54 protein-coding genes (2 of these 54 running past the window's edge) are annotated in these 56865 nt (G+C 69.0%); 21 read left to right on the top strand and 33 right to left on the bottom strand.

The window, feature by feature from the left end; genetic code table 11:
• The 3 genes from OG817_RS10755 to OG817_RS10745 all read left to right on the top strand — a co-directional run.
• A protein-coding gene (locus OG817_RS10755) for an ATP-binding protein (RefSeq protein WP_406053649.1) crosses the window boundary here: on the top strand, window positions 1-731 show its final stretch. It extends 2023 nt beyond the left edge of the window; only the last 731 of its 2754 coding nucleotides appear in the window; its start codon lies beyond the left edge, outside the window; the stop codon is at window positions 729-731.
• Between the two features lie 379 nt (window positions 732-1110).
• Window positions 1111-2496: an NAD(P)/FAD-dependent oxidoreductase gene (locus OG817_RS10750; RefSeq protein WP_406053647.1), complete on the top strand. Its 1386-nt coding sequence runs from the start codon at window positions 1111-1113 to the stop codon at window positions 2494-2496.
• A complete protein-coding gene (locus tag OG817_RS10745; protein WP_406053645.1) occupies window positions 2441-3187 on the top strand; it encodes a nucleotidyltransferase domain-containing protein in 747 nt (248 codons plus the stop codon). The genes OG817_RS10750 and OG817_RS10745 overlap by 56 nt, the downstream gene beginning before the upstream one ends.
• Here OG817_RS10745 and OG817_RS10740 read toward each other — a convergent pair.
• Genes OG817_RS10740 through OG817_RS10720 form a run of 5 tightly spaced genes read right to left on the bottom strand, consistent with a single transcriptional unit; the run spans window position 3174 to window position 8314 of the window.
• Window positions 3174-4193 (bottom strand): ABC transporter ATP-binding protein, encoded by a 1020-nt coding sequence (locus OG817_RS10740; protein ID WP_406053643.1) that lies wholly within the window; start codon window positions 4191-4193, stop codon window positions 3174-3176. The genes OG817_RS10745 and OG817_RS10740 overlap by 14 nt on opposite strands.
• Window positions 4190-5254 carry an ABC transporter ATP-binding protein gene (locus OG817_RS10735; RefSeq protein ID WP_406053641.1) on the bottom strand — a complete coding sequence of 355 codons (1065 nt, stop codon included), beginning with the start codon at window positions 5252-5254 and terminating at the stop codon, window positions 4190-4192. Before OG817_RS10735 ends, OG817_RS10740 begins: the two co-directional genes overlap by 4 nt.
• Complete coding sequence (locus OG817_RS10730) at window positions 5251-6159, bottom strand: ABC transporter permease (RefSeq protein WP_406053639.1); 909 nt, start codon at window positions 6157-6159, stop codon at window positions 5251-5253. Before OG817_RS10730 ends, OG817_RS10735 begins: the two co-directional genes overlap by 4 nt.
• Complete coding sequence (locus tag OG817_RS10725; RefSeq protein ID WP_406053637.1) at window positions 6152-7132, bottom strand: ABC transporter permease; 981 nt, start codon at window positions 7130-7132, stop codon at window positions 6152-6154. The genes OG817_RS10730 and OG817_RS10725 overlap by 8 nt, the downstream gene beginning before the upstream one ends.
• A 6-nt stretch (window positions 7133-7138) precedes the next feature.
• On the bottom strand, window positions 7139-8314 hold the full coding sequence (locus OG817_RS10720; RefSeq protein ID WP_406053634.1) for a serine hydrolase domain-containing protein: 1176 nt from the start codon (window positions 8312-8314) through the stop codon (window positions 7139-7141).
• Between the two features lie 149 nt (window positions 8315-8463).
• Between OG817_RS10720 and OG817_RS10715 the strand changes: the two genes are divergently transcribed.
• From OG817_RS10715 to menC, 6 genes are read left to right on the top strand one after another with little or no spacing between them, the layout of a single operon-like run.
• Window positions 8464-10071, top strand: coding sequence for an amidohydrolase family protein (locus OG817_RS10715; RefSeq protein ID WP_406053632.1), 1608 nt, complete (start codon window positions 8464-8466; stop codon window positions 10069-10071).
• 18 nt (window positions 10072-10089) lie between these two features.
• Window positions 10090-11859 carry a serine hydrolase gene (locus OG817_RS10710; protein WP_406053630.1) on the top strand — a complete coding sequence of 590 codons (1770 nt, stop codon included), beginning with the start codon at window positions 10090-10092 and terminating at the stop codon, window positions 11857-11859.
• Between the two features lie 24 nt (window positions 11860-11883).
• Complete coding sequence (locus OG817_RS10705) at window positions 11884-13608, top strand: ABC transporter family substrate-binding protein (RefSeq protein ID WP_406053628.1); 1725 nt, start codon at window positions 11884-11886, stop codon at window positions 13606-13608.
• A gap of 25 nt (window positions 13609-13633) precedes the next feature.
• Window positions 13634-14725 (top strand): M20 family metallopeptidase, encoded by a 1092-nt coding sequence (locus tag OG817_RS10700; RefSeq protein WP_406053626.1) that lies wholly within the window; start codon window positions 13634-13636, stop codon window positions 14723-14725.
• Window positions 14722-15591 carry a GNAT family N-acetyltransferase gene (locus OG817_RS10695; RefSeq protein WP_406053624.1) on the top strand — a complete coding sequence of 290 codons (870 nt, stop codon included), beginning with the start codon at window positions 14722-14724 and terminating at the stop codon, window positions 15589-15591. The genes OG817_RS10700 and OG817_RS10695 overlap by 4 nt, the downstream gene beginning before the upstream one ends.
• Entirely contained in the window at window positions 15588-16697 is a 1110-nt protein-coding gene (menC, locus tag OG817_RS10690; protein ID WP_406053622.1) for an o-succinylbenzoate synthase, read from the top strand. The genes OG817_RS10695 and menC overlap by 4 nt, the downstream gene beginning before the upstream one ends.
• On the opposite strand, the gene OG817_RS10685 is transcribed toward menC, so the two are convergent.
• Together OG817_RS10685 and OG817_RS10680 are read right to left on the bottom strand one after the other, a co-directional pair.
• Window positions 16698-18290, bottom strand: a complete 1593-nt coding sequence (locus OG817_RS10685) for a helix-turn-helix domain-containing protein (protein WP_406053620.1) — start codon at window positions 18288-18290, stop codon at window positions 16698-16700.
• A 467-nt stretch (window positions 18291-18757) separates the two neighbouring features.
• Window positions 18758-19786, bottom strand: coding sequence for a DUF4037 domain-containing protein (locus tag OG817_RS10680; RefSeq protein WP_406053618.1), 1029 nt, complete (start codon window positions 19784-19786; stop codon window positions 18758-18760).
• A gap of 124 nt (window positions 19787-19910) precedes the next feature.
• Here OG817_RS10680 and OG817_RS10675 point away from each other — a divergent pair, with 124 nt between their 5' ends.
• The 3 genes from OG817_RS10675 (at window position 19911) to OG817_RS10665 (ending at window position 21319) form a co-directional block, all read left to right on the top strand.
• Window positions 19911-20474, top strand: coding sequence for a dihydrofolate reductase family protein (locus OG817_RS10675; protein WP_406053616.1), 564 nt, complete (start codon window positions 19911-19913; stop codon window positions 20472-20474).
• A gap of 70 nt (window positions 20475-20544) precedes the next feature.
• Entirely contained in the window at window positions 20545-20976 is a 432-nt protein-coding gene (locus tag OG817_RS10670; protein WP_393382454.1) for an SRPBCC domain-containing protein, read from the top strand.
• Window positions 20966-21319 carry an ArsR/SmtB family transcription factor gene (locus tag OG817_RS10665; protein WP_396393387.1) on the top strand — a complete coding sequence of 118 codons (354 nt, stop codon included), beginning with the start codon at window positions 20966-20968 and terminating at the stop codon, window positions 21317-21319. Before OG817_RS10670 ends, OG817_RS10665 begins: the two co-directional genes overlap by 11 nt.
• Here the strand turns inward: OG817_RS10665 and OG817_RS10660 are convergent.
• From OG817_RS10660 to OG817_RS10645, 4 genes are read right to left on the bottom strand one after another with little or no spacing between them, the layout of a single operon-like run.
• Entirely contained in the window at window positions 21296-23404 is a 2109-nt protein-coding gene (locus OG817_RS10660; protein ID WP_406053613.1) for an alpha-galactosidase, read from the bottom strand. The genes OG817_RS10665 and OG817_RS10660 overlap by 24 nt on opposite strands.
• Window positions 23401-24225 (bottom strand): carbohydrate ABC transporter permease, encoded by an 825-nt coding sequence (locus tag OG817_RS10655; protein WP_406053611.1) that lies wholly within the window; start codon window positions 24223-24225, stop codon window positions 23401-23403. Before OG817_RS10655 ends, OG817_RS10660 begins: the two co-directional genes overlap by 4 nt.
• Entirely contained in the window at window positions 24222-25139 is a 918-nt protein-coding gene (locus OG817_RS10650; protein ID WP_406053609.1) for a carbohydrate ABC transporter permease, read from the bottom strand. Before OG817_RS10650 ends, OG817_RS10655 begins: the two co-directional genes overlap by 4 nt.
• Window positions 25140-25167: 28 nt before the next feature.
• Window positions 25168-26478 carry an ABC transporter substrate-binding protein gene (locus tag OG817_RS10645; RefSeq protein ID WP_406053607.1) on the bottom strand — a complete coding sequence of 437 codons (1311 nt, stop codon included), beginning with the start codon at window positions 26476-26478 and terminating at the stop codon, window positions 25168-25170.
• Window positions 26479-26583: 105 nt separating this feature from the next.
• On the opposite strand from OG817_RS10645, the gene OG817_RS10640 reads away from it, so the two are divergent.
• Together OG817_RS10640 and OG817_RS10635 are read left to right on the top strand one after the other, a co-directional pair.
• Window positions 26584-27792, top strand: coding sequence for an ROK family protein (locus OG817_RS10640; protein ID WP_406053605.1), 1209 nt, complete (start codon window positions 26584-26586; stop codon window positions 27790-27792).
• Window positions 27793-27899: 107 nt separating this feature from the next.
• A complete protein-coding gene (locus tag OG817_RS10635) occupies window positions 27900-30785 on the top strand; it encodes an alpha-L-fucosidase (protein ID WP_406053603.1) in 2886 nt (961 codons plus the stop codon).
• A 92-nt stretch (window positions 30786-30877) separates the two neighbouring features.
• Here OG817_RS10635 and OG817_RS10630 read toward each other — a convergent pair whose 3' ends face one another.
• Window positions 30878-31438, bottom strand: coding sequence for a TetR/AcrR family transcriptional regulator (locus OG817_RS10630; protein ID WP_396393380.1), 561 nt, complete (start codon window positions 31436-31438; stop codon window positions 30878-30880).
• 88 nt (window positions 31439-31526) lie between these two features.
• Here OG817_RS10630 and OG817_RS10625 point away from each other — a divergent pair, with 88 nt between their 5' ends.
• The gene (locus OG817_RS10625; RefSeq protein ID WP_406053600.1) at window positions 31527-32432 is read left to right on the top strand and encodes an SDR family oxidoreductase; all 906 of its coding nucleotides are present in this window, start codon (window positions 31527-31529) and stop codon (window positions 32430-32432) included.
• Here the strand turns inward: OG817_RS10625 and OG817_RS10620 are convergent.
• The gene (locus OG817_RS10620; RefSeq protein WP_406053598.1) at window positions 32429-33421 is read right to left on the bottom strand and encodes a Gfo/Idh/MocA family protein; all 993 of its coding nucleotides are present in this window, start codon (window positions 33419-33421) and stop codon (window positions 32429-32431) included. The genes OG817_RS10625 and OG817_RS10620 overlap by 4 nt on opposite strands.
• 11 nt (window positions 33422-33432) lie before the next feature.
• Window positions 33433-34413, bottom strand: coding sequence for a Gfo/Idh/MocA family protein (locus OG817_RS10615; protein WP_406053596.1), 981 nt, complete (start codon window positions 34411-34413; stop codon window positions 33433-33435).
• A gap of 208 nt (window positions 34414-34621) precedes the next feature.
• On the opposite strand from OG817_RS10615, the gene OG817_RS10610 reads away from it, so the two are divergent.
• Window positions 34622-35335 (top strand): alpha/beta fold hydrolase, encoded by a 714-nt coding sequence (locus OG817_RS10610; RefSeq protein WP_406053594.1) that lies wholly within the window; start codon window positions 34622-34624, stop codon window positions 35333-35335.
• 78 nt (window positions 35336-35413) lie between these two features.
• Here the strand turns inward: OG817_RS10610 and OG817_RS10605 are convergent, their stop codons facing one another.
• The 5 genes from OG817_RS10605 to OG817_RS10585 are packed head-to-tail and all read right to left on the bottom strand — an operon-like array spanning window position 35414 to window position 38001.
• On the bottom strand, window positions 35414-36178 hold the full coding sequence (locus tag OG817_RS10605; RefSeq protein ID WP_360449131.1) for an alanyl-tRNA editing protein: 765 nt from the start codon (window positions 36176-36178) through the stop codon (window positions 35414-35416).
• 3 nt (window positions 36179-36181) lie between these two features.
• Window positions 36182-36574 carry a hypothetical protein gene (locus OG817_RS10600; protein ID WP_406053592.1) on the bottom strand — a complete coding sequence of 131 codons (393 nt, stop codon included), beginning with the start codon at window positions 36572-36574 and terminating at the stop codon, window positions 36182-36184.
• Between the two features lie 50 nt (window positions 36575-36624).
• Window positions 36625-37296 (bottom strand): APH(3') family aminoglycoside O-phosphotransferase, encoded by a 672-nt coding sequence (locus tag OG817_RS10595; RefSeq protein WP_406053590.1) that lies wholly within the window; start codon window positions 37294-37296, stop codon window positions 36625-36627.
• Window positions 37297-37315: 19 nt separating this feature from the next.
• Window positions 37316-37522, bottom strand: coding sequence for a helix-turn-helix domain-containing protein (locus OG817_RS10590; RefSeq protein WP_393382429.1), 207 nt, complete (start codon window positions 37520-37522; stop codon window positions 37316-37318).
• Window positions 37522-38001: a DUF2975 domain-containing protein gene (locus tag OG817_RS10585; RefSeq protein WP_393382427.1), complete on the bottom strand. Its 480-nt coding sequence runs from the start codon at window positions 37999-38001 to the stop codon at window positions 37522-37524. The genes OG817_RS10590 and OG817_RS10585 overlap by 1 nt, the downstream gene beginning before the upstream one ends.
• Before the next feature lie 269 nt (window positions 38002-38270).
• On the opposite strand from OG817_RS10585, the gene OG817_RS10580 reads away from it, so the two are divergent.
• Complete coding sequence (locus OG817_RS10580) at window positions 38271-39722, top strand: alkaline phosphatase PhoX (protein WP_406053587.1); 1452 nt, start codon at window positions 38271-38273, stop codon at window positions 39720-39722.
• 34 nt (window positions 39723-39756) lie between these two features.
• On the opposite strand, the gene OG817_RS10575 is transcribed toward OG817_RS10580, so the two are convergent.
• The 3 genes from OG817_RS10575 to OG817_RS10565 all read right to left on the bottom strand — a co-directional run bounded on the left by OG817_RS10575 (window position 39757) and on the right by OG817_RS10565 (window position 43528).
• Window positions 39757-40215, bottom strand: a complete 459-nt coding sequence (locus tag OG817_RS10575; protein WP_406053585.1) for a hypothetical protein — start codon at window positions 40213-40215, stop codon at window positions 39757-39759.
• A 49-nt stretch (window positions 40216-40264) separates the two neighbouring features.
• Complete coding sequence (locus OG817_RS10570; protein WP_406053583.1) at window positions 40265-40840, bottom strand: RNA polymerase sigma factor; 576 nt, start codon at window positions 40838-40840, stop codon at window positions 40265-40267.
• 69 nt (window positions 40841-40909) lie between these two features.
• Window positions 40910-43528, bottom strand: coding sequence for a CHAT domain-containing protein (locus OG817_RS10565; protein WP_406053580.1), 2619 nt, complete (start codon window positions 43526-43528; stop codon window positions 40910-40912).
• Window positions 43529-43602: 74 nt separating this feature from the next.
• On the opposite strand from OG817_RS10565, the gene OG817_RS10560 reads away from it, so the two are divergent.
• On the top strand, window positions 43603-44889 hold the full coding sequence (locus OG817_RS10560; protein ID WP_406053578.1) for a S8 family peptidase: 1287 nt from the start codon (window positions 43603-43605) through the stop codon (window positions 44887-44889).
• Between the two features lie 183 nt (window positions 44890-45072).
• On the opposite strand, the gene OG817_RS10555 is transcribed toward OG817_RS10560, so the two are convergent.
• Window positions 45073-46182, bottom strand: coding sequence for a serine hydrolase domain-containing protein (locus OG817_RS10555; RefSeq protein WP_406053576.1), 1110 nt, complete (start codon window positions 46180-46182; stop codon window positions 45073-45075).
• Between the two features lie 83 nt (window positions 46183-46265).
• Here OG817_RS10555 and OG817_RS10550 point away from each other — a divergent pair, with 83 nt between their 5' ends.
• On the top strand, window positions 46266-46847 hold the full coding sequence (locus OG817_RS10550; protein WP_406053574.1) for a TetR/AcrR family transcriptional regulator: 582 nt from the start codon (window positions 46266-46268) through the stop codon (window positions 46845-46847).
• Here the strand turns inward: OG817_RS10550 and OG817_RS10545 are convergent.
• The 6 genes from OG817_RS10545 to OG817_RS10520 form a co-directional block, all read right to left on the bottom strand.
• Complete coding sequence (locus OG817_RS10545) at window positions 46816-47949, bottom strand: MFS transporter (protein WP_406053572.1); 1134 nt, start codon at window positions 47947-47949, stop codon at window positions 46816-46818. The two genes, OG817_RS10550 and OG817_RS10545, sit on opposite strands and share 32 nt — an antisense overlap.
• 236 nt (window positions 47950-48185) lie before the next feature.
• The gene (locus OG817_RS10540; protein WP_406053570.1) at window positions 48186-49157 is read right to left on the bottom strand and encodes a zinc-binding alcohol dehydrogenase family protein; all 972 of its coding nucleotides are present in this window, start codon (window positions 49155-49157) and stop codon (window positions 48186-48188) included.
• Between the two features lie 17 nt (window positions 49158-49174).
• Window positions 49175-49534 carry a hypothetical protein gene (locus OG817_RS10535; protein ID WP_360449173.1) on the bottom strand — a complete coding sequence of 120 codons (360 nt, stop codon included), beginning with the start codon at window positions 49532-49534 and terminating at the stop codon, window positions 49175-49177.
• Between the two features lie 76 nt (window positions 49535-49610).
• Entirely contained in the window at window positions 49611-50474 is an 864-nt protein-coding gene (locus tag OG817_RS10530) for a hypothetical protein (protein ID WP_406053567.1), read from the bottom strand.
• A 27-nt stretch (window positions 50475-50501) separates the two neighbouring features.
• Entirely contained in the window at window positions 50502-51278 is a 777-nt protein-coding gene (locus OG817_RS10525; RefSeq protein ID WP_406053565.1) for a citryl-CoA lyase, read from the bottom strand.
• Window positions 51275-52411: a CaiB/BaiF CoA transferase family protein gene (locus OG817_RS10520; RefSeq protein WP_406053563.1), complete on the bottom strand. Its 1137-nt coding sequence runs from the start codon at window positions 52409-52411 to the stop codon at window positions 51275-51277. The genes OG817_RS10525 and OG817_RS10520 overlap by 4 nt, the downstream gene beginning before the upstream one ends.
• Before the next feature lie 191 nt (window positions 52412-52602).
• Between OG817_RS10520 and OG817_RS10515 the strand changes: the two genes are divergently transcribed.
• Window positions 52603-54084, top strand: coding sequence for an amidohydrolase family protein (locus OG817_RS10515; RefSeq protein ID WP_406053561.1), 1482 nt, complete (start codon window positions 52603-52605; stop codon window positions 54082-54084).
• 63 nt (window positions 54085-54147) lie between these two features.
• Complete coding sequence (locus OG817_RS10510) at window positions 54148-54972, top strand: IclR family transcriptional regulator C-terminal domain-containing protein (protein WP_406053559.1); 825 nt, start codon at window positions 54148-54150, stop codon at window positions 54970-54972.
• On the opposite strand, the gene OG817_RS10505 is transcribed toward OG817_RS10510, so the two are convergent.
• The 4 genes from OG817_RS10505 to OG817_RS10490 all read right to left on the bottom strand — a co-directional run.
• A complete protein-coding gene (locus OG817_RS10505) occupies window positions 54969-55367 on the bottom strand; it encodes a Rieske (2Fe-2S) protein (protein WP_360449187.1) in 399 nt (132 codons plus the stop codon). The two genes, OG817_RS10510 and OG817_RS10505, sit on opposite strands and share 4 nt — an antisense overlap.
• Before the next feature lie 12 nt (window positions 55368-55379).
• Window positions 55380-55928: a DUF6529 family protein gene (locus tag OG817_RS10500; protein ID WP_360449189.1), complete on the bottom strand. Its 549-nt coding sequence runs from the start codon at window positions 55926-55928 to the stop codon at window positions 55380-55382.
• Window positions 55929-55936: 8 nt separating this feature from the next.
• Complete coding sequence (locus tag OG817_RS10495) at window positions 55937-56623, bottom strand: hypothetical protein (protein WP_406053556.1); 687 nt, start codon at window positions 56621-56623, stop codon at window positions 55937-55939.
• A 76-nt stretch (window positions 56624-56699) separates the two neighbouring features.
• Window positions 56700-56865: the 3' end of a TIGR03619 family F420-dependent LLM class oxidoreductase gene (locus tag OG817_RS10490; RefSeq protein ID WP_406053554.1), read on the bottom strand. The gene runs 737 nt beyond the window's last position; only the last 166 of its 903 coding nucleotides appear in the window; its start codon lies beyond the right edge, outside the window; the stop codon is at window positions 56700-56702.

Raw genomic sequence — 56865 nt, 5'->3', positions numbered from 1 at the left:
GCGGCGAAGGCGCCGGGATGTCCTTCACCCAGTGGGCCGGCTCGTTCCTGATGAACGGACTCGCTCGCTATCCGGAGGCGCTCGAGTTCGCCCGAGCCGCCATCGAGGACCCGAAGGACCTCGGCGTGGCCAACTGGGCCCTGCCGGAGCTGGTCGAGTCCGCGACGCGGTGCGACCGGGCCGACCTGGCCTCGGACGCTCTCGACCGGCTGTCGGGGATGGCGCGTGCCAGCGGCACCAACTGGGCCCTCGGTTTGCTCGCCCGCTCGCGCGCCCTGATGGCGACTGGGCAGGAGTCCGACTACGAGGAGGCCATCGCGCTCCTCGGCCGCACCCGCGCCCGGGTGGATCTCGCCCGGACCCATCTCCTGTACGGCGAACGGCTGCGCCGGGCGGGTCGTCGCCAGGACGCTCGCACCCAGCTCCGAACGGCGTACGAGATGTTCACCGCAGCCGGCGCCGACGTCTTCGTCGAGCGGACGCGCGGTGAGCTCGCGGCCACCGGCGAGGTCGTCAACGGCGTAACGCGCCGCGCCGGCGACGGCCTGACCGCACAGGAAGCGCATATCGCCGAACTGGCCGGCACCGGCCTCACCAACGCCGAGATCGGCGCCAAGCTGTTCCTCAGCCAGCACACCGTCGAGTGGCACCTCCGCAAGGTCTTCACCAAACTAGGCATCACCTCCCGCCGCCAACTCCGCCCCACCCCCAACCGCGGCCTCACCGGCTAGCTCCTTCGCCCCGAGGCCGACCTAGTGCACGGCTTAACCACGCATCGCCCCCAGAAACGGTCGCCGGGTGCACAAAGTGCTGGTCATGCACGTCCCAAGGTGCTTCCAGACATCTGGATCAAAGGCGCTTGCTGTCGGTGGGGGCAGGCGGGCTGCGGGAACGAGGTTGAGAGGACGGGTCTCCGGAAAGAAAGTTGCACCTGGCGACCAGAAGTTTCCGAAAAGCGCGGAACGACGGGGTTGTGAGGTGAGAGGGTAGTGGGCTGGGTGGCGCTGGGGAGCGCCGGCTGACGAGACTGCGGGCGGGGCGCGGTAGGCATGTCACAAATCGGGGGGCTGCGCTGTCTTTGCTAGTGAGGAATCGATGAAGGAGATGTCGGTGCGCAGGATCGTTGTGGTGGGCGGTGGGTACGCCGGGTTCTATGCGGCGTGGAAGCTGGAGAAGAAGCTGCGGCGGGGTGAGGCCGAGGTGGTGGTGATCGATCCGCGGCCGTACATGACGTACCAGCCGTTCCTGCCCGAGGTGCTGTCCGGGTCGGTCGAGGCTCGGCACGCGGCGATCTCGTTGCGGCGGAACCTGCATCACACCAAGCTCATCGCCGGATCGGTGACCAGGGTCGAGCATGCCCGGCGCACGGTGACGATCCAGCCTGTCAAGGGGCCTGAGTACGAGCTCGAGTACGACATCATCGCGGTGACCGCCGGTGCGGTCACCCGGACGTTCGACCTGCCCGGTGTCGCCGACCGCGCGATCGGCATGAAGCACGTGGAGGAGGCAGTCGCGATTCGCGACCGGCTGCTCACCGCCTTCGACGAGGCGTCCGTGCTCCCGCCCGGGCCGGAGCGGCAGCGGCTCCTGACAGTGACGTTCGTGGGCGGCGGCTTCGCCGGGGTCGAGGGCTTCGGTGAGCTTCTGTCGCTGGCCAACGCCCTGCTCAAGAAGTACCCGGAGCTGAGCCGCGACGATCTGGCCTTCCACCTGGTCGAGGCGACCCAGCGGATCCTGCCCGAGGTCACCGACGGGCCCAGGAAGTGGGTGCGTTCGCTCCTCGAACGGCGTGGCGCACGCCTCCACCTCGACACCACCCTCGTGTCGGCCGACGACGGCCACGTGATCCTGTCGGACGGGACGGAGTACGACACGGAGCTGCTCGTGTGGACGGCCGGCAACGCCGCGACCCGACTGGTGCGTGGCCACACCGACCTGCCGGTGACGGATCGTGGTCTGATCCAGACGCGCGCCGATCTGCGGGTCGGCACCGAGACCGAGGTGATCCCGGACGCCTGGGCAGCCGGCGACGATGCCGCCGTCCCGGACCTCGCCTCCCCGGTCCCCGGTGCGTTCACGGTGCCCAACGCGCAGAACGCCGTACGCCAGGGGAAGCGGCTGGCGAAGAACCTGCTGGCGTCGCTGCGTGGCCGCGAACCGAAGAAGTACGTCCACCACACGCTGGGGGCCGTTGCGACCCTGGGCTTGGGCACCGGGATCTTCCAGTTCCGCTGGATCGTCGTCAGGGGTTTCCTCGCCTGGCTCATGCACCGCGGCTACCACGTCCTGGCCGTCCCGACCTGGGACCGCAAGATGCGCGTGCTGTCCGTCTGGCTCGCCGCCGCGATCCATGGCCGCGACATCGTCTCGCTGGCGTCGGTCCAACGGCCCCGGGACGCCTTCGTGAACGAGGCTGCCCTGCCCAAGTTAAGTTTGGCGGATGTTCACAGTGGAGGAACGCCTGCGGCTGCGGAATCGGCTGATCGAAGCAGCTGAGCACGACGACCGGATCGACGGTGCGGCACTGACCGGCTCGGCGGCCGCCGGGGCCGAGGACGAGTGGTCGGACATCGACCTCGCTTTCGGGCTGGCGGACGGAGCCGATCAGGCCGCCGTACTCGACGACTGGACCGGCCGGATGTACGGCGACCACGGCTGCATGGACCACCTGGACATGCGAGTGCGCGGGACGATCTACCGGGTCTTCCTGCTGCGGAACACCCTTCAGGTGGATATCGCGTTCGCGCCCGCGGGCGAGTTCGGCGCGCTCGGTCCGGCGTTCGCGCTGCTGTTCGGCGAGGCGAGCGAGCAGCAACCGTTCGCCGAGGCCGTGGCGAAGGACCTGATCGGCATGGCCTGGCTGTACGCGCTGCACGCCCGCTCCAGCATTGCCCGCGGCAAGGATTGGCAGGCCGAGTACATGATCAGCGGCCTCCGCGACCACCTGCTCGCGTTGATGTGCCTCCGCCACGGCGTGCCGACATCGCAGGGCCGCGGCTTCCACCTGTTGCCAGAGGCAATCACCAAGCCGGTCGAGGACACACTCGTCCGCTCCCTCGACACCGGTGAGCTGACCCGTGCGTTCGGCGCATCGATCGACGTACTCCTGCCCGAGATCGAGGCCGCGGATCCCGGGCTGGCCACGAAGCTCGCCGGTCCGCTCCGGGCGCTGGCTACACCACGGTGAGCACCTCGGCGTAGTGGCACGCCGCCGGATGCCCTTGACCGCGGTCGGTCAGCGCCGGCGTCTCCTCCACGCACAGACGCTGCTCGGCCTCTGTCAGTACGGCGAACTTCGGGCAACGGGTGCGGAAGCGGCAACCGCTCGGCGGACTGACCGGGTTGGGGACGTCACCGCTGATGACGATCCGCTCCCGGGCCCGGATCCGTTCCCGGCGCGGATCCGGTAGCGGGATCGCGGAGATCAGCGCCTGCGTGTACGGGTGGGCCGGACGGTCGAACAGCTCGTCCCGGTTGCCGATCTCAACGATCTGGCCGAGGTACATCACCGCGACCCGGTCGGCGATGTGTCGCACCACCGACAGGTCGTGGGCGACGAACAAGTACGCCAGCCCGAGCTCCTGTTGCAGGTCCTCGAGCAGGTTGACGACGCCCGCCTGGATCGACACGTCGAGGGCCGACACCGGCTCGTCCAGAACGAGCAGATCGGGGCGCAGGGCAAGGGCTCGCGCGATGCCGACTCGTTGCCGTTGGCCACCAGAGAACTCGTGCGGGTACCGGTTGCCGTGCTCGGGGTTCAGTCCGACGGTTGCGAGTAGTTCGCGCACGCGGGCAGGCCCTTCGGCGTCGTACCGGCCGTGGATGCGCTGCGGTTCGGCGATCGCGTCGGTCACGGTCATCCGCGGATCGAGCGAGGCGTACGGGTCCTGGAAGACGATCTGCAGCCGTTGCCGGAGCTTGCGCATCCGGGCCGAGCCGACTGCGCCGAGGTCCTCGCCGTCGAACACCACCTTGCCCGCCGTCGCGGGTTGCAGGTTGAGAACGGCGCGACCGGTGGTCGACTTGCCGCAGCCCGACTCGCCGACCAGGCCCAAGGTCTCACCACGATGCAGGTCGAAGGAGATGTCGCAGACGGCATGTACGTCGCCGTTGCGTCGGCGGAGCACTCCCTTGCTCCGGACCGGATAGTGCTTGACCAGGTTCTGCACGGACAGCAGCGGCTGCTCGCTCATCGGGTTCCTCCCGTACTGTCCAGCGACGTCTGAGCGAACACGTCCTCCGGTCGCCTTCCTTCGAGATCGTTGGAGAAGTGGCACGCCGCGAAATGATCGGTCGCGCCGACCGCGAGGAGATCGGGCTCGTCGGTGTCACAGATCTCCGCCCGCATCGGGCATCGCGGCGCGAACGGGCAGCCGTGCGGCAGATCGAGCAGGGACGGCGGTGCACCCGTGATCGGGACCAGGCGCTCCGACCGCCCGTCCAGTCGTGGCAGGCTGCCGATCAGTCCGAGCGTGTACGGCATCCGTGGTGCGTAGTAGATGTCGTCGACACCACCGAGCTCGACCGGGCGTCCGGCGTACATCACCAGGACGCGGTCGGCCGATCCGGCGACGACGCCGAGGTCGTGGGTGATCAGGACCATCGCGGCGTCGGTGGCGGCCCGGGCGGTCTCCAGCGCCTGCAGGACTTGGGCTTGCACGGTGACGTCGAGGGCCGTGGTCGGCTCGTCGGCGATGATCACGTCCGGGTCGTTCGCCATCGCCGTCGCGATCACCACTCGTTGCCGCATCCCGCCGGAGAACTCGTGCGGGAAGTCGCGGGCCCGTTCCCGTGGGCGAGGGATCTGCATCGCCGCGAGCAGGTCGACGGCGCGTTCGCGTGCGTCCGCCGCGCTGACGTCGTTGTGCGCGCGGACGGCCTCGGCGATCTGGTCGCCGACCGGGTAGACCGGGTTCAGCGACGTCATCGGGTCCTGGAACACCATCGCGATCCGGCCGCCGCGGATCCGCTGCAACTCCTTGTCCGGGGCACCGATCAGCTCCTGCCCGCGGTACCGGACCGAGCCGCCGACCCGGGCCGAGGCCGGCAGCAGACCCATCACCGCCATCGAGGTGACCGACTTGCCCGAGCCGGACTCGCCGACGATGCCGAGCACCTCGCCGCGGCGCAATGCGTAGCTGACGCCGCGGACCGCGCGGACCAGGCCGTCCTCGGTCGGGAACGACACGGTGAGGTCCTCGACCTCGAGCACAGTCTCGCGGTCAGAGCTGGGCTTGACGGTGAACTCGCTCACTGACGCACCTTCCGCTGGGTCGGATCGAACGCGTCCCGCAGTCCGTCGCCGATGAAGTTGATGGTGAGCGCGATCAGCACGATGAACGCGCCTGGGAAGTAGAACAGCCACGGCCGCGTGCTCACCGCGGTGTCGGCCTCACTGACCAGCAGGCCGAGCGAGGTGTCCGGCGGCTGCACGCCGAGTCCGAGGAACGACAGTGCCGTTTCGACGAGGATCGCCGCCGCGACCAGGATCGTGACGTTGACGATGATCGGCCCGAGCGCGTTCGGAATCAGATGCCGGAAGATGATCCAGCGGTCGGTGGCGCCGAGTGCCCGGCTGGCCTCGACGTACTCCTTCTCCCGCAGCGACAGAACCACGCCGCGCACCACGCGGGAGACGTACGCCCACTGGAGAGCGGCGATCACCAGCGCGACGAACCACCAGGAGCCCGAGGTCGCCCGGGTCAGTACTGCGGCGACCGCCAGCAACGGAAGGGTCAGGACCAGGTCGGCGATGCGCATCATGATGCTGTCGGTCAAACCGCGGTAGTAACCGGAGAAGGCACCCCACAGCGTGCCGAACAGCCCCGCCAGCAAAGCGATCAACAACGCGATCTCGATCGATCGTTGGGTGCCCCGCAGTACCTGCGCGAAGGTGTCGTGACCCAGGTTGTCGGTGCCGAACGGATGCTGGGCCGACGGTGGCACGGACGCCGCCGGCGTGATGTCGGCGTACCCGTAGCGCCAGACCGCGCCACCCACAAAGGCCAGCAGCACGATCGCGACGAACAGGACCAGACTGATCACGGCCGCCTTGTGCCGGAGGAATCGGCGCAGGACCAACTCGCGCTGGCTGCGCTGCCTGACGGTGCTGACCGGCCGGGTGGTGGGTGCGGCGACGGTCGAGAGATGCTCACTCATAGCGGATCCGTGGGTCGAGGAGGGCGTACAGCAGGTCGGCGATCAGGTTGAAGACGATGACGGCGACCGCAACCACGAGCAGCCACGCCAGTACGGCGTACGCGTCGCGTTCGTTGACCGAGCTGACCAGGAAGTCGCCGAGTCCACGCCACTGGAACACGGTCTCGGTGATCACCGCCCCCGAGATCAGGGCGGCGAAGTCGAGCGCGGTGATCGTCACCATCGGGATCAGTGCGGTCCGCAGCGCGTGTTTGACTACGACCCGGCGTCGCGAGAGCCCCTTCGCCCGGGCGAACAGGACGTAGTCGCTGTTCAGTACGTCGAGCATCGAGGCCCGCTGGAAGCGGCTCCACGCACCGAACGAGATCAGCGCCAGCGAGATGGTCGGCAGCACCAGGTGGCCGGCCGCATCGGTGAGATGGGCCCACGTCCCGCCTTCCACGATGACCGATCTCTCCCCGATCGTGGAGACGACCTGCCGGCCGACCAGATTGTTCAGCGAGATCCCACCCTGCTTGAGCAGTACCGCGAACCAGAACGACGGCATCGACAGGAACAGGAAAGCGGCGAAGGTGAAGCCGTAGTCGATCCCGGAGTACTGCTTCACCGCACTGACCACGCCGACGAACACTGCCAACAGCAGCGCGAGAACGACGGCGACCGCGATCAGCCGCAGCGTGACGCCGAACCGGGTGACGATCTCGTGGCCGATGTCGACGTTGGTGCGCACCGACGGCCCGAAGTCGCCGTGCACCACCCCGGTGATCCAGGTCCAATAGCGCTGCAGGACCGGCTGATCCAAATGGAGGCGCTCCGCCTCGACCGCGACGACCTGCGGCGACGGTGGCGGGTTGCGTCCCTTCAGGTTCGCCAGCGGATCTCCTGACAGCGTGACGAGCAGGAACACGATGAACGTCGACGCGATGATCACCGGGATCGACACCAGCAACCGTCGGATGGTGTAGGTCAGCACGTCGGCCTACCGCGCCGCTGTGATCGCGTCGAACACGGCGGTCGCACTCGGGTCGAGTTGGGCCTGCGTCGTCTGGTCGTTCCCGAGCAGCACCACCGCGATCCCGTCGTCGGGGAACAACGCATGCATCGCGTGGAAGCCGCCGACCGTACCGTTGTGCCAGATGAGCGGTTTGCCCTCGTACGTCTGGGCGACCCATCCACACGCATAACTGCCGAGGTTCGGCGTGAACATCAGCTTCAGCGTCTCGGCCCGGAACAGCCCCGGCCGCAGCAGCGCCGCATCCCATCGCGCGAGGTCTCCCGCGGTCCCGGTGATTCCACCCGCGCCCAGCATCCACGGCAGGTTCCACTGGTACGCCCGGTGTACGCCGTCCGCCTCGGCGTAGTAGCCGAGGGCAACGTCCCGGCTGCCCGGCGCCGGGTAGCTCTGCCTGGTGTCGCGCATCCCCAGTGGCCGGAAGAACGACTGCGCGAGGTACTCCCCCAGCGTCATCCGGGTCACCTTCTGCACGACCAACCCCAGCAGGAGGTAGTTGGTGTTGCTGTAGGCGTACTGCGATCCCGGTGGGAAGTGCAGCGGCAGGGTCTGCAGTTTCGCCACCACCTCCGAGTGATCCCGCTCGCCGCTCGCGACAAAGGCGTCGTACGCCGGTTCGAACAGCGGGAACTGGTTGTAGTCGATGATGCCGCTGACCTGCTGCAGCAGTTGGAGCAGCGTGATGGCGGCCCCGCGTAGATAAGCAGGCAGGTACTTGCCGAGGGGATCGTGGACGGAGAGCTTGCCGCGTTCGTGCAGCCGCAGTACGGCGGCCGAGGTGAAGCCCTTGCTGATCGAGCCAAGGTTGTAGATCGTGTCGCCGGTCGCCGAGCGCCGGCCCCGGGACAGGTGCAGCCGGTCGTCCAGCTGCTCGACCTCGAAGAAGTCCTCGCCGGTGAACACGTCGGGCTTGCCACGGTCGCGCAGTCCGTAACCCTTCGTGAAGATCGTGCGGCCGTGCTTGCTCACCGCAACGGTGATGCCGACGCCGGGCGGCTGGATCGCCGCCACGATCTCGTCGATCCGCTGGATCGTCCCGCGGGCGGACCCCGTTGTCGCCTCGGCCGGCGCCGTCAGACTCGCCGCGGCGACGCCGGCCAGGGACGCCGTCAGGAGCGTCCGTCTCGAGGGTGTGCTCGCCATTCCCGACCTCCGTGTCGTCGTCCGGACCTCGCAGCCCAGTGCAGCCGGTGGGTCCAGGTCGGCTCTTCGTCGTATCGCACACAAGATCGGCGCCGACTTCGGCCGATTGGACGAGTACCGCGGCCGTCGCAGCGGCTCAGGATGCTCGCATGTCGACGACTCTGATCATTCGAGGCGGTACTGTCCACGACGGCACCGGCGGCCCCGGCCGGCCCGCCGATGTCGTGATCGAGAACGACCGCATCGTCGCGATCGGGCCCGGCCTGGCCCGCGACGACCAGGACGCCGAGGTCCTGGACGCGACCGGTCTGGCGGTCGCCCCGGGCTTCGTGAACGTCCTGAGTCACTCCTACTTCACCCTCGAACGCGACGGCCGCGGACTGTCCGACCTGTACCAGGGCGTCACCACGCAGATCTTCGGCGAGGGGATCTCGATCGGCCCGTTCACCCCGGAGATCCGGGCCGAGCTCGAAGCGACCCGCGACGCGGGCGACCCCGAGCTGGTCTGGGACCGGCTCTCGGAGTTCCTCGCCCACCTCGAGACCAAGGGCGTCGTCCAGAACGTCGCCAGCTTCGTCGGAGCGCACAACCTGCGGATGATCGGCGCCGGCGCGGACGACCGCCCGATGACCGCGGCCGAACTGGCGAACGTCACCGGCATCCTGGACGAGGAGCTCGCCGACGGCGCCCTTGGCATCGGCTCTGCCCTCATCTACCCACCCGGCTGCTTCGCCTCGACCGACGAACTGGTTGCCCTGTCCACGGTCATCGCCAAGCGGGGCGGCATGTACATCTCGCACATGCGCAGCGAGGGCGACCATTTCCTCGAGGCCGTCGACGAGCTGATCGAGATCGGCCGCCGCGCCGGAGTCCACGCGGAGATCTACCACCTCAAGGCGGCGGGACGGCACAACTGGCCGAAGATGGCGCAGGCGATCGAGCGCGTCGAGGCGGCCCGCGCGACCGGCCAGCCGGTCACCGCGGACATCTATCCGTACCTGGCCGGTCAGACCTCGCTGGGGGCATCGATCCCGCCGGACTTCCACGACGGTGGCCATGAGGCGCTCGCCGCACGGCTGGCCGACCCCGCCGAGCGGGCCCGGATCCGGGAAGCGGTCGTGACGCCCTCCCCACGTTGGGAAAACCTCTACCTCGCCGCCGGCGGAGCCGACGGCGTGATGCTGCTCCCCGATCCGAACGGCCCGGCCGCAAAGTACCGCGGACTCAGCCTGCAGCAGGCAGCCGAGGCCGACAGCCAGGATCCGGTCGAGATGCTCTGCCGCCTGGTCGAGCAGGAGCCGTCGCTGAGTGCAATGTACTTCATGATGGACGAGGACGTGCTGCGCAGCGCGCTCCGCAATCCCTGGGTCTCGGTCGGTTCGGACGCGCAGACGTTCGCGACCGAGGCGCCGTACTCGGACGGTGCGACGCATCCGCGCTCCTACGGCACGTTCGCCCGCATCCTCGGCCGGTACGTCCGCGAGGAGTCGCTGCTGAGCCTGCCCGAAGCGGTCCGCCGGATGACCAGTCTGCCGGCCGGCAACCTCGGTCTGCGCAATCGCGGCGTGCTTGCTCCGGGCAACTACGCGGACGTGATCGCGTTCGACGCCGGTGCCGTCGCCGACCGGGCGACGTACGAGGAACCGCACCAGTACGCCGTCGGCATGCGGCACGTCGTCGTCAACGGGACGGTCGCGCTCGCCGGCGGCGTACCCACCGGCAACCTGCCCGGCCGCGCGCTGCGCCGTGGCCAGTAGCCCCGCGAAGGAGAAGGCATGAAGGAACAGCTGGAGCAGGTGCTCGGGCCAGTGCATGCGCAGGCCTGGGTGCACGCGGTCGACCTCACCACCGGCAAGGAGGCCGGGTACGGCGAGGACACCGCGGTGGTACTGGCGAGCGTGTTCAAGATCCCCGTACTGGTGGAGTTGTTCCGCCGGTTCGGCGACGGCCGGCTCGATCCGGCGACGCGGATGGACGTACCGGTCGACGGTCGCTCCGCCGGGCCGACCGGGCTGTCGGTGATGGCCGGCCCGATCGAGCTGTCGCTGCGCGATCTGGCGTACTGGATGATGAGCGTCAGCGACAACGCGGCCACCGACATCCTCGTCAACCTGCTCGGCACCGAGTCGATCAACGCGACCGTGCGCGAGCTCGGACTGACCGCGACCCGGGTCGACGGCACCTGCGACGACATCTACCAGACCATCTACGCCGACATCCCGGACACCGACGAGCTCGAACTGGAGGCCTGGCGAGCCGCCCGGGCGATCGATCCCGCGCGCACCCTGCAGGCCTCGACGCCACGCGACATCACCAGACTGCTCGCCGCGATCTGGAACGACGAGGCAGCGCCTCCCGAGCAATGCGCGGAGATGCGTCGCATTCTCGCGGGGCAAGCCTGGCCGCACCGACTCCGCAGCGCGTTCACCGAGACGGGCACGATCGTCAGCGCCAAGACCGGCACGCTCCGGTTCTGGCGGAACGAGGCAGGCGTCGTCCGAACGCCCGACGGAAGCCGGTACGCCGTCGCGTCGTTCGTCCGGACCGACGATCCGGACTACCGGCTCCCCGCGGTCGACGCGGCAGTGGGATCCGTCGCGCGGATCCTCGTCGACAATCTCAGGTCGGTCCCGACCAAGCTCCGTACGCCGGTCACCGCGACCGCGTCGACCCCGGACGAGATCCGCGCGTACGCCGGAGAGCTCGGCGCCGAGATCTGGTTGCACGCGCGTGACCTCGCCACCGGCCGGACGGTCGGCGTCGACGCGGAGACGCCGGTGGTCACCGCCTCGGTTCTGAAGGTCCCGGTGGCGCTCGAACTCGCGCGCCAGGCTGTGGCCGGCGAGGTGGATCTGACCGAACGGATCACGGTGCCGACCGAGGGCCTCGTCCCTTCGCCGTACGGGCTGGCCATGCACCGCGATCCGGCGCTCGTCTCCTACGACGACCTCGCCCTGCTGATGATGGTGATCAGCGACAACGTGGCCACCGATCTCGTGATCGATCGGGTCGGCAAGGACCGTGTGGCCGCACTGCTGGCCGAGCTCGGGTTGCCGGGGACCGCCGTACCGCAGAACTGTGCGGAGATCCTGGCGTCGATCGAGGCCGACCTCGCGATCAGCTACACCGACGACGAACGCGAGCTGGCCGACGTACCGGTGGAGCAGTTGCGTGCGCTGCGGGCACTCGATCCGGCCGGGACCTGCCGGACGACACCGGACGAGATCACCAGCCTGCTGGCCGGCATCTGGCGCGACGAGGCCGCCGACCCGGAGGCCTGTGCGCTGGTGCGCGGCTGGATGGGCAAGCAGGTCTGGCCGCATCGGCTGAGCAGTGGATTCCCCGGTGACGAGGTCACGGTCAGCGGCAAGACGGGCACGCTGCCGCTCGTCCGCAACGAGGTCGGCGTGGTCGAGTTCCCCGACGGCGGCCGGTACGCCGTGGGCGTCTTCACCCGGGCCGCCGATCCGGCTCCCAATGCCCCGCAGTTCGACGGGCTGATCGGCTGGGCGGCCGCGCAGGCCGTGGCCCAGCTGCGTTCCTGACCCTTCTCATCCCCTGGAGCCGACATGGCTTTGCGAACCGCAGTCGTGGCCGCCGCTGGTGCCGCCGCACTGCTGCTGGCCGCGTGCAGCGGCGGTGGCGGTACGACGAACTCCGGCGACGGCCGCGTGTCCGATCCACTCAACACCGCGAACACCGCCACCGTACGATCCGGCGGCACCGTGACCTACACGATCACCTACCCGATCTCGAACTGGAACGTGCTGAACTCCGGCGGCGCGACGTACTCGGTGCTGGACATCTCCAGCGTGCTGCTGCCAGGCGTGTTCCTGATCCAGCCGGACGGATCGCTGGCCCCGAACGAGCCGGTCGCCACGAAGGTCGAGAAGGTCGCCGATTCACCGCAGACGATCCGCTACACGATCAACCCGAAGGCGGTCTGGTCCGACGGTACGCCGATCTCGGCCGACGACTTCGCCTACACCTGGCGGGTGCTCGACCCGCGCCAGTGCCCGAAGTGCCAGGCGTCCAACACGGCCGGGTACGACCGGATCAAGTCGGTCACCGGGTCGAACGGCGGCAAGACGGTGACGGTCGTGTTCGACCAGTCGTACGTCGACTGGAAGGCACTGTTCTCCCCGATCCTGCCGGCGCACGTGGCCGCGACGTACGGGTCGGTGACGACGCCGGCCGGGCTGGAGAAGAGCTTCAACGAGGGGTTCGCGAAGAACGTGCCGAAGTTCTCGGCCGGGCCGTTCAAGATCCAGGAGTACACCTCGGACGGTTCGGTGGTGATGGTCCGCAACGACAAGTGGTACGGCAAGGCGCCGAACCTCGACAAGCTGGTGTTCCGCCTGATCACCGACGTCTCACAGCAGCCGACCTCACTGGCGAACGGCGAGGTCGACGTGATCTACCCGAACCCGCAGGTCGACATCGTCCAGCAGGTCGACGATCTGCCCGGGGTGAAGTACCAGGTCACGCCCGGCGCGTCGGTCCATCAGGTCTGGCTCAACCTGAACGCACCGACGCTGAAGAACATCGCGCTGCGCAAGGCGATCATCCAGGCCGTCAACGTGCAGGGCGTGATCGACAAGACGATCGGGCAGTTCGACCCCACCGCCAAACCGTTGCGCAGTCACCTCTTCATCGAGGGCTATCCGGGCTACTCGGACGTGGACACGGCGAACGAGTACGGCATCGGCGACGTGGAGAAGGCCAAGAAGACCCTGACCGACGCCGGCTACACCGGAGTCGGGTCGAAGGTCGTCGCGCCGGATGGTACGCCGGTACCGACGCTGCGGTTCATCGTTCAGGCCGGTGACAAGCTCCGTGCCAGCGAGGCGCAACTCGTGCAGGCGGCGGTCGCGCCGCTGGGCATCCAGGTCAAGTCCACCCCGGTGCCGAACACGATCGACGGAGTCCAGGCCGGCAACTGGGACCTGACCGTGGGCACCGTGACGCAGTCACCGTTCTCGGCCACCAGCAACATCCCCTACTACCTGAGCTGTCCCGCAGGGGTCACCTTCTGCCGGTTCAACCTGGGCAACTACGGCAACCCGAAGGTGGACAAGCTGCTGAACGCGGCACTGTCCGCGACCAGCGCCGACGTCGCGACGAAGGATCTGCAGGAGGCCGACAAGATCGTGTCCTCGGACTACGCGATCCTGCCGCTCTACCAGAACCGGTCGTTCCTGGCCTACAGCGCGAAGCTCGGCAACATCCGGGAGAACAGCCTGGCGTTCCCCACCTACAACACCGAGCAGTGGGGACTGCTGGACGGCTCATGACGACCACCGCGGAAGGACGACCCCGATGCACGACGTGATGCTGGCAGATCTCGAGCGGCTGATCTGCTGCGAGTCGCCGTCGTCAGACCTCGACGCCCTGCACCGCTGCGCGGATGTCCTGACCGGCATCGGTACGACGTACCTCGGCCAGGCACCGGTCCGGACGGAGGCCGGCGGCCGACCGGTCCTGCGGTTCGGACCGGCCGACCCGGCCGTCCTGCTGCTCGGGCACCTGGACACGGTCCACCCGATCGGCACGCTCGAGCAGACGCCGTACCGAGTGATCGACGGGCGCGTCTACGGGCCTGGCGTGTTCGATATGAAGGTGGGACTGGTGCAGGCCGTGCATGCGATGGCTGCTTGCACTGCCCGCGACTACGTGGGCCTGCTGGTCACCGCGGACGAGGAGCTGGGCTCCCCGGCCAGCCGTGAGGTGATCGAGTCGGCGGCGGCGCGGAGTCGCGCCGTACTGGTGCTCGAGGCAAGCGTCGACGGCAAGCTCAAGACGGCTCGGAAGGGTGTGTCCACCTACGAGTTGCAGTTCATCGGGCGGGCGGCACATGCCGGCCTGGAGCCGGAGAAGGGTGCCAACACGAGCCTGGCGCTCGCGCAGGCAATCCTCGCGGTCAGCGATCTCGCGGACACCTCGGTCGGGACCACCGTCACTCCGACGGTGGCCCGGTCGGGCGTGACGATCAACACCGTTCCGGACACCGCGTCCCTCGCGATCGATGTGCGGGCCGCGAGCAAGGACGAGCAGGAACGGGTGGACAAGGCGATCCGGGCGCTGCCCAGCCCGGTCGACGGCGTGTCGATCGAGGTCTTGGGCGGGATCAATCGCCCACCGCTGGAAGAGAGTCTGTCGGCGGACCTGTTCGCCCTCGCACAGGACGTTGCCGGTGAGCTCGGTCTGCCACCGTTGGAAGGGGCTCACGTAGGCGGCGGGTCGGACGGAAACTTCACCGCCGGACTCGGGATCCCGACGCTTGACGGACTAGGTGCCGTGGGCAACGGTGCGCACACGGTCCACGAGTGGGCCGACATCGCCGCGCTCGGCGAACGCACGCGGCTGCTGACGGGATTGATCGACCGTATCGCCGCCGGGGCGCGCGGATGACGGCCGTGCTCGAGGCCGAGGTGCGCGAGGCCCGGAAGGTGGCCGATGCGGTCGCGCGGGCCCGGGGCCTGACCATTCGCGAGCTGCACGAGCCGATCGAGCATCGCGATGCGGAACGCCTCCTCGGGCGGGTCTGGCGCACCGGTCCGGCCAGCCCACCGGTGTCGGGCGACCTGATGCGTGCTCTGTCGCACGCCGGTGCGTACGTCGCGGGCGCCTTCCTGGACGGCGACCTGGTCGGTGTCACCGCGGCATTCCTGGCCAACCTACCCGGCTCGTCCGCCGAGCTGCACTCGCACATCACCGGCGTCGTGTCCGAGGTTCGGGGCCGGCAGGTCGGCTGGGCGTTGAAGCTGCACCAGCGGGCCTGGTCGCTGGAACGCGGGATCGAGTCGATCGCGTGGACCTTCGACCCGCTAGTCCGCCGCAACGCGTACTTCAACCTGACCAAGCTCGGCGCGCACGTGGTGTCGTACCTGGTCGACTTCTACGGCGAGATGGCCGACGGCGTCAACGCCGGTCAGGGCAGCGACCGGCTCCTGGTGCGCTGGCCGCTGCGGGCTCCCGACGTCATCGCGGCCGCGGCGGGCCATCACATCGAGACACCTGTGGCAGCGGGCGCGACGATCCTCGACACCGATGGCGACGGTCGACCGCGCCGGCTGGCGATGCCGGACGGGCCGACGATCCGGTGCGCCGTACCGGCCGATATCGAGGGAATGCGGCTGGACGACCCCGCGCTCGCGCAGGTCTGGCGAATGGAGGTCCGGGCGGCGTTCCAGGAGGTACTGGCGAGCGGGGCCCAGGTGGCCGGAGTGACGAAGGACGGCTGGTACGTGTTCACGAGGGAGAGGAAGAACCGTTGAAGATCACAGGTGTCGAGCTGCGGCGGATCGGGCTGCCACTGGTGGCTCCGTTCGAGACGTCCTTCGGTGCGCAGACCCATCGCGACATCCTGCTGCTCCGCGTGGTGACTGCGGACAGCGAGGGGTGGGGCGAGTGCGTGGCGATGTCGGAACCGGTCTACTCCCCGGAGTACGTCGACGGTGCGGCCGACGTACTGCGTCGATTCCTGCTCCCCGCGGTCGCCGCCGCTGGGCCGATTACTGCTCCGCTCATTGCCGAGGTGCTGGCGCCGTACCACGGTCATCCGATGGCCAAGGCGGCGCTGGAGGCGGCCGTGCTCGACGCGCAACTCAAGGCGGCAGGCATGTCGTTCGGTGACTACCTCGGTGCGGTCAAGCCGTCGGTGCCGGCCGGGGTCTCGGTCGGGATCATGGCGTCGGTCGACGTACTGCTCGAGGCAGTCGGCGGCTATCTGTCCGAGGGGTACGTACGGATCAAGCTCAAGATCAAGCCCGGTTGGGATCTGGAGCCGGTGCGTGCCGTGCGGGAGCAGTTCGGTGACGATCTGATCCTGCAGGTCGACGCCAACACGGCGTACGAGGTCGGGGATGCCCGGCACTTGGCGCAGCTCGACGCCTTCGACCTCGCGCTGATCGAGCAACCGCTGCCGGAGGACGACCTGCGCGGCCACGCCGAGCTGGCACGGATGATGTCGACGCCGATCTGCCTGGACGAGTCGATCACCTCGGCACGGTCCGCGGCGGATGCGATCGCCATCGGAGCCACCTCGGTGGTGAACGTCAAACCCGGTCGCGTCGGCGGCTACCTCGAGGCCCGGCGCGTTCACGACGTGTGCGCCGCGAACGGAGTCCCGGTGTGGTGCGGCGGAATGCTGGAGACGGGCATCGGACGCGCGGCCAACGTGGCACTGGCGGCCCTGCCAGGCTTCACGTTGCCCGGTGACACCAGCGCCTCCAACCGGTACTACGCCCGCGACGTGACTACGCCGTTCGTACTCGACGGCGGGCATGTCACCGTGCCGACCGGTCCCGGCCTTGGTGTCGACATCGACCGCGACTGGCTGGACGAGATCACGACCGGAGTGGAGTGGGTCGCGTTCTCCTGATCATGCGTCCCCGGCGAGCCGGCGAAGCCGTAGTTGCAACATCGTGGCCAGCCGGACGTCGGGGTCGTCCAGGTCGAGACCGCTGATCTCGCACAGCCGGCGCAGGCGGTAGCGGAACGAGTTCGGGTGCAGGTGAACCGCGGCGGCCGCGTCCGCGACGTTGCCGAAGGCATCGAGATAGGCGACCAGAGTGTCGACGAAGCCGATCTCGTGCCGGTCGTCGTACTCGATCAGTGTGGCCAGCGGTCCCAGATGCAGTTCGCCGTCCTCGGTGACGAGGTCGGCGAGCCGGAGCAGGAGTGACTCGGCCTGGACGTCGTCGAAGCGGGCGATCCGGCGGCTACGGCGGTCCGCCTGCAACACCCGGAGCGCCCGGTCCGCCTCCCGGCGGGACAGCGCGACCTCGGCGAGCGACTCGGTCGTCCGGCCGACGCCGATCACGGCGTCGGCGCGGGCACCGATCCGGGCCAGGAAGTCCTCGGCCAGCCGGATGATGTCGCGATCGCCGTTCAGCACCGTTCGCGTCGAACCGTGGCCGGCCGGGAGGACGACGTACGTGACCCCGCCCACCAGAGCGGCCGCCGACCTCGGGTGTACTGCGGCGAAGTGGAGAGCCAGCGCATCGCGCAGCCGTTGGGAAGCGGCCTCGTTGTCAGCCGCGTCGCCCGCGAGGACCTGAGCGGCCATCACACACAGCCGGCCGTCGGCCAGACCGAGTCTCTGTGCGGCCTCAGACGCACCCGCGCCACCTTCCAGCACAGTTGCGACCAGGTCGGCGCTGAGCCGTCGCTCGACATCCGCGCCGGCCCGGGCGCGAAGCATGTGCAAGGCAACAATCCGCGCGGAGTCGGCGAAGGCCGCGGCACGATCGGCGGTCAATGGTCCCCGGGCGACGGCCCACATCGACCCCAGTACTTCGTTGCCTGCCCGCACGGCGATGGCGACGCGGGGCAGCATCTCGTCGGTCAGCGCCTCGACGTACACCGGCTCGTCGCCGTGGAAGAGCTCACGGAACGCGCCGCGCTCGTGCAGCATCCGGGTGTACCGGTCCGGCACCTGGCGGCCCAGGATCGTCTCGACCCGGCCGGGGTCGGACTCCTCCTGATGCCCGGAGAACGCCAGCACCCGCGACGCCCGGTCCTCGATCGTGACCGGCGCGTCCAGCAAGGCACCGACCGCGTTCGCGAGAGCGAAGAGATCGCCGGCCGGTGCGCCCGCGAAGTCGTCCTTGCCGCCGACCATGTCGGCCGACGCCAGTGACATCGTCCGGAGCAGCGCCGCCACATGCGACCACGACGCCGCCCGGGTCAGCCCGAGCAGCGCGACCGAGCTCTCCCGGACCGCCCTGACGACCGCCTCGGAGGTGTCGACCGGATGCTTCACGACGAGCCCGATCGCACCGCACTCACCGAGCCGCCGCAACAACTCGATCGTCGTCTCCGCATCCCGGACGCCGACTCCGAGCACCAACTCACCTGGACTGACCACCAACTCGTCGTCCGGGTCGTAGATCAGTACGCCGGTCAGCTCAGCGTCGAGCTTCCCCGGCGACGCGACCACATCCAGCAACGTCCGCCCGAGATCCTCGAGCACGCGCGAAAGCTTCGACCTCGCCTGACCACTCATTGCCCACCGATCCTAGTGCCGCCCCACATCGTTGCGCTGCCAACCGACCAGCCTCGGCACCCGAACGCCCGCCACGCCCACCGCCGCCGGTGAGCGCCGCCGGTGAGCGCCGCCGATAGGCCCCGCGCCCGGTGGGTCAGCCCAGCAGAGTGTGGGTTGGCCCACGGGACGCGGCTGGCCAACCCAGCGCCCGGTGGGTCAGCCCACCCGACGGCGGGTTGACCACCGGACTCCGACCGCCCAACCCCACGCCCGGTGGGTCAGCCCATCGGAGTGTGGGTTGGCCCACGGCATCCGGCTGGCCAACCCCGCGTCCGGTGGGTCAGCCCATCAGACGGGGCTGGGCAGGTGGGGTGGCGGCGGGGGGCACACAGCGGTCGGGGCGGGGGGAGGATGTCGAGTGGGCGGGAATCCGGGCACCCCCTGCGGAGGGATCAGGCTCCCGCTGGAGGACGAAAGGCGCCGATCAGCTTCCGGTACGCCGACGGGTTGCTGAGGAGATCGGTGTTGTCGGCGAACTGGTCGATGGCGCCGAACATCCCGAGCGCCCGCACCCGTGGGTCGGTGACCGTGGCCTGGCAGGCGTCGACGAAGCGTTCGGCGCCGAGCACCATCGCCGGGCGGTCGAAGAACTGGCGTGGTGACGGATCGACCTCGGGCGTGATCCCCAACGCGTTGTGGCGCCGCGCGACCAGCTCGTACGCCGTGGTCAGCGCGCGCTCCCGATCGGCGTGGTCGCCGGCCGCGACCACCTCAGCCAGCACTCGGTCCAGTCTGTCCGCGTGCCCGAGCCGGCCGAACGCCGTACCGAGCCATTTCGTGTACGGCGCGTAGGCGCGCGACTGGAGCAGCGCAAGGCGCATCAGGTCCCGGACCAACCGGGTCGCGACGACGCGTGAGCCCAGCTCATCGCCGACCTCGTGCGCACGCTGGACGAACGGCTCCTCCTGCGCGATCCGCGACCACTGACACGTGAGCAACCAGCGCCACAGCTCGTCCGGATACCACTGCAGTGCGGCTCGGACCGGCTCGAGCCGACCGTCGTCGGCGTACACCGCACCTGCGACCACACCCTGCAGCTGCTGCTGTGGCGTGACCATCCAATCCTCGAGGCTGACGCCCATGCTGGCATCGAATCCGAGGTGATCGACCAGCCAGCCGGACAGCGTCGTGACCGTGATGTGGTGAGTCGGCTCCTGCGCATCCCACCCGAACCGCACCGCGTGACCGTCGTACTCCTCCGGCAGGTTGGCCTCGATCGCCTCCCGCACCGGCTCGACGTCGTCGACGAACACCTGCAACCGCGGACCCCAGCCATGGTCCATCGACCGCTCGGTGTCATACCCCAGTACGTCGGACCCCCACCCGAGCAACCCCGCGGCGTGCGGAACCTCCACCACCGGCCTGATCACCTCGGCATAGAACCCACGACTGACCTCGAGCGCCGACCGAAATCCCGTCACCGCCCCATCATCGGGCGAATCGAGGTTCATCCTGGGTCCGGGCCAAACTAGGCCATGTCGAAGTACCGGCGCGTGCTCCGACGTTGCGGGAAAGGTATGACCTCGGCTACGGAAGGTGTTTGAAATGGGAACCACGGTTACTGCTGATCTGTTCATCTCTGCGGACGGCTGGGCCCGCGGAGCGGAGTCGCCGGGGTACTTCGGGTACCTCGGGCCGGATCTGCAGCAGTGGATCGACGAGGAGGGGGCACGGCCGCAGCATGCGCTGATGGGGCGCCGGACCTACGAGGCGCTGGCCGGGTTGCCGGAGGAGGTGAAGGACGCCGGATACGAGCGGATGGCGAACCTGCCGAAGACGGTGTTCTCGCGGACGCTGAAGTCGGTCGAGTGGCCGAACAGCACGATCGAGTCCGACGATCTGGTCAAGTCGGTGCTCGCGCTCAAGGAAAGCAGCGACGTACCGCTGCGCACGATGGGCAGCATGTCGGTGGTGAAGCAGCTGGTCAACGCGGGTGTGCTGGACAACCTTCGGCTGATGGTATTCCCGCTGTTCTGCGGCCCGACCGGACGCGAGTGGGCGTACGACGGGCTGAACGAATCCGAGCTGACCCTCACCAGTCAGCGCGTCCTCGACAACCGCATTCTCCTGGTCGAGTACACGCCGACAGGCAATCCGATCCCCCGCTGAGGTTGGCCGCGGCTACTCCTTGCGGCACGCTATAGTCCAAGCAACCATACGGTTGCAATCGGAGGTTGTCGTGGGCTTTCCAGATCGGATCGAGCGGGTGTTGGAGCTTGCCCACCCGCCGGAGAAGGTGTGGACCGCGCTGACCACAGCCGAGGGCCTGGGCACGTGGTTCGGGAACGAGGCGACGATCGATCTCCGGCCGGGCGGTGTGGCGCGGCTGACCTGGACCAGCGGTGACACCGCCGAGCTGACCCTGGAGCGCGTCGAGGAGCCGACGGTCTTCGCGTTCACCTGGCACATCTACGGACTGCCCGCGGACGACCCGCGCCGGACGTACGTCGAGTTCTCCCTCGAGCCGACCGGCACCGGCACCCGGCTCACCGTGGTCGAGTCCGGCTTCGCCCAACTACCACAGGAGGCACACGACAAGGCGTTCGGCGGCAACAGCACCGGCTGGACCCACGAACTCGGCGAACTGGTCGACTACCTCGATGCCGCCTGAGTCCGGTACGCCGTCAGCACCCGACGTCGAGGCGGTCGCGGAGCAGGTGTTCGTCGCCCTCGCCGACCCGAGCCGGCGCAACATCCTGGCCGCCCTCGCCGTCGGCGGCCCGGCGACCGCCACCGACCTGGCGAACCGCCTGCCGATCACCCGGCAGGCGATCGCCAAACACCTGACCCTGCTGTCCGAAGCCGGCCTTGTCACCGCCGAACACGGCGAGCGTCGCCGTGTCCGCTACCGGCTCCAGTCCGCGCCGATGCAGGTGGCACAGCAGTTCCTCGCTGCACTGGCCCGGGACTGGGACACCAACCTCGATGCCCTACGCAACCACCTCGACAGCTGACCTCAAGCGGATGACCTGACTCGCGTAATCACCGGTCAAGGTCAGCGACAACCCGTGGCTCATCAGCAGGGCACCCGACACCGACGTCTCACCGACCTGGTACGTCGCTGAAGCGTCCAAGCCCTGCAGGCGAAGTGGTCGCGGCGCACTGTCGTATTGCTGCGCCTCCTGATAGACGAGCACGACGGACTCCGTGCGATCAGCCGTCACGTACTGGACCGCCGACGCCGATCGACCAGGCTCACCCAGGCGGTACTGCGATCCGTGCTGCACGACGTGCCGGATGTCCTTGTACTCCGCGATCAGCGTCTTCGCCAACGCGAGGTCGTCGGCCGACCATTCGGTCAGATCTCCACCGATTCCGAGTACGCCGGCCATCGCGACGTGGAAGCGGTAGGTCAGCGGGACCTGACGCTTGTTGATGAACGTCGGCAGGTCCGTCACCCAGCACGACATCGTGCGGGCCGGATAGACCTGGCTGAACCCGTGCTGGATGGAGCGGCGGTCCAGCGCGTCGGTGTTGTCCGAGGTCCAGAACTGGTCGGTGCGAGCCATCATCCCGAGGTCGACCCGGCCACCGCCGCCCGAGCACGCCTCGATCGCGACCCCGGGATGGTTCGCTCGGAGCGCGTCGATGATCGCGTACACCGCCGTCACATGGTCGAACCAGATCCGCCCCTGCCGGTCGGGTTCGGCCGGCCAGCCGGTGTCGGCGAACGGGCGGTTCATGTCCCACTTCACGAACTGGAGGTCGTTCGAGCTCAGCAGTTCGTCCAGCACACCGAGAACCCAGTCGGCGACGTCCGGCCGGGCCAGGTTGAGGACCAACTGGTTGCGCATCAGCGCAGGTTCGCGCCCGTCGAAGTAGTACACCCAGTCCGGATGAGCGCGGTAGAGGTCGGAGTCCGGATTCACCATCTCGGGTTCGACCCACAGGCCGAAGCCCATGCCGAGCGCGTGGACCTTGGAGATCAGCGGTTGCAGCCCGTTCGGAAAACGGTCCGGGTTCACCGACCAGTCCCCCAGCCCGGTCCGGTCGTCGACCCGTTGGCCGAACCACCCGTCGTCCAGCACGAACAGCTCGCAGCCGAGGTCGGCCGCCTGCGTGGCGAGCTCGACCTGGCTCGCCTCGTCCACGTCGAACTCGGTCGCCTCCCACGAGTTGAACAGCACCGGACGGACCTCAGTTGCCCGTGGCAACACGTGCCTCAGTGCGAACGAGTGCCACGCGCGGCTCGTCGTACCAAAACCGCCGGTGCTGAACAGACCCGAGGTCACCGGTGTCTGCAGCTGCTCTCCTGGCTCCAGCCGGCGCGGCCCGAAGTCCTCGTGGCCCCAGCCGAACAGCACCTGCACCGGCTCATCGAGTTCGCGCTGGGCCAGCAGTCGCCACGACCCGCTCCAGTGCAGAGCCGCGCTGTAAACCTCGCCGTGCTCCTCGGTCGCTGATCCGTCGTCGATCGCGAACCACGGGTTGACGTGGTGGCTCGTGATCCCCCGTCGACTCTCCAGCACGAACCGCCCCTCGGCCAGGTCGGTCCGGCCGAGGCGGGTCTCGGCCGCCCACCGCCCGGTCAGATGCGACATCCGGTACTGCGCCTGTTCCGGCATCACCCACGTGGCCGAGTCGAGGCGATGCACATCGACCGCATCACCCGACTCGTTCCGCAGCGTCACCCACCGGTCGATCACGTCGCAGTCGTCGTACACCCGGTAATGAAGGCCGATCCTGACCTCGCGGGCGTCGAACAGCAGCTCGAGCTCACGGCCGTCGTGGACGACATGCCCCGCGAACGACCACTCGGTACTACGGACGTCCCCGAAGCCGAGCGACAACGCGGCCCGTCCGAACTGCAGGCGTCCGTCGAGCGGGTACTCCTCATGGCTGTTGGCCGGCGACCGAAAGCTCGGCCACTCCCCGGCCAACCGGGCGGCCGTACTCGTCGCCAGGTACGCCGCGTCGGCCGGCGTGATCCGGTCACCCCAGTGCGTGTGAATCGGGATGTCGTCGTCGCCGAGGTAGGCCGAGTACGACGTACCGGGCGTGGTGAGCAGCAGGACCCGGTTCTCGAAGAAGACAGTCACTTGACCGCCCCCGCGGTGAGACCGGCGACGAACTGCTTCTGCAGGGCGACGAAGAACAGCAACACCGGCAACGACGCCAGGAACGAGAAGGCGTACAGGGTGCCGAAGTTCGTCGAGTACTCCCCCACCGATCGGTAGACACCGACCGTGACCGTGGTGCCGGACTCCGGGCCGAGGACGATCAGCGGGGTGAGGAAGTCGTTCCAGACCCAGACGCCGAGGAAGATCATCACGCTCGCCGCGGCCGGGCGCAGGGTCGGGAAGACCACCTGCCAGAACAGGCGGAACCGGCTCGCGCCGTCGATGCTCGCGGCCTCCTCCATCTCGACCGGCACCGTGCCGATGAAGCCGGAGAAGACGAACACACCGAACGGCAGGTAGTAGGCGACGTTCGCACAGACCACGCCGACGACGGAGTTCATCAGGCCGGCGGCGCCGAGCACTTGCGTCACCGGCTGCAGGATCACGGCGGGCGGGATCATGAGGCCGGCCAGCAGCATCAGCAGTGCCGGACGCGTCCAGCGGGCGGTGGACCGGACCAGGTAGTGCGCCAGCATTGCCGAGAGCAACGTCAGCGCCAGCACCGAGAGGACGGTGATCTGAACGCTGTTGAGTAACGCCGACCAGTACAGTCCGTCCTTGCGGCCGAGGACGGCGCCCAGGTTCGCTCCGGTCGGCGGCGTCGGCAGCCCGAGTGGCGAGGACTGGATCTCGCTCGGCGGCTTCAGCATGCCCATCACCACGACGTACACCGGGAAGAAGAACAGCGCGGCCAGGGCGACCGCGGCGATCGGGCGTGCGGTCCCGAAGCGGTTCCTCACAGCTGCACCTCCCGCCGTTGCAGCAGGCGCAGGACGACGCCGCTGAGGACGACGATGATCCAGAGCATGATGGTGGCCTCCGCCGCGGCGTAGCCGATCCGGTCGCCGCGGACTCCCTTCTCGATCACGTCGAAGGCGATCGAGGCGGTGGTGTTGCGCCCCGGCCCGCCGTTGGTGAGCACGAGGATGTGCTCGTACACCTTGAAGCCGCTGATCAGCAGCATCACCGTGTTGATCGTCACCGCCGACGCGATCATCGGCCAGGTGACCGAGCCGAACCGGCGCCACCAGCCCGCGCCGTCCACGATCGCCGCCTCGTACAACTCCTTCGGTACGCCGTTCAGCCCGGCCAGGTAGACGACGACGCAGAAGCCGAGCATCTGCCAGCAGAGGATCCCGCTGATCGAGTACAGCGCGATCGACGGGTCGGACAGCCAGCCCGGCGCGGACTCGACGCCCGCGTCGGCCAGCACCTTGTTCAGTACGCCGTCCGGCCGGAGCACGCTCTGCCAGATGACGCTGACCACGATGCCGCTGAGGATCACCGGCGTGAAGAAGACCGACCGCAGCAGCCGGTACAGCAACGACTCGCGATCCAGCAGCAACGCGATGCCGAGACCGAGCACATTCGGTACGACGACCACGATCGCGGTCACCACGAACGTGTTCTTCAGCACCAGCCAGAACTGGTCGTCCTCGAGCAGCCGGAGGAACTGGTCCAGCCCGACCCAACTGGTCCGCGGGTCGAACCGGTTCCGGTCGGTGAACCCCTGGGCGACGGTCCACCCGATCGGAACCAGCACGAGCAACCCGTAGAGGAACAACCCGGGGAGAGCGAACCCGGAGAACTCCCGCACCCGGCGCAGCACGGGCGGCAACTCCCGGCTCTTCGGTGGCCTGCTTGGCCGCAGCATCGACTACCTTTCCTCGTCGGTTGCCGCACTACTTGAGTGCGGCGTATTCCTTGTCCAGCTTCCCGACGGCGGCCCGGGCGTCGGACTTCCCGTTCAGCAGTTCGACCGCGATCTGCTGCACCGGCACGGTCAGGTCGGCGGGCAGGCCGTTGTCACCCTGCTCGATCGACAGCGCCGGGGTGACGGTGCCGTCCTTGACGGCTTGGTTGTACAAGGCAAGCGTCGCCTTGAACAGCGGACCCATGTCGGCCGGCGGCTGGTAGCCAGCGACGGTGTTGAAGGTTCCGTCCGCCCGGGTGAAGGCGTCCGAGGTCTCCTTGTCCTTGGTCCACTCGAGCGCGAACTTCTTCGCCAGGTCGACGTTGTCCGCCTTCGCGCTGACGCTCAGCCCACCGCCGGTGAGGTTCGGCACGACCGCCTTGCCGTCGTCGGACGGCCACGGGAACACGCCCACGTCGAACTTCGGCTTATCGTTGTCGGCCGAGGTGGCGAACCACGAGCCCATCGGGTACATCGCGGCCGAACCGGCCCGGAACGCCTTCTCGTGGTCGGCGTACGAACGGCTGGTGCCCTGCTTGTCCAGGTAGCCGAGCTTGGCCAGCTGGGCGACCTTGCCGGTGGCCTTCACGAACAGCGGGTCGGCGAAGGTCTTCGAGCCGTCCCGGATCTGCTTCGAGAAGTCCGGGTCGGACAGGTAGACGTCGGTGCCGGCCGTGCCGACCCAGGTGTACATGCTCGCGAACGTGTCCTGGCCGCCACCGCCGACGGCGATCGGCGTGATGCCCGCGGCCTTGAGCTTCGCGCACGCGGCCAGGAAGTCGGTCCAGGTCTTCGGCGCAGCGGTGATGCCGGCCTTCGTGAAGTCGGCCCTGTTGTAGTAGAGCAGGGACTGCGGCTGGGCATTGGTCGGCAGCTGGTAGATCTTGCCGTTGATCGCGCCGGACTCCGGGCTGGCGAAGTCCTTCAGCTCGTCCTTGCCGAACTCGGCCAGCTGACCGCCCTCGGCGAAGCCCTGCGGATTCACCGCGATCATGATGTCCGGCAGCTGCCCCGAACTGGCCAGTTGCTTGGCGTACGTCGTCCTGTCGACGTTCGGGGTGACCAGCTTCTTGATCTTCACCCCGGGCACCTTCTGCGACACCCGGGCGATCGCCGAGTCCCACAGCGAGGCCGGCAGGTTCGGGGTCTCGAAGGTCAGCATGGTCAGTTCGACCGTTCCGCTCGCGTCACTCGTCGACGCCTTGCCGCCGCTGGTACAGCCGGCGAGCGCTACCGTCAGAAGCGTCGCCGCCGCGAGCGCGCGTGTCCACCGTGCTGAGCCTGTCCCACGTGATGGCATCGGGTTCCTCTCGATCTGGCCCGCGCGGTCGCCCCGGCGACCCACCCGGCAGTAATATGCAACTCAGTTAGCAATATTGGCGCGAGCATAAGGACGATTCATCGGATGAGTCAAGACAGAGCCGCCGGCGGCCGGATGGGCGATTCGTCGCTGTTGCGCAGACTGAACCTCGCGGCAGCCCTCGGCGCCTTCCTCGAGTCGGAGTCGCTGACGCTGCGTGAACTGCGCGCCATCGTCGGCGTCTCCCGGCCGACCGCCGAGGACCTGCTCGCCGAACTGCTCACCGAGGGCCGGGTCGAGGAGACGACCCCGCCTCGGAAGCCGGCGTCCGCCCGGGGCGCCGGCCGTCCCGCCCGGTACTTCCGCTTCCGCGCCGAATCCGGGTACGTCGCCGGACTCGACATCGGAGCCCACAAGGCGATGGCCGTGGTCAGCGACCTCCGTGGCAACACGCTCGCGACCCATCGGGTCGAGCTCGACCCGGAGCTGCCCGGTCCGGACCGGGTGCAGGCTGCCGTCGATGTGGCCCGCGCGAGCTGGGCCCAGGCGCGGCTCGGCGCGGACGACATCACCGGCATCGCCTGCGGCGTGACCGGTCTGCTCAGCGCGGCCGAGGGCGTGCACGACGTCCGCGAGGGACCGGTCGGCTCAGGGCTGGCGCCGTACTCGCTGCCGGGATTCACTGAGCTCGACGTCACCGGTGAACTGTCGGAAGGGCTCGGACGGCCCGTGACCGTGGCCAACGACGTGAAGCTGGCCGCGCTCGCCGAGCACTGGAAGGGTGCCGCACGCGAGCACCGGGACATCGTCTACATGTTCGCCGGACACCGCGCGGGCGCCGGCGTGCTGATCGACGGGCAGGTGCACCAGGGCCGGCACGGCGCCGCGGGCGAGATCGGCGCCCTGCCGATGCTCGGCTGGGAGGCAGCGGTCGATCGGCTCCACGCGCGCGGTGCCGCGCTGGCCGCCGAGCAGAGTGCCGGGCCTGGGCGTGAGGGCGAGTTGGTGATCGCCTCGGCCGCCCGCCAGGACCCGGAGAGCCTGGCGGTGCTGATCGAGTTCGCCGAAGTGCTGGCGCGCGGCGCGGCCGTGCTCGCGCTGGCCGTCGACCCCGAGGTGGTCGTGCTCGGCGGCGGCATGTCGCGCGGTGGCGCGATCATCGCCGAGCCGTTCCGCCGGGAGCTGGCGAAGCTGACGCTGGTGCCGATCGAGGTGCTCAGCTCGACGATGGGCGCCGACTCGGTCGCGCTCGGAGCGGCCCGGATGGCGCTGGACACCGTGCTCGCCGATCTGCTCGCCGTCCCCGGCAGCTGAGCCTGGGGGCTTGACCGCGGGCGGGAACCGTTGGAAAGATCGGATCTCTCAATAGGCAATCTTGTTGTCATTATTTCTCCCGCCCACCTGGAAGTGAGAGAACCCCGATGGCCCTCCGACTTGCCCGGCGCCGGCGGCGGCTCAGCGCGCTCGCCCTCGCGCTGGCCCTGCTCGCCGCGCTGCTCAGCACCACACCCGCCCGGGCGGAGGTGGAGAACCCGCGCCAGCAGTGGATGCGCGACTCCACCGCCGGGCTCTTCCTGCACTGGGGCATGTTCACTGCGCCTCGCCACACCGATTGCGCCGCCTGGGAGCGTGACGTCACCGCCGGTGGCTGGAACGCCGACTACTGGGTCGACGAGGCGCAGAAACTGCACGCGTCGTACATCGTGCTCGCCACCTTCCACAGCCGCCTCGGCTACGCCCGGCCGTGGCCGTCCAAGATCCCCGGTAGTTGCTCCACGCAACGAGACTTCCTGGGCGAACTGGTCGCGGCCGGCAAGGCCAAGGGCGTGCACGTGCTGCTCTACATGACCGACGACCCGCAGTGGCACAACGAGGTGCCCGGGGTCGAGACCCTCGATTCGGCGGCCTACTCGGCGTACAAGGGTCAGCAGGTCGACCTGACCACGCGGGACGGGTTCGGCATGTACAGCTACGACCTGTTCCACGAGGTGATGGACAACTATCCGGACCTGTCCGGCTTCTGGATCGACAACGACAACGCCTACTGGGAACAGCACGGCCTGTACGAGCAGATCCGCCAGCAGCGTCCCTCGTGGTTGCTCAGCAACAACAACGAGGACACGCCGATCATGGACACGGTCAGCAACGAGCAGAAGACCGGCATGACACCGGCCTACGACTACCCGCAGGCCACCTTTACGCCGATGCCGCGGCTGACCGAGGCGGACTACAAGCTGCCCACCTCCGGCCAGTGGTGGTACGACGGCAGCGACAGCAAGGTCGACTACGGACTCAGCGTCGGACGGTACGTCGCCAACGCGGGATCCTCGATCAAGTCGCTGATGGCCGAGACCGCGATGGTGAACGGCAAGTTCCCGCCACAGCAGGTCGCTTTCAACAACTTCATGGCAGAGTGGCTGCCGCCCGTCTGGTCCTCGCTGACGAAGACCAACGGCGGCGGCTACATGTACGGCGGCATGCAGCCCGGGTTCTGGAACGACGGGACGCACGGCGTCATCACGCTCGCGGACAACGCCCGGACGCAGTACGTGCACGTGCTGACCAAGCCGAAGTCACAGGACCTGGTGAGACTGCGGGACAACGGCTACCAGATCACCGGGGTGACGGACGTCCGGACCGGGAAGAAGTTCCGGTTCAACCAGTCCGCCGGCTACCTCACCATCCTCGGGGTGACCGACTGGGACACCTACGACACGGTGTTCAAGGTGACCACGGGCGGGCAGGCCGGGCTGTATCCGCAGTCGATCCTGACCGCGACGGGCACCGCCGCCACCGCCGACCACCCGGCCTCGAACCTCGTCGACGGCAGCTACCCGGACTACTGGGACGCCAACGGGCAGTTCCCGGTCGCGACGACCCTCGACCTGGGCCGGCCGCGGCCGGCGACGTACCTGGCGGTCAACCAGACGGAGTGGTCGCCGACGCACGCACGGGAGTCGTTCGGACGACCGGAGGACTCAGCGCGGATCAAGGACTACAAGGTGTCGGTGAGCCTCGACGGCAAGCAGTGGAAGACGGTGCGGACCAGCGCGATGCCGAGCCGGCGTGGGGTGCAGTTCATTGACATCGGCAACCAGCTCACCCGCTACCTCAAGCTCGAGGTGCTCAACACCTGGTCGGGCCCGCAGTCGCCGCCGTTTTACCGGCAGCTGAAGATCGACGAGATCAATGTCGGCTACGCCTACCCGCAGGCTCTGGCCAACCCGCTGCCACTGGAGGCGGAGTTCCACAACAGCGGTGCATCCCGGATCGACATCTGCACGGCCTGCTCAGGCTCTGCGCAGGTGGTCGGACTGGACCGCGGCAGCGTCACCTACCGGGACGTCCAGGCTCCTGCGGACGGGACCTACCGCCTGCAGCTCGACGGTACGACGTCGGCCGTCGGCACGTTCGCGATCCGCGTCAACGGTGCGGCTCCGATCACGGCCGACCTGGATGCCGGCAACCCGGAGGTCCCCGGCAGTACGGCGGTCGCCGTACCACTGAAGGCTGGTCCCAACACGATCCAGGTGTCGGGCACTGCCGGACTCGACCGGATCAGCGTCGGTCCGATGCCACCGGCGTCGTACGTGCCGAAGACGACCATGACGGTGAAGCCTTCCGGCGTCGTGTGGGTCGGTCCGGGTCAGCAGTCGGTCGAGGTGTCGGCCGATCTGCGACTGGACGAGGACTCGGTCGACAACGTGCGAATGGCTCCGGCCGTGCCGTCCGGCTGGACAGTGTCGGGCGATCCGGTCACCTCGGCCGGATTGCGGCTGGGTCAGACGCTCAGCGGCTCATGGACGATCACCAGCCCAGCGTCGGGCCAGACCGGCCCCGTGCAGGTCCCGGTCGAGGTGTCGTTCGAGACGGTCGGCCTTCCGCACAAGGTGAGCAAGACCGTCCCGATCCAGGTGCGCCCGGCCGACCGGGTGTTCATGCGTGAGGCCGAGAGCTCGCTGAACCAGATCGGCAGTGCCGGTGTGACCAGTTGCTCCGGATGCTCAGGCAGCCAGAAGGTCCGCAACCTCGGCGGCTCGGACGACGCGCACGTGGTCGTTCCGGACGTCACTGTGGCACAGGCCGGCCAGTACCAGCTCTACCTGGACTACACGGTCAACGGGACCAAGTCGTACTTCGTCTCCGTCAACGGCGGTGCCCCGACCGAGGCGTCGGTCACGGGCATCGGCAACTCCACCGTCCAGACGGTCGCCGTACCGGTCGAACTCAAGGAGGGCGCGAACATCCTCCGTATCTTCAACGACGAGGATTCCGCCCCGGACCTCGACCGCATCTCCATCGGCTGAGGCTGAAGCCGACGCTCCGCTAGCCGGCCGGGACCACGCGTCCCGGCCGGCTTCGGCGGTTCAGGCGGTCAGGCGGTCAGGCGGTCAGGCGGTCAGGCGGTCAGGCTGGACAGGTCGGCGAGGGTGGCTCGCATGATTTCGGTGATGTCGGTGTCGTGAGAGTCCGCGACCCAGCGCTCAAACGCGACCCGGAAGACCGCCACTCCGGTCTCCGCCGCGAGGGAGGCGATCTCCGGCGCGACGCCTCGCTTGCGCAGCGCCTCGGTGAAGGCCGCGGCGAGCGACGCCATCTTGATGAACTCGCGCTCGCGCAGCTCCGGCGTCGCCGTGATGACGGCCTGACGGCGGCGCGAGTGCTCGCGACGGTCGACGAAGAACTCGCCCGAGGCGAGCACCCCGGCCGCGACGGCGTCCATCGGGCCGGCCGACTCGGGCGCCGCCAGCACCGCCTCGACCATCCGCCGCTCGAGCTCCTCCGAGCCGGCGAACAGTACCTCGCGCTTGTCGGCGAAGTGCCGGAAGAACGTCCGCGCGGTCACTCCGGCGCGGTCCGCGATCTCGGCGACGGTCGTGCGCTCGTAGCCGCGCTCGGCGTACAGCGCCATCGCCGCTTCTCGCAGCCGTCCCGCCGCATCCGGTTCCCACCGCGCCATGGCTCAGATCCTAGCCGATGTCATCGAGTGACATCACCTGTGTAGGCTGTGTGATGTCACTGACTGACATCACCGAAGGGAACCACCCATGCACGTGTTCATCACCGGAGCCACCGGTCACCTCGGCTCCGCAGTCGTCCCGGAACTCCTCCAGCACGGCCACTCGGTCGCCGGCCTGGCTCGCTCGGACACCTCCGCCGCCCGGCTCACCGAATGGGGTGCCGACGTGGTCCGCGGCGACCTCGACGACCTCGACGGTCTGCGCGCCGCGGCCCGAGCCGCCGACGGCGTCATCCACCTGGCGTTCCCGCACGACGCCATGCAAGCGGGCGACCTGGCCGGCGCGGCCGAGACCGATCTGGCCGCTGTCCGAACGATCGGCGATGCGCTCGCCGGCACGGACAAGCCGTTCGTCGGTACGTCGGGAACCGGCCTGCTGGGTCACGCCGGCCTCGGTCGCACCGGGACCGAGGACGACACCCTGCCGGGCGGCTACCGCGTCGACGCAGAGAACTTCGTCATCGACCTGGCCGGCAAAGGCATCCGGTCCTCGGTCGTCCGGCTGCCGATCGTGCACGGCCCGCTCGACCACACCGGCTTCGTGCCCGGGCTGATCACCTTCGCCCGCCGGAACGGATTCGCGGCGTACGTCGGCGACGGGACGAACCGCTGGCCGTCGGTGCACACGCTCGACGCGGCCCGGCTGTACCGGCTCGCACTCGAGTCGGCGCCCGCGGGCACCCGGCTGCACGCGGTCGCGGAGGAGGGCGTCGAGTTGCGCCGGATCGCCGAGGCGATCGGACGCGGTATCGACGTACCGGCGCGCTCGGTCACGCCGGAGCAGGCGGCCGAGTACATCGGCTATCTGGCGGCGTTCGCTGCCCTCGACCACCCGGCGTCAGCGACCCGGACGAGTGAGCTGCTCGACTGGCAGCCCACTCACCCGGGCCTGTTGGACGACCTGGCCGAAGGCTTTTACTTCAAGGAGGTCTAGACCTTCGGGATCGGGGCGATCGTCTTGGTGCGGGATCCTTCGTAGGCGGCCAGGAGGATTCCGAGGACGGCGATGCCCTCCTCCTCGGTGTGCAGCGGGCGGGTCTTGCCGAGCAACGAGTCGGCGAAGTGCCCGATCTCGGCGACGAACGTGTCGACCGCTTCCAGCTCGAACGTCTCGGTCTCGCCGGACCGGAGCAGGTAGGACAACGACGTACCGTCGCTGTGCAGGGAGCCGAGCTCCCCGACGGCGGAGAACCGTTCGGTGGAGGCGGCCGGCTGGTAGGCCCAGCTGGTCACCATCTGACCGACGACCCCGTTGTCGAACCTGATCAGGACCTGCGCGGAGTCCTCGCCCTCCATGAACTTCAGCCGGTGGGTGGACAGCATCGCCGTCGCCTCGACCGGCAGTCCGCCGGCCAGGTGCAGCATCAGATAGGTGGGGTGGTACCCGGTGTCGATGAGCTCGCCACCCCCACTGGTCTCGCTGCTGGCACGCCAGCCCATGCTGCTCGGGTCGAAGTTGTTGTAGAAGCTGTCGGTCGTCCGTACCTCGTAGACGGTGCCGATCGTGCCGGCCTCGAGCAGTTCCTTGGCCTTCGCGACCGTGGGCATGAACAGCTGGTTGTGCGCGCACATCAGCGTCACCCCGCTCTTCGTGACCGCCTTGCGGACGTCCGCGGCCTCGTCCGCCGACAGGCACAGCGGCTTCTCGCAGAGCACGTGCTTGCCCGCCTCGGCCGCCGCGACGATCGCGTCGCGGTGCAGATGGTGCGGCAGGCAGATGTCGACCGCGTCGAGGTCCTCGTTCGCGAGCATCTCGCGGTAGTCCGTGTACGGCGTCGCGCCCAGCTCCTCGCCCCGCGCGGCGGCCGTGGCCTCCACGGCGTCGGCGACAGCGGTGATGCCGATCTTGGCGGAGTGTTCCTGGTAGCCGCGGATGTGTGCCGACGCAATGCCGCCGGCCCCGATGAGCCCAACCTTGATCATCGGCAGTCCCTTCACTTGTAGGCGATCGATCGTCCGGTCTCCGCGGCTTCGTTCGCGGCCACCACCAGCCGGGTCAGCTCGACCGCCCGGCTGATGTTGTCGTCGGCGCGGGTCCCCTCGGTGATGTGGTCGACCCACTGCCCGAACGCGTCCTGGCTGTGCTCGGGCACCGGCAACTGCTCGTCGCCGACCTTCAGCACGTTCCCGTCGTCGGTGTAGGTCAGCGTGCCCTCGGTCCCGAAGAGCTCGATCGTGAACGGGTTCCGGCTGGCGAACCCGGCCTCGATCACGCCGATCCTCTGGTCGGCGTACCCGGCGGTGACGACGGCGTTGTCCTCGAGGCCGCGGCCGGCGACCGACCGGTACGTCGCGCTGATCGTCTCCGGCGTGGAGCCGAGGAACAGCTGGGTCAGGTACACGGGGTGGCAACCGAGGTCGGTCAGCGCGCCACCGATCGCGGTCTTCGGCTCGAAGAACCGCTGCGGCAGCCAGCCCTCCTGCCCGTCCCTCGGCAGGGCGCCGTCGTGGGAGAGGCGGACCCGGCCGTAGTCCAGCTGCCCGAGCCGGCCGCTGTCGATCACCTCGCGGATCGCCTGGGTGTAGCCGTGATACAGCCGCGGCAGCGAGACGATGAGCTTGACGCCGTTCGCGTCGGCGGCGGCGATGATCTCCTCCGCCTCGGCCACGGTCGGCGCCAGCAGCTTCTCGGTGAAGATGTGCTTGCCGGCGTTGGCCGCCTTCACCATCACGTCGCGATGGACGTTGGTGGGCGTCGTGATCGTGACGCCGTCGATGTCCTCCCGTGCCAGTAGAGCATCCAGGTCGTCGGTGTACGCGACGCCGAAGTCGTCCGCACCCGCCTGTCCGAGTCCTGGGTCGTCGTCCCAGACCGCGACCAGTTCAGTCCCCGGATGCTGCTGGGTCTGCCGGGCGTAGTCCTTCGCGTGAACGTGCCAGAATCCCAGGACCGCGATGTTGAGCGGTTTCGACACCTTGTCCTCCTCGCGCAAGTCATTGACGGTCTCCCGCAGTACTTTGCCAAGACAAACGGGTGCTCGCGCGGGTTGTCGGCGGTTCGTCTCACGGACCGGTCAGTAGTTCACGACCGGAGCCACCGCGATCTTCAGCGCTGTCACATTCCGGGCGGGTGTCCGGTCCTGATGGACAAGGAGCAACACCGAATCAAGGGGAGAACTCACCATGCCCGAGCAGAACCCGGTCGTCGTGCTGGTGCACGGCGCCTTCGCCGAGTCCGCCAGCTGGAACGGCGTCGTCGAACAGTTGCAGGCCCAGTCCATCGACGCCGTCGCCGTCGCCAACCCGCTGCGCAGTGTCGAGGGTGACGCGGCGTACGTCCGTGACGTGATCGCCGGCCTCGGCCGGCCAGTGGTGCTGGTCGCCCACTCGTACGGCGGCTTCGTGATGACCGAGGCGGCGGCGAACAACGACGCGGTGAAGAGCCTGGTCTACGTCTGCGCGTTCGCTCCGGACACCGGCGAGAACGCCTTCGACCTCTCGCTGAAGTTCCCGGGCAGCACGCTCGGTGAGGCGCTGAACGCCTACCCGGTCAGCACCGGCGGCAACGAGCTCGCCATCCGCGCGGATGTGTTCCACCAGCAGTTCTGCGCCGACGTACCGGCCGATACCGCCGCACTCATGGCCGCGACCCAGCGCCCGGTCACCCAGGCGGCACTCACCACCGGCCTGCCGACCGACTCCCCGGCCTGGAAGACGATCCCGTCCTGGTTCGTCTTCAGCGACCAGGACCGCAACATCCCGGTCGCCCTGCACCGCTTCTTGGCCGACCGCGCCGGCGCCAAGAACGTCCGCGAGATCGCCGGGGCCTCCCACGCCCTCAGCGTCTCCGAACCGGACGCCGTCACGGCCACCATCCTCGAAGCCCTCAACGCTTGAGCACCAGGGTCGCTGGCGGGTTGTTCCACCGATGACGGGAGGTTGTCTCGGCAGCGAGCAAACAACCCGCCACCGGGCCTAGTGGACTTCGAGGCGGATGCGTTTGTTGGCTTTGCCTCGGGATTCGGTGCCGGTGACCTTGACGGAGCCGACCTCGGCAGTGGTGAGGACGTGGGTGCCGCCGTCGGCCTGCTTGTCCAGACCGGTGATGTCGATGACGCGGAGCGGGTCGATCTCGCGCGGGATCAGGTGCGCGGCGATCCGGATCAGGGCCGGGTCGGCGTCGGCGACCTCACGGCCGACGAAGTCGACGACGATCTCGCGGGCCGCCGCGATCTCCTCGTTGATCCGGGCCTCGATCCGGCGGCCGAACTCGGCCGACATCGAGTCGAAGGCGAAGTCCAGGCGGCCCTTGCCCGGATCCATGTTGCCGCCGGTCACCGCGACGTGGTGGTCCGCCCAGATCACACCGCAGAGAATGTGCAGCGCGGTGTGCGTCCGCATGGTCAGGTGGCGGCGTTCCCAATCCAACTCGCCGTGCACCTCGTCGTCGGGACCGGGCAACTGCTCACCGTCAAGCCAGTGCCAGAGCAGTGGTCCCTCGCGCTTGACCCGGGTGACCGGCGCCGAGCCGTCGGCCCAGCGCAGCGTGCCCACGTCGTACGGCTGACCGCCGCCTCCCGGGAAGAACGCCGTACGCCGCAAGGCCACCCGGCGCTGCTCCGCGTCGACCTCGACGATCGGAGAGTCGAACTCGGCCAGGTACGCGTCGACGGCGTACAACTCGGTGTCGGCCAGCGCCGGCGGGGCGTTGTCCGGCACCTTCTGCCCGGGAACTGCCATCGGTCAGCCGCCTACAGGTGGTTGGGGATTCGCGCAGAGGAACGGGGGCCGGTTCGGACCGGAGTGGTAGTGGTACTCCTTGCCGCCAGACTCCAGTACGACGCGGCTGCCGTTCACCAGCGCCTGCGTGTAGTGCATGCCGGGCTCGGGGCAACCGAGGCTGCCGTCGCGCCACATCACCTCGGCGGAGCTGACCACTGCGACCTGCGCCGCGTCGACGCCCAGCCGCTTCACCAGATCGGCCTTCGCCTGCTCGGCCGGTCCCGACGGCGGCGGCGAATCGCTCTCAGACACGCCGCTGCTGGACGGTGTCATCGACGGCTCCTCTCCCGCGTTTGATTCGTTGCCGCACGCAACCAGCAGGAAGAGCGCGGCCAGCACAGTGAACACTCGCATCACGATCACCTCCTACCCTAGACGCTCCGCGGGCGGCCGCCGTTGCAGCCTCAGAAGAACTCGTCCAGCAGGATGAAGAAAGCCAGCTTGTCCTGGTCAGGCCCGGTCAGCCCGTAGCCGGCCAGCAACGCGGCGAACGGCTCCGCAGTCAGCTCCCGCTGGAGGATCGCCAGATCGAGCCATCGATCCGCGACGCCCAGCCTGCCGACGTCGATCACCCCGGTCAGCCCGCCGGTCCGCGGGTCGACCAGGACGTTGTCCAGGGTCAGATCGCCGTGACACACGACCAGGTCCTCGCTCGCCGGCCGGGTCCGCTCCAACTGCGCGAGCAGTTGCTCCCCGGTCCAGCCGGCGTACGCATCCTCGAGGTTGTCCAGATCCACCAGGCCCGCGGCGACTCGCGAGCGAGCCTCCGCGATGGTCGTGTCCAGGTCGCGACGGAAGGGGCAGTCCTCGATCGGCAGGCTGTGCAGGGCGCGGGCGAGCTCCACGAACGTCGCCACGACGGCGGGCCACTGCTCGCCAGACCAGTCGAAGGAGGCCGGTACGCCGGGCACCACTGAAGTCGTCAGCACGCCCTGGCGATGATCGACGATCCGCGGCACCTCGATCCCCTGCCGCGCCAGCCACTCCAGCCGCTCCGCCTCCGCGCCGACAGCCGGGTCGCGCTTCACGAAGTGGTTGCCGACGCGCCGGACCTCAGCGCCCGAGAGCCCTGTCATCCACGCAGCCTACCGAGCATCAGTCCTCGACGAACTCCAGCAGATCGCCGGGCTGGCACTCCAGCACGCGGCACATGGATTCGAGCGTGCTGAAGCGGACCGCCTTGGCGCGACCGTTCTTCAGTACGGCGATGTTCGCCGGTGTCAGACCGACCTTCTCGGCGAACTCTCCCACGCTCATCTTCCGCTTCGCGAGCTCGACGTCGATGCGCACCACGATGGGCATCAGATGACCGCTTCCATATCGGACCGCAGTGTGGTGGCGCGCCTGAGCAGGGCCCGCATCACCACCATCAGCAGCACCAGGACGGCGCCGCTCAGCACCATGCCGAACAGAAGGATCGGCAACGCTGGGTCGTCGGCCAGGAAGCCGAGGTAGACGAACCCGGCGAACAGCAGAACCCAGGCGGCACTCAGCGCCCACAGGATCGCGTCCACCCAGGCGAACGCCTCCTCGGTGAAGATCCGGTCGGCCTTCACCATCGTCAGCAGGCGCCACGTGCACACGATCACGACCTGCACGCAGAGCAGTCCCAGGATCGCCCAGATCGTCAGCGGCCAGCGCAGGTACGCCAGGTCGGGGTCTTCCTTCGCCATGTACGCGAACTGTCCCGGCATGCTCAGCGCCTGCGCGACCACCAGGCCGGCGAACAGCATGACGAGCAGGATCCGGAGGGGTACGACGACCCGGTCGACCAGATTCATGCATCGACTATCGGTGGCTACCTATCGATTGTCAATAGGCATCACGACCGGAGCCGAGGCCGCTCGGCGATTACCACTGAGTTGTTCAGATGGTGTTTGCCGTCTGGCAGCCGACCGACGGCAGGATCATCCACGCTCGGGCGGACACCGTCGCCCTGCGGGAGAGGTCCCGGCCCGCAGTGCCGCCGAGCGAGTCTGTGCGGTTCGAGAACACAGGATCTCCGGCTGTCGCCCGCGTTGGTCCGCCACTAAATGCTTGAGGAGCATTCATGTCAGTCGATCGCCGTTCCGTTCTCCGTGGTGCCGCTGCCGGCGCCGCGGGCGTCGGCTTCGCCACCGTCGGCTCGGTGCCGTCACTCGCCGAGGCCACCCCGGTCTCGCACTCGCAGCACGGTCCCGGCCCGTTCCCGACGCACCGTCCGTTCCCGCCGCTGCTGGACGACCCGAACGGCCTGCTGGCCCTGCCGGCCGGCTTCAGGTACAAGGTCGTCACCCACGCCGGCGAGACCAAGCTGAAGAGCGGCCAGCCGACCCCGTCGCTGCACGACGGCACCGCCGTGGTCGACAACGACCACAACGGCTACACGCTGATCCAGAACCACGAGATCGGTGCCAACGACCCGCTGGGTGTGCCGCAGATCCCGGGCACCGTGTACGACTCGGCTGTCGGCTCGGCCGGCGGCTGCACCGTCATCTCCGTCGACAAGGACGGTCGCAACCAGGGCGAGTGGGTCGGCATCTCCGGCACCCTCACCAACTGCGCCGGCGGGCCGACCCCGTGGGGTACCTGGATGACGTGTGAGGAGACCGAGAGCAAGGCCAACGGCACCACCCGGCTCAAGGACCACGGGTACGTCTTCGAGGTCTGGGCCGACGGCAAGACCGCGCACCCGGTGCCGCTGAAGGCGCTCGGCCGCTACGCCCACGAGGCGCTGGCGATCGACGAGGAGCGGACCCACATCTACCTGTCCGAGGACGCCAGTGGCCCGAACGGCCTGTTCTACCGCTGGTCCGCGCCGCGTGGCTACAAGCTCAGCTCGCGCAGCTACAACGACCTGGCCGACAAGGACTTCGGCACGCTCGAGGCGATGGCGATCCTCGGTGACGACGGCAAGCCGATCCCGGACGTCGCCTACCTGACCTCGGCGCAGTTGCTCCGGCCGTTCCGGGTCGCGTGGGTGCCGGTGGCCGACCGCGACGGGCTGACCGTCTCGGTGCGCAACCAGTTCACCGAGGGCCAGGTCACCCGCGGCAAGAAGTTCGAGGGCGTCTACGGCACCCGTGACGGCGTGTACGTCGTCAACTCGTTCGCCGAGGGCGGCACCGCCGACCTGCCGGCCGACGGCGTCCCGCACGACGGCATGGTCTGGTTCTACAACTACGACGCCAAGACCATCCAGCTGGTCACGTACTTCCCGGAGAGCGCCGCCGCGAACAAGGGCGCCGAGGCGAAGTACGACGACTACAACTTCGACGGTCCGGACAACGTCACCGTCACCCCGTGGGGTTCGCTGATCCTCGCCGAGGACGGCACCGCGAGCAGCCATGTGCTCAGCGCGACCCCGGGCGGCCCGACGTACGCGATCGCCCGGAACATGCTGAACGACTCCGAGTTCACCGGTCCGACGTTCTCCGCCGACGGCAAGGTGCTCTTCGTCAACATCCAGACCCCGGGCATCACGCTGGCCATCACCGGCCCGTGGCGCGACTACCTGGGCTGACACCGGGCGCCGTAGCCGGCCCCCCAGGGGTCGGCTACGGCGTCACCCAGCCGGTGAGGATCGTCGGCCCGGAGGCCGGCGTACAGATCAGGCGGTAGGGCTCGGCCGGGATCGGCCAGAGCACGAAGAACCCGAGGTCGTCGATCTCGGCCGAGGCCACCTCACCGCTGTGGCCGCGGGCACTGATCGTGCCGGACTCGGGCGGGTCCAACTGGCCGAGTACGCCGGTCGGCGTCAGCTCGATCTCGATCGTCCAGCCCTCGGAGGCGAACGTCAGCGCGCGCAAGGTGGCGCTCTCCGACCGGACCGGCGCGGCATCCGCGCTCTCCCAGGCCGAGTCGTAGGTCAAGGCGGCGAGCTCTGCGTCGATGGTCCGCCAGACGAACGCCGCCTTCCCCGCGTCGACGAACGTCCGTGGCATCTCCCGCTCGGTCTGTAGCGCGTCGCGCAAGGCGTCGAGGAGCTCGTCGTCGTTCCAGCCGGTCTCCGTCATGCTTCCCACCTCCTCACTGATCCCTCAGTGTTCGTCAGCAGTGCTCGTTTCAGTGTTCGTCCACCAGTGTCGCCAGTGCCGGCGCCCGCCGCAGCCGGTCCAGGCAGCGGGCCCGGTTCGGCCCGATGCTGCCCATCGGCATGTGCAGCTTGCGGCTGATCTCGTCGTACGGCGCCGGCGGGTCCCGCGTGATCATTGCCAACAGCAACTGACAGCGCTGGGACAGCTGGCCGAAGGCGGTCCGGACGATCCGCCGTCGTTCGTGCCGCAGCACCTCCTCCTCCGCCACCGCGTGATCCACGGCGTGCTCTCCCCCATCCCGCGAGTCCACCGGGTCGACAGGGTCGACCCGGCTCGACACCCGCAGCAGGCGCAGGCACTCGCGTTGCGCGGTCGTCGCGATCCAGCCCGGCAGTGCGGCCGGTTCGCGAAGCCGGGGCAGATGCTCGATCAGCCGCAGCCACACGCCCTGACCCACGTCGTCGGTGTCTCCCGGCTGAAGCCGGTACCGGCGGCAGATGGACCAGATCAGTGGGGCGTACCGCTCCACCAGCTCGTCCCAGGCTCCCTCGTCCCCGTCCCCGGCTCGCACGACCAGGCTGACGACGGTCGGATCATCCCGCATTCCCCCGCTCCTTCCGCCCGCCGTCATTGATACGGAGTCCGCGGGCCGCGCGTTGATACATGGTGTGAATCACGCTCCCAGTGCAACGAACGACCGGCCAGCCGCACGGGCGACCGGGTCGTCGCCGACCTTGGCACGGGCGAGCGCGAACGCAGCGGCCAGCGGCTGACCGGCTTGCAGGTGGTCGTGGAGCGCTGTCATCAGTGGCACGGTGGCCGGGTCGTTCACCGGTACGACGCTGGCCAGGATGCCGGCCGCGCCGAGCGGCACGAGGCTGCTGCTGAGTCCGAGCAACTCGTCGGCGCCGACCGGTTTCGCGAGGCCCGACTCACAACTCGACAACACCAATCGGTACGGCGCCCGCCGCAGCCGCTCGAAGTCGTAGACGGTCAGCGGACCGTCGTCCAGGCGCAGCGAAGAGAACAAGGGACTGTCGGACCTGAACGTGCCATGCGCCGCGATGTGGCCGATCCACGCACCGTCGAGTTCCTTCAGCACTCTGTCGGCAGTCGCGTCGCCGTCCGCGAGGACAGTCGCACCCGGGTACCGCTCGGCGAGGCGCGCGACCTCAGCACGACCGGCCGGCAGTCCCGGGCCGAGCACCAGGACGACTCGTCGATCGGACGGCGGCTGCAACCGCCGCGCCCGCAACCAGGTCGCCGCCGACGGTACGACGTTCACCGCGCGACGATCCAGCGACGGCACCAACCCCCAGGGCAACGCCTGCAAACGCGCGGGCGGCACGATCACGACAGGCCGATCCCCGAGAACGTTCTGCACCGGGCCGAGGATCGCGCTGCCGAGCCGGGCACCCAGCACGTCCAGCGAAGGGCCTGACTTCGATCGTCCATGGGCCAGCCAGCGCAGCCGGAACCGAGACCGCTCCACCTCGATCTCGGCCGCCGCCATCGGCCCGACCGTGAGCCGGCTGATCCGGCCGTCGCGAACCACCACGGCATGCAGGACTCCGTCGATCTCGATCAACTCGACCAGCACTGTGTCACCGAGTTCGTCGAGCAACTCGTCGATCTGAAACCCGGAGGTCTCTGGGTGCGAGCGATGCCCGTGCGCTCGGAGCGTGTGCTCTCGCACCGCCTTCTCGAGGCGGCGCCGTTCACGATCGAGGGCCGGGTCGGTCCCGTCCCCCTCGCGCTTCGCGTCCAGCCGTCGTACGACGTCGCGCAGGGCGGCGAGATCGTGGACGAGTTGCTGGTCGTCCGGTGGACGCACGGGAGGGATCGTGAGTGCGGTGGCACGCCAGCGTTCGCCCCACTTCAGCAGGCTCCGGGCATTGTCGCGTCGCAACGCATCGCGGAGCGCCAGTCCGGCCAGCTCCGCGCCATGACCGGTCGCGCGTGCTCGCAGTTCGGTCGCACCCATCATCAGGCGATGCTCGTCCAGCGCGTCGAGGCCACGGGCGCAGGCGGTCAGCATTCCGCGGACGTCTCCCCTGGCCTCGGACCTCAACGCCTTGCCGAGCCAGGCAGCGCCGCGGGCGAGTGGTGGAGTGTCCCGGGTCCGCCGCCCAGCCAGCTCCAACTGGCGCTCGGCTGTCCGCGTTCGTCCGTCGGTCAAGGCAAGCCGGCCGGCGAGCAGGTGCGCAGCCGACGCTTCTGTCGCGCCGAGGGTGTCGAGACGCCTGGCAGTCTCAGTCACCTGCCGCAGCAGCCGCGGACCGCTCTCGCCGGATTGGTAGCGGGCGTCGAGCTGCACCATCGACGCGCGGACCGACCACCACGGACGACGTTGTGCCGAGAACAGCCGGCGCGCGCTCTCTGCGCGAGAACGAGCCGTCTCGAGCTCACCGGCCGCCAGCGCTGCGGTCGCCGCCGCGAACAGTACCTCGGCTCGCTTCGTGGCCTGCCCGCCGACGGTCTCCATCCGGACGATCGCTTGGTCCGCCTCGGCGAGCGCTTCGGTCGGCAGACCCGCGGCGAGCAAGACAGCACACCGGTCGATCGCGAGCTCGGGCCAGACCACACCGACCTCCGCGAACCCGCGCCCGGCCTCGTCGAGGTACTGCAGCGCCGCCGGCAGATCGCCGCGCGAGAACGCGACGAGGCCACGGTTCTGGCGAGTCTCGGCGTACTCGAACTCCTGGCCGCTCGCGGCGTACAGCCGGCCGGCCTGTTCGAAATCGGTGTCGGCCTGACGGGTGACGCCCATCTCGAGCTGGATGAATCCGCGGTAGTTGCGGCAGCGCGCCTCCCAGACCCGGTCGCCGGACCGCCGCAGCCGGCTGATCGCGATCCGCAGATCGTCCAGCGCCTCGCGATGTCTGCCCAGGATCAGCAGTACGTCGGCACGCCGCAGGAGAACGCGGCCCGAGAGCGCTCCGCGGCTGAGGCTCACCGCGCGGTCCAGGTGGGTGAGTCCCTCGCGGCTGCGGCCGGCGCGACCGAGGGTCGCGCCGAGGGTGGCGAGGACGTCGGCTTCGCGCTCGGGCCGGCCCGCGGTCTCGGTGAGTCGCAGCGCGATCCGGAGCTCGCGGATCGCTGTCTCCACATCGCCGAGCTGGCGCAGGCCGATCCCGATCGCCTGGTGCGCGCAGGATGCGGCGTCCGGATCCAGGTCGCCGGCGAGCAACGATCGAGCCGCCGCGATGGCGTCGTGCGGGCGCGAGAGAGCCAGCGGCAGCAGATCATTCGGTGCAACCGCCGTTCCGACACTCCCCCCGGCCGTCTGCACGGTGAAATGATATCGGTCCGTTCGACGATTTCGTCGAATCCCGGGTTAACGATTCAAAGGGGATCGCCCACCGAATGGCGCAAAAAGCAGGAAATCAAACGACCGACCAACAGGACCCGAAGTACATCGCCCAGATCAAACTCATCCTGGAGGCATTCGGACGGGACGTCGGTGTCCATCCGCCGGAGTGGGAAAAGGAAGGCGCCGACTATCTGTACCGCATCGGCACGGTGCTGGTCCGCGACAAGGATCTGCCCCGCGTGGTCGAACTCTTCCAGGGCGGCACGACAGGAGAGGGCGGCATCGGCGGGGTCACCCGGCTGCTGCTGCCGGACAAGGTTCCGCCGAACGCACCGGAGGGACCGAACGCCACGCAACGCTTCCTGGCTCTTGCCGACCAAAGGCTCGGCCGCGGGGCCGTCACGCCGGAGCACTTGTTCTACGTGACTCCCAGCGTCAGCCCGTGTCCGGCCACCGAACCCGAGGAGGTCGCGCAGGGCATTCCGCCGGACCCGGTACTGCCGACTCCGTTCCTGCCCGCCGGCGCCGCCGACGGACGCGGAGTGAAGGTGGTCGTGCTCGATGTCGGTTGGTCCGACGCACCCGCGGCGTACTGGCTGAACGGCGTGACCGGCGATCCGGAGGACGCCTTCTTTCCCTCCGGCCGGATCCGGCCGTACGCGGGTCACGGCACCTTCATCGCCGGTGTACTGCGGGCGGTGGCGCGAAATGTCGAGGTGGTGGTCAAGAGCTATTTCACCAGTGCCGGCGCGATGTGGGAGTTCGATCTCGCCCAGGCGCTTGACGAAGTACTCGATCTGGCCCCGGACATCATCAGTCTGTCGGCCGGAACCAGGACGCGTTTCGACCTTCCGGCGCTCGGACTCGACGTGTTCGTCCAGACCCGGCTGAATCGGGTCAACGGTCTGGTCCTGGTGGCCGCGGCCGGGAACGAGAACAGCCGGGACTATTTCTGGCCGGCCGCGTTCCCGGAGACCGTGTCGGTCGGAGCGCTCGCCGACAACGGGCGCGACCGCGCGTCGTTCAGCAACTTCGGTGGCTGGGTGGATGTCTACGCGCCGGGCGAGAACCTGGTGAACGCGTTCCTGACCGGGAGTTACGAGTGCACCGAACCACCCAACACCGGCCAGATCCGGGACTTCACCGGCATGGCGCGCTGGAGTGGTACGTCGTTCTCGACACCGCTGGTCGCCGCGCTCATCGCCGGTCGCATGTCGCTGACCGGGGAGAGTGCTCGCCAGTCCGCGGATGCGCTGCTCGCCTTCGCACTGACCCAGCCGTCACCGGGGGTCGGGCCTGTTCTCACCACCGGCGACGCGTTGGCGTCACTGGGTCAGTGAGCATGTGAGTGTGTCGACGCGGCGCGGCCCCCATCCGGTCTGATCACCGGATTCCTCCCGCACCGCGTCGACGCTCCCCCCTCTATGCCCCCCGCTTGCTCTCCCCCCAGAGCATCTCGAAGGGCGCCCCACTACGCGGAGTCGCCGTCGGCGTGGGTTGATACACCGATTTCGGGAGAGATCTCAGACGGCGCTCTCCAACGCGTCGAGCAGTGTCTGCGGCCGCGGGTCGGGCACCGTGCGGACCTGGTTCATCAGGTAGGAGAACGTGATGCGCCGAGACGGCCAGGCGCCGTGGGTGGAGCCGCCGGCACCGACGTGGCCGAAGGCGTCGATCGGCCGGCCGAGGCGACTGCCCGGGACGTGGAGCTCGAAGCCGGCGCCGTACACCATCTCGCTCCCCCAGGTCGGCGCGGTGCCGCGGCGGATCTCCCGGCGCGCAAGCTCGACGGTGGCCGGGGTCAGAATGCGCTGACCGTCGACCTCACCGACGAGGGAAGCGTAGAAACGAGCCATGCCGCGAGCAGTGGCGAAGCCTCCCACAGCGGCAAGCCCGGCGCTGCGGTACTCCGTGCTGTTCCAGATCTTCTCGGCGCCGGGCACCCAGAGCGGATTGCGGTTCAACTGCAGAAGCCGGTCGGTGTGTGGCTCGTCGGTGAGTACGCCGTCGGGCGCGACCATCGTGGTCGCGCGCCAGTGCAGGTCCTCGGGCAGACCGATCCACACCTCCAGCCCCAGCGGTACGGCGTACTCCTCGGCGAAGAACTGCTGAACGGTCCGGCCGTCGACCCGTCGTACCAACTCGTCGACGAGCCAGCCCCAGGTGATCGCGTGGTACATGAACGCGGCCCGTGAATCCGCCGACGGAGCCTGCGCCGCGAGGTGGGTGGCCATCACGTCGTGGTCCAGGAGATCGGCGTACCCGGCCTCGACCCAGGGCAGCCGGGCCTGGTGGGAGAGTACGTCGGAGAGTGTCGTCTCGGTCTTCCCGGCGGCACCGAACTCGGGCCAGTAGCGGCTGAGTCGATCGTCCAGCGACACCTGTTCCCGCTGCACCATCAGCAGGACGCACGCCGACGCGAGCCCCTTGGTGCCGGAGAACATCAACTGGATCGTGTCCCGATCCCACCCACGCCCGGTGTCCGGGTCCGCCGTACCGCCCCACAGGTCGACCACTGGTCGCCCGTCCTGGTACGCCGCGAAGGCCGCACCCAGCTCGCCTCGCGCGACGAAGTTCCGCGCGAACGCATCCGCCGCCTTCTCGAATCCTGTTGCCGTCCAGCCATCCATCATGGACAGATAGTACCGATCGGTCTTATCTCTCGCCACTCCGACATGACACCGATCGGTATCCTGTTCTCCGGAGGTGGTGCTCGATGCCGGTGAAGGCCGGAGAGCGGCTGGACCCCGAGGCGACCAGGGCGCGGATCCTGAAGGCTGCCTCGGAGGTGTTCACGCAGCGCGGCATCCACGCGGCCGGGATCAACGAGGTCGCCGAGGCGGCCGGCGCGTCCAAACTCACCATCTACAAGAACTTCGGCTCCAAAGACGGTCTCGTCGAGGCGGTTCTGACCGACCGCACTCAGCGAGTCCGCGCATGGCACGAGCAGGCGGTCGAACAGGCCGCGACCGGCCGGGAGCGGATCCTCGCCGTCTTCGATCTCGTCGCGAGCTGGTACGCCGAGGCCGGCTTCCGCGGCTGCGCGATGATGAACGCAGCCACCGAGGACCGCGGCCATGACGGCGCACCCCGGCGACTCGCGCAGGACCACCTCGCCTTCTACCGCGGCCTGTTCCAGCGGCTGCTCACCGAGGCCGGCGTGCGCGACCCGGAAACCACAGCTCGCCAATTGGTCATTGTCCTGGAGGGCGCGACGATCATCAGTGCGGTCGATCGCGATCCGGGCCTGGGCGCCGAAGCGCGCGTCATCGTGGAGACACTGCTCGACGCTGCCTGAGGAACACCAGGCAGACGGCGACGCAGGCCGCGGCGGACACCGCGGCCAGGTAGAACGCGACCGGGAATCCCAGTCGTTCCGCAACGAGTCCACCGAGCGGTCCGGCCACCATCACGCCGAGATCCCAGAACGACGTCATCACGCCCATCGACACACCCGGCCGCAGCCCGCGCACCCGGTCCAGCGTCATCGACACGCACGCAGGATAGATCAGCGCCATCCCACATCCGGCCAACGCGGTGAATACGAGCGCACCAATCGCTTCGCCGACCAGCGCGAGTCCCACCAACGCCACGACCTCGATCGTCACGGTGACGGCCGCCACCGCGCGCCCGCCGTACCGATCGACCGCGGGGCTGCCGGCGAACCGGACCACCAGGAACGCCGCAGCGAACACCGCCAGCGCGATGCCGTCACCGCCGATCCCGTCCGCGCGCAGGCGCAGGACCAGCAACGCCGCGACTGTGCCATAGCAGTACGCCGCCAGTCCGACAGTTGCTCCGGGCAACGGGACACCGATCGGGACCAGGTCACGGAACCGCCGGATGTGAACCAGCGGCTCGATCCGGCCGGGATCCGAGCGCGTAGTCAGCACCAGGAGAGCCGACGCGGCCGCGAGACCGACGACGAGCCACCACACGCGATCCCCGACCAGCGACGCGATCACGGGTCCGGCGGCCAACCCGCCCCACATCGACAGGCCGAACCACCCGGCCGCGCGCCCGCGTTGCGCCATCCGCATCCCCGACAGGACCCACGGCAATGCAGCGGAGAACAGAGCCGCCTCCCCGGCGCCCATCACCAGTCGCGCGATCATCAGGACCACGAGACTCGGCGCCAGCAGTTGCCCAAGTCCGCCGAGCGCCGTCAGCACTCCCCCGGCCACAACGACCGGGCGCGACCACCCGGCATCGGCCAGCCACCCCGCGACCGGGCGCCCGCACGCCGTGGCCAGGAACGCGATCCCGACCGCGGTCCCACTCGCCAGCACACCGCCGTCGAACTTCTCCGGCACGTACGCCGGCAAGGCCTGCAACGTGGCGCCGAACGCGAGATACCCGCTCAACACCGCCACCCACAACCGCCGCACCGGAATACCCATGCGGCAGATGATACCGCTCGTTCTTATCTCGGCGGACTTGGAGCACCGGATCCGTACGCCGGGCGCCGCCACGCACGGACCTGGTGCACAAAGTCGCCGGGTAGCCAGGGTCGCGGTTGGCGGGCGGCGCTGGCGGCGGGCCGGGCGGGCGGCGCGGGCTGGCGGGGGGCTGGCGGGGGGCTGGGGCGCCGGGGTCGCCGCTGGCGGGCGGCGCGGTCGGGAGGGGCGCGGCGGGGTCAGATGGTGAGGACGAGGCGGGCTGTGGTTTGGCCTGTCGACTGGCGGGTCCAGGCGGCGGCGATTTCGTCGAGGGGGACGCTCTCGTAGGCGACGGCGATCTCCCCGACTGCGGCGTGCTGGAGCACCGCCGTGAGCGCGTCCCGACGCTGCTCCGAGGTCAGGGAATTGTTGGTGTAACCAAGGACACTCACCGACCGGCTCCGCAGCACTGCCGACGAGAACGTTGCCTCGTCCCCCGACGCACCACCGAGATTCACCAACCGCCCACCAGCGGCCAGCACCCGCGACGCCGCGGTCGCCGCAACGCCGAAGACCGGATCGACCACGACATCAACCGAGCCACCAGTTGCATCGGAGAACGCTTTCATGAGTTCTCCGACGTCACCGGTCAGCGACACGACCTCGTCCGCACCTGCCGCAAGCGCCCGCTGCCTGGCCTCCTCCGACCGGCATTCCGCCACGATCCGACTGGCGCCGAGGACGCGCGCCGTACCGATCGCGGCCTGACCGACGGCTCCGCCGCCGCCAAGAACGAGGACGCTCTCCCCCGACTGCAACTGAGCACGCCATGTCAGCACCATCCATGCCGCGACCGCCGACAGACCGAGCGCCGCGACCTGAGCATCCGCCACCGGCGCATCGAGGACGATCAGATCGTCATCCGGTACGGCGCACCGCTCGGCGAAACTGCCGTCACCCGGAGACATCCCAGCCGACGTCGGGAAGAACACTCTGGTCCCCGGAGCCAGGACCTCCGACTGCTCAACCACACCGACACCCTGCACACCCGGGACGTACGGCAACGGCTGCTGACCGAAGTACGACGTACCTGAGGCGCACAGCAGATCCAGCGGTACGACGGGGGCCGCGGTGACGCGGACGATGGACTGGCCCGCGGACGGCACGGGGTCCGGGTGTTCAGCATGCGCCGGCGATTCGCCGTGGGCGCGCAGGACGGCTGCTCGCACGCGTCTCTCCTCAGAACTCAGGTGGCGATGTCCGGGTACGGCAGGGTGAGGTGTTCCATCGCCTTACCGTAGGCCTTCTGGTACTCCAGCGGTCCATGGTCCCGCTCGAACATCGCGATGAACAGGGTGAGCGTGAGGAACGGATGCGCCCCCAGCTCGAACAGCGCCACATGGTTGTGCTCGCGCAACGCCGTCCGCTCCTCGTCGGTGAACTGCTGCCAGGTCGACTTCTCGCCGGTCGTGCAGTTGAGGATGCGGTTCGCCACCTCCGCTTCCCACCAGCTCACCGTCCCGGCCGCGTCCTCGCGATACCGCTCGACCAACTCAGGATCCCGGTCGACGGTGAACAGGAACTTGTCCAGCAGATACTTGCTCATCCACGTCCTCGCTTCGCTCCGGGCGCGGATGAGGCTCGAGCCGCGCTGTACTTGATGGTGAACTCGCTTCGCTCCTTCACTCCGGTACTCCGTTCGGATACCAGGTGAAGTAGGCCTCCATCGTGTGGAACAGGTCGAGTGAGTCGACATGATCCGCCTTCGCGCCGGCCCCGGCCACGCCCATCATCAGCATGAAGTCCATGAACCCGTGCGTCGCGTTGCCCGGCCGGTGCAGGCTGTCCAGCGTCACCTCGGCCAGGCAGCCCTCGATGTCGCCGCTCGCGATCCACTCGACCGCCTTCCGGTCGAACTCCGGATCGGGGCCGTGGGCACCGAACTGCCGCGGCCCGCCGAGCTCGAGGGACAGATGACCGGTGCCGATGATCGCCACCCGCTTGTCGTCCGGCCAGGACTCGACCAGCTGCCGGATCGTCCGGCCCAGCTCGACGAACCGCTGCGGCCGCGGCAGTGGCGGCGCGAAGATGTTGGTGTAGATCGGCACGATCGGAAGGTCGGCCTCCGGGCGGAGCGTGATGATCGGGCAGGTGATGCTGTGGTCGATCCGCAGTTCGTTGCTGAAGGCAAGGTCAAAGCCAGCGTCCAGCCCGTTGCGCAGGATATGCGCGGACAGCCGCTCCTCCCCCGGCAGCGTCATCCGCGGCAGCCCGAACTCGCGCTCCTCGTTGTACCAGTTCGCATCGAAGTACGGCGCCTTGCCGACCAGGAACTGCGGCATGTTGTCCAGCCACAGCTGATGGAAGTGGTCACTGCCGACCATCACCAGGATGTCCGGCCGGGCCTTGGTCAAGGTCTCCCGGAACGCCTCGATCTTGGCGACCCACTCGTCCGCGAACGGCGGCCGGTCGGCACCGGTCGAGGTGCTGGCGCGGTAGTAGAACGGATGGTGCGTCGAGGCGATGACCGCGGCGACGGTGGCCATGAAGAGCTCCTCTGCTTCCGGGAACTGTCAGTCGTTGGGGTCGACGTAGACGGCGTTGCGGTCCACGGTGAGATAGGCGTCCATGCCGATCGGCCGGCGACGTTCCTCGGCGAGTTGCCCGAGCAGGCCGGCAGCCCTTGCCAGCAAGGCGAAACCTCGCAACAGCTCGACCGGCAGGCCGAGATCAGCGAGGGCAGCGCCGCAGACACCGGCGCCGTTCAGCGGCAGCCGACGGCCGAGGACCTGCTCGTGCACCCGACCGATGGCTTCGAAGAGTCGTAGGTGTGGCCCGCGGAGGCCTTCATCCTCGGCAATGCCGATCAGCACCGGCGTTCGCGGGTCCTGCACCTTGTGCACCGGATGCCCGAGGCCGGGAACGTACTTGCCCGCCGCCCGCGTCGCTGTGACCACCTCCAGCGCCAACGCGTCCCACCCGGCGTCGTCGGTCGGCACCTCACGTCCGTCCAGCGCCTCGTGCAGGTACATCCCGCAGTCCTCGGTCACCCCGAGGAAGCGCGACCCACCGCCGAGCAGCCCGGCTGCGAGCGCGCCTTGGAGCGAGTCCGGCGCGGAGAGGTACGTCAGCCGGGCCGCGATCGCGGTCGGGGTGAAGCCATGGTCGGCGAGAGCGACCAGGACTGCCTCGAACACTCGCGTCTCCGACGGCGTCGGACGGCGCAGCGCGACCAGCCAGAAGGCCAACTCGCCGAAGCCGACCTTGCCCATCAGGTCGGCCGTGAGGTCCTGCCCGAGCAGGCGGATCTCGTCGGCCGTCGACGTACCCAGGGAAGTTGGGAAGCTCATTCCTTCAGCCACCTCCGCAGCTCGGCTCCGTGTTCGTCCAACGACGGCGGCGGCAGCCGGTACTCCGCCGGGGTCTCCGAGAACGTGATCGGGTTGCGCACCGACGGGATCGAGTCGATCGTCACCACCGGGTCCAGCCCGATGTCCTCGGCGAACGCCACACCACCGTCGATCGTGTTGATCGGCCCGCACGGCACGCCGGCGGCGATGATGTCGCCGAACCATTCCATCCGGGTCCTGGTCCGCAACCGCTCCACCAGCAGCGGCCGCAGTTCCTCCCGGTTCGCGGTCCGCTTCTCGTTGCGGTCGAAGCGCGGATCGTCGGCCAGCTCCGGTACGCCGAGCACCTCGGTCAGGCGGCGGAACTGGTTGTTGTTCCCGGCCGTGATGATCAGCTCGCCGTCGGAACAGGGCAGCGGCTCGTACGGAAACAGGCTCGGGTGGCTGTTCCCCATCCGCAGCGGTACGACGCCGCCCGCGACGTACGCGCTCGACTGGTTGACCAGCCCCGACAGCGCCGAGGACAGCAGGTTGACCTCGACGTGCTGGCCGCGCCCGGTCTCGTGCCGCGCGTTCAGCGCGGACAGGACGCCGATCGTCGCGTGCATCCCCGCCATCACATCGAACACCGAGATCCCGGCCCGGAACGGTTCGCCGTCCGGATCGCCGGTCAGACTCATCAGCCCGGAGATGGCCTGCACGATCAGGTCGTACCCCGGCAAGGCGGCCCCTCGAGGCCCGCTCCCGAATCCGCTGATCGACGCGTAGACCAGCCGCGGATTGACCGCTGCGACCGACTCGTAATCCAGGCTGAAGCGCGCCAGCCCACCCGGCTTGAAGTTCTCGATCAGTACGTCGGCCCGCCGCGCGAGCTCCTGGGCGACGGCCACATCGCCGGGGTCCTTCAGGTCGAGCGCGATCGACCGCTTGTTCCGGTTGACCGCCAGGTAGTACGTCGAGATCCCGTCGCGGACCGGCGGTTGCCAGGACCGGGTGTCGTCACCGCCCGGCGCCTCGACCTTGACCACCTCGGCACCGAGGTCGGCCAGCAGCATGGTCGCGTACGGGCCGGCCAGGATGCGGGAGAAATCGGCCACCAGAATCCCGGACAACGGACCTTTCCCAGCGGGCACGACGCAACCTCCCCGATCATTGCGGACACTTGTCCGCATGAGCTCGTCGCCCCAGTCTCAGCGCGCCCGACCGGCACTGTCAAGGACCGGACGGCGAGCCCTTGACACCGCCGACAGGCGCTTCGATAGTGACCATATCGCCGTGATGACCGGCATACGGACGCCTGTCCGACCGTTTTCTGGAGGGGATCATGACCACTGCCGAGACGCCGGTCGCGGGCCGGCCGCTGCTGCTGCGCGGCGGGACCGTACTGACCATGGACGACAACCACACGGTGCTGACCAGGGGCGACGTGCTGGTCGTCGACGACCGCATCGCCGCCGTCGGAGGGTCGGTCGAGGACGTACCCGAGAGCACGCAGGTGATCGACGCCACCGGCGGCATCGTGATGCCCGGGATGATCGACACGCATCGGCACATGTGGCAGACCGCGATGCGCGCGTACGGCGCCGACTGGACGCTGACGCAGTACTTCGTCTGGTACTACCTCGAGCATGGCAAGACCTTCCGGCCCGAGGACATCCACGCCGGCAACCTCACGTCGGCCTGGGAGTCGCTCGAGGCCGGTGTCACCACGACCGTCGACTGGTCGCACGGGTTGCAGTCCGTCGATCACGCCGAGGCCGCCGCAGACGCTCTGCGCGCGGTCCCCGGCCGCTTCGTGCTTGCCTACGGCAACATCCAGGCGGGGCCGTGGCAGTGGTCCGCGGACCCGGCCGTCCGGGCTTTCCTGGAGCGGATCAGGGATGACGACGAGCTGGGGCTGCAGCTCGCGTTCGACGTCACCGGCGACCCGGCCTTCCCCGAGCGGGCGGCGTTCGAGGTGGCTCGCGACCTCGGCGTCGGCGTCACCACACACGCGGGTGTCTGGGGCGCGACGAACGACGACGGCATCCGGCTGATGTACGAGAACGGCTTCATGACGCCGCAGAACATCTACGTGCACAGCGCGACCCTGACCGAGGACTCGTACCAGCGGATGGCCGCGACAGGCGGCTCGGTCTCGGTCTCGACCGAGTCCGAGCAGAGCGCCGGCCAGGGCTACCCACCCACCTGGCAGGTCCGCAAGTACGGCATCCCCGTCTCACTGTCGATGGACACCAGCGTCTGGTGGAGCGGCGACCTGTTCAGCGCGATGCGTACGACGCTGGGCGCCGACCGGGCTCGTGAGCACCTCGAAGCCCACATGAAGGGCGACACCGTGACGCACAGCCATCTGCGCGCCGAGCACGTGGTCGACTGGGCCACCCGCGGCGGCGCGAAGGCCCTCGGCCGCGACGATCTCGGCAGTCTCGAGCCCGGCAAGAAGGCGGACGTCGTACTGATCAAGAACGACGCGTCTCCGGTGTCGTTCCCGATGGTGCATCCGTACGGCCAGGTCGCGTTCCAGGCGCAGCGCGGCGACGTCCACACGGTCATCGTCGACGGCAAGGTGGTGAAGTACGCGAACCAGTTGGTCGGCGTCGACCTTCCCGCCGTCCGACGGGAAGTGGAATCAACCGTGGACTTCCTCCGGTCGGCGCTCGGCGAGGACGCATGGGCGGCGGGGATGAACCCGGACCTGCCGAAGGACGAGGTACTGGACAACCCGTACCAGTACACCGAGTACAAGTCGGAGTCCACCCGCGAAGCCCGCGGCACCATCTTCGGCGACCCCGGCTCCGGCGAGTGACAGCAGCCGGGTCGTAGGCTCTCGTCCGCAACGGCACGTCGTACGACCGGGAGGCAGGAACTGATGGCAGGACGCGGCGCGGGTCCGGACTTCGTCGAGTCGCTGGCTCGCGGGCTGGACGTGCTCGCCTGCTTCGACGCGAACCACCGCACCATGTCGCTCAGCGAGGTGGCGACCGCGGCCGGGCTGGCCCGCCCGACCGCGCGCCGGCTGCTGCTCACGCTGGAGGAGTTGGGCTTCGTCCGCTCGGTCGAGGGCTCCTTCCAGCTGACGCCGAAGGTGCTGACGCTCGGCATGGCGTACGTCGGCGCGCTCGGCCTGTGGGACATCGCGAGACCGCATCTCGAGGAACTGGTGGCGCGGACCGGCGAGTCGTCGTCGATGGCGCAGCTCGACGGCTCCGACATCGTCTACGTCGCCCGGGTGTCGGTTCCGAAGATCATCGCCCTGCGGGTCGACATCGGCACCAGGTTCCCGGCGGCCCAGACCTCACAGGGCAAGGTTCTGCTCGCCGCCCTCTCCCCCGACGAGCTCGCCAAGACCCTCGCGCTGCCGAGTCGCGCCGGGCTTCCGGCGTACATCGGGCGCACTGCGGATCAGCTGCGCGACGAGCTGACCGAGATCCGCGCGCGTGGGTGGGCGCTGTCGGATGAGGAGCTGGCGCCCGGGGTCCGCTCGGTGGCGGCGCCGGTCCGCGACGGAACGGGCGCCGTCCGTGCCGCGATGAACGTGACCGTGCACGCGGCGGAAACCACGGCGGAGAAGCTCCTCCGAGACCATCTCCCGCTGCTCCTGCGCACCGCCGGCGACGTCAGCGCCGAGTGGGCGCTGTGGCAGTCGCGGCCACATCACGAAGTACCGCAGTCGTCGAGTCAGTCTTCGGCCTAGGCCAGCGTGATCGAGTCACCCGAGACGGTGATCTGCCGGGCGGCGAGCGGCTGCGTGGCCGGGTCGTGGACCACCGAGCCGTCCTTGATCGAGAACTTGCTGCCGTGGCAGTCGCAATTGATGGTGCCGTCGGCAACACTCGCCACCTGACAGCCCTGGTGAGTGCACACCGACGTGAACGCCTTGAACGTGCCGGCGGTCGGCTGGGTGACGACCACCTTGCTGTCCCCGAAGATGACTCCGCCACCCACCGGGATCTGGCTGGTCTTCGCGAGCGCGGCGCCGGCCTGCGGCGTACTCGCCGGCGGGCTGTCGGACTCGCCGTACGTGCTGCAACCGGTGACGGCGGCGAATGCGGCCGCGGCCAGGACGGTACGGCGACTTGGATCGTCCACGGGCAGGTCCCTTCAGCGAATGATGCCGAACGTGGTGAAGAACCACAGCGACGAGGTCAGCCACAGCCCGACCAGGCCGGCGAAGACGGCCCCGCCCACCGCCGGCAGCAGCCAGCGGGGCGTATCGGTCCGGGTCAGGGTCAGCATCTTGGCGACGAACGCGCCGTAGAAGAAGCAGCCGAGCAGCGAGTGGATCAGCACGCGTGGCTGGTCGTACTGGAATCCCAACGCGTACAGGCAATGTGCGACCACAGGAAGCGTGGCCGCGACGGCGGCGCGGCCCGACCACCGATGCAACGGTCCGATCCAGCTCCGGCCCGCGAGCGGTCCGAGATGCCCGAACAGCGCCAGGGCGGAGACCAGTTGCACCAAGGCGAGGACGAACGCGAGCGATGCCAGCCACGCCTTGACCGACTGCGTGCTGGAGAACCCGGCCAGGTTCACGGCGACGCCGGTCGGCTCGTGCAGCCGCGCGTACAGACCGAGGACGACGGCGACCGCCGCGCCGATCGACAGCGGGATCGCGACCCTGCTCGTCGCGCCGATCGTTGCGGTCGACATGGCCCTCCTCAGAACGTCTCGTCGCCGGTGACCGACGTCGCCGTCACCGCGGTTCCGCCGACGGTCGACGTACCGGTGGACGGATCGAGCGGCGGGGCGGGAGCGGGCGTGCCGTCGTTGTCGATGCCGACCTGGCTGCCGTCGGCGAGCACGATCCAGCCGATGGTGTTGCCGGAGGTCTTCGCCCGGTACAGGCCGGCCGGTGGGTCGGCCTTGGCGATGGTGAAGCGCAGCGTACGGCCTTGCACCGTGACCGTGCCGGTGACTTGGCCGCTGCCCACGCTTCCGACCAAACGGTCACCGGCTCGGGAGCGCAGCGCGAGCGCGTCGCCGGTTCGCGTGCCGGTCAGCCATGCCTCGACGCGACGGCCGTCGCAGACGTACGCCGCGGCCCTGCCGCCCTTCACCGCGATGGCGAGACTCGCTTCGCGGTTCGCCGTACGACCGGCGTAGACGACGGCGACCTGCTGAGACGGAGTGGGGGCCGCCTGCTGCGTGGCGGTCGGCTGTGGACTGGCCGGTGGCGAGCTGGCCGCCGGCCGGCCGGTGTTGGGCGGAGTGACCGGCGCGCTCGTCACGGCGGCCTCGGACGACGCTGGGCCGGTGGACGTGGTCTGCGTGCTGTTCACGACAAGCAGCGCGACGAGCCCGACGGCCGCGGCCGCGAGCGTCACCAATGGACTGCGTTGCCCCATCTCTCCCCCACCCCGGAGGCACTATGTGTCGAGAATCGCCGCCGGGACGGGCCAGGTCAACGGCTGGGCGCCTCGCTCACACAGAGCGCTGAAGTGCCGCCATCATCGCGAGTTGCTCGTCGGGGTCGGTGTCCATCGCCCAGAGCACGTGGTCGGCGCCGGCCGCGCGGGCGTGCTCGAGATCGTCGCGGACCTGCTCGACACTCCCGGTGAGCGGCTGCCGCTCGTCCAGCGGGGACGGC

This window comes from Kribbella sp. NBC_00889 (genome assembly GCF_045207705.1).
Taxonomy (GTDB): Bacteria; Actinomycetota; Actinomycetes; order Propionibacteriales; family Kribbellaceae; genus Kribbella.
This window is presented reverse-complemented; position numbering and strand designations above follow the sequence as displayed.

Coding starts and splice junctions, on each gene's coding strand:
- OG817_RS10700 (WP_406053626.1), top strand. CDS start 13,634: ATGCACGACGTGATGCTGGCAGATCTCGAGCGGCTGATCTGCTGCGAG.
- OG817_RS10740 (WP_406053643.1), bottom strand. CDS start 4,193: ATGAGCGAGCAGCCGCTGCTGTCCGTGCAGAACCTGGTCAAGCACTAT.
- OG817_RS10710 (WP_406053630.1), top strand. CDS start 10,090: ATGAAGGAACAGCTGGAGCAGGTGCTCGGGCCAGTGCATGCGCAGGCC.
- OG817_RS10635 (WP_406053603.1), top strand. CDS start 27,900: ATGGCCCTCCGACTTGCCCGGCGCCGGCGGCGGCTCAGCGCGCTCGCC.
- OG817_RS10620 (WP_406053598.1), bottom strand. CDS start 33,421: ATGATCAAGGTTGGGCTCATCGGGGCCGGCGGCATTGCGTCGGCACAC.
- OG817_RS10570 (WP_406053583.1), bottom strand. CDS start 40,840: ATGCGGGATGATCCGACCGTCGTCAGCCTGGTCGTGCGAGCCGGGGAC.
- OG817_RS10665 (WP_396393387.1), top strand. CDS start 20,966: ATGCCGCCTGAGTCCGGTACGCCGTCAGCACCCGACGTCGAGGCGGTC.
- OG817_RS10610 (WP_406053594.1), top strand. CDS start 34,622: ATGCCCGAGCAGAACCCGGTCGTCGTGCTGGTGCACGGCGCCTTCGCC.
- OG817_RS10530 (WP_406053567.1), bottom strand. CDS start 50,474: ATGGCCACCGTCGCCGCGGTCATCGCCTCGACGCACCATCCGTTCTAC.
- OG817_RS10630 (WP_396393380.1), bottom strand. CDS start 31,438: ATGGCGCGGTGGGAACCGGATGCGGCGGGACGGCTGCGAGAAGCGGCG.
- OG817_RS10695 (WP_406053624.1), top strand. CDS start 14,722: ATGACGGCCGTGCTCGAGGCCGAGGTGCGCGAGGCCCGGAAGGTGGCC.
- OG817_RS10560 (WP_406053578.1), top strand. CDS start 43,603: ATGGCGCAAAAAGCAGGAAATCAAACGACCGACCAACAGGACCCGAAG.
- OG817_RS10650 (WP_406053609.1), bottom strand. CDS start 25,139: ATGCTGCGGCCAAGCAGGCCACCGAAGAGCCGGGAGTTGCCGCCCGTG.
- OG817_RS10545 (WP_406053572.1), bottom strand. CDS start 47,949: ATGGGTATTCCGGTGCGGCGGTTGTGGGTGGCGGTGTTGAGCGGGTAT.
- OG817_RS10645 (WP_406053607.1), bottom strand. CDS start 26,478: ATGCCATCACGTGGGACAGGCTCAGCACGGTGGACACGCGCGCTCGCG.
- OG817_RS10640 (WP_406053605.1), top strand. CDS start 26,584: ATGAGTCAAGACAGAGCCGCCGGCGGCCGGATGGGCGATTCGTCGCTG.
- OG817_RS10535 (WP_360449173.1), bottom strand. CDS start 49,534: ATGAGCAAGTATCTGCTGGACAAGTTCCTGTTCACCGTCGACCGGGAT.
- OG817_RS10730 (WP_406053639.1), bottom strand. CDS start 6,159: ATGAGTGAGCATCTCTCGACCGTCGCCGCACCCACCACCCGGCCGGTC.
- OG817_RS10600 (WP_406053592.1), bottom strand. CDS start 36,574: ATGCGAGTGTTCACTGTGCTGGCCGCGCTCTTCCTGCTGGTTGCGTGC.
- OG817_RS10550 (WP_406053574.1), top strand. CDS start 46,266: ATGCCGGTGAAGGCCGGAGAGCGGCTGGACCCCGAGGCGACCAGGGCG.
- OG817_RS10590 (WP_393382429.1), bottom strand. CDS start 37,522: ATGCCCATCGTGGTGCGCATCGACGTCGAGCTCGCGAAGCGGAAGATG.
- OG817_RS10605 (WP_360449131.1), bottom strand. CDS start 36,178: ATGGCAGTTCCCGGGCAGAAGGTGCCGGACAACGCCCCGCCGGCGCTG.
- OG817_RS10575 (WP_406053585.1), bottom strand. CDS start 40,215: ATGACGGAGACCGGCTGGAACGACGACGAGCTCCTCGACGCCTTGCGC.
- OG817_RS10515 (WP_406053561.1), top strand. CDS start 52,603: ATGACCACTGCCGAGACGCCGGTCGCGGGCCGGCCGCTGCTGCTGCGC.
- OG817_RS10745 (WP_406053645.1), top strand. CDS start 2,441: ATGTTCACAGTGGAGGAACGCCTGCGGCTGCGGAATCGGCTGATCGAA.
- OG817_RS10580 (WP_406053587.1), top strand. CDS start 38,271: ATGTCAGTCGATCGCCGTTCCGTTCTCCGTGGTGCCGCTGCCGGCGCC.
- OG817_RS10720 (WP_406053634.1), bottom strand. CDS start 8,314: ATGGCGAGCACACCCTCGAGACGGACGCTCCTGACGGCGTCCCTGGCC.
- OG817_RS10715 (WP_406053632.1), top strand. CDS start 8,464: ATGTCGACGACTCTGATCATTCGAGGCGGTACTGTCCACGACGGCACC.
- OG817_RS10525 (WP_406053565.1), bottom strand. CDS start 51,278: ATGAGCTTCCCAACTTCCCTGGGTACGTCGACGGCCGACGAGATCCGC.
- OG817_RS10495 (WP_406053556.1), bottom strand. CDS start 56,623: ATGGGGCAACGCAGTCCATTGGTGACGCTCGCGGCCGCGGCCGTCGGG.
- OG817_RS10595 (WP_406053590.1), bottom strand. CDS start 37,296: ATGACAGGGCTCTCGGGCGCTGAGGTCCGGCGCGTCGGCAACCACTTC.
- OG817_RS10555 (WP_406053576.1), bottom strand. CDS start 46,182: ATGATGGATGGCTGGACGGCAACAGGATTCGAGAAGGCGGCGGATGCG.
- OG817_RS10675 (WP_406053616.1), top strand. CDS start 19,911: ATGGGAACCACGGTTACTGCTGATCTGTTCATCTCTGCGGACGGCTGG.
- OG817_RS10500 (WP_360449189.1), bottom strand. CDS start 55,928: ATGTCGACCGCAACGATCGGCGCGACGAGCAGGGTCGCGATCCCGCTG.
- OG817_RS10705 (WP_406053628.1), top strand. CDS start 11,884: ATGGCTTTGCGAACCGCAGTCGTGGCCGCCGCTGGTGCCGCCGCACTG.
- OG817_RS10510 (WP_406053559.1), top strand. CDS start 54,148: ATGGCAGGACGCGGCGCGGGTCCGGACTTCGTCGAGTCGCTGGCTCGC.
- OG817_RS10585 (WP_393382427.1), bottom strand. CDS start 38,001: ATGAATCTGGTCGACCGGGTCGTCGTACCCCTCCGGATCCTGCTCGTC.
- OG817_RS10625 (WP_406053600.1), top strand. CDS start 31,527: ATGCACGTGTTCATCACCGGAGCCACCGGTCACCTCGGCTCCGCAGTC.